A 51,079-nucleotide genomic window follows, 5' to 3' on the forward strand; every position below is an offset into this window, starting at 1 on the left:
CAATGATGATCGCGCCATCGCCGACTACGACAAGGCGATTGGCCTCGATCCCAAAGATGCCAAATTCTATATCGGTCGAGGCGAGATTTGGCATAGGAAGGGCAATTACGACCGCGCCTTGGATGACTATAACCACGTCATCGATCTGGATCCGGCGTCCGAAGATTACGGCAACCGAGCCATGGTATTGTGGGCAAAGGGGGACTATGCCCGCGCCATCGCTGACTATGACAAGGCGACCAGTATCGATCCGAAATATGCCTATGCCTTTCTGGGTCGGGGCATCGTCTATTTGTATTCGGACACGCCTGCCAAGGCGCAGGTGGACTTCGAGCAAGGGGCGGGGCTGGCGCCCGACAACGCCTATTTTGCGATCTGGCTGGACATCGTGGAGCGGCGCAACGGAGCGGCGGGCCATTTGCAGGATGCAATTGGCAAGCTCGACATGACGAAGTGGCCGGCGCCGGTGGTTCGCATGCTGCTCGGCGAGAAGACGCCGGCCGAAACGCTCGCCGCCGCCGATGATCCGGACGCGGCTACGAAAACCGGACAGGTGTGCGAGGCCAATTTCTACACTGCCGAACTCAGCCAACTCCATGCATATAACGATGAAGCTTTGCGGCTTTACCGGCTCGCCGCCAGCGATTGCCCGAAGGATTTCTATGAAAGCATCGCCGCCAACGCCGCGCTTCGCGCTCTGGCGCCATGAGGCGAATGTAGCGGCGCAGAATAGGCCCTACCCTTCATCCAAGAGCTATCCTGATCGCCTTATCGACCACCGGATGGAGGCCACTGGCCTGGAAGGACAGCCGGTTGCCGGAGCCGACATTGCTGGTCATGGCGATGGTCAGGCCGGACAGCGGGTCGTGCAGCATCACGGCGACGTAGCCGGGGATGCTGCCCTGATGGCCGTAGAAGGCGCGGTTGGCGTAGGCGCTCTGGAACATGCCGGCACCGGTTTCGCGCATGCGGGTGCCCGGAAAACTCGCCGGGACGCGATGTTCGAACATTTCGTCGAAGAAGGGCGGCGACAGCAGCTTTCCGGAAAAGAGACCGCGCGTGAAGGCCACCATATCCGACGGCGTCGACACCATGTCGCCGCAGCCATAAGCGGCGCCGAACGGGAAGGAATCGGAGGAATCCTGCAAGTCGTCGGAGTAGGGCAGCACGCCGTCCATGCGCCACATCTCGCCGCCCGAGGCGATATCGGCGGGCGCATTCGCCGCCGGCGGCGGCCGGTGGTAATAGCCGCGCACCATCGATTTCTCCGGAAAGGCCTCGGTTGCCGGCGACCAAGTATTCTCCAGGCCGAGCGGGTGCAGCACCGCGCTTCTGACATAGCCGCCCAGCGACTGGCCGGTGACAGCCTCGATCACCATGCCGGCCAGCACATAGCCGGTGTTGTTGTAGACGGCGGGCCCGCCTGGCGCCTTCTGCTTGTCGGAAACGAAGGCTATGTCGACCAGCTGTTGCGGCGTCCATTGCCGGCTCGGATCCATCGGAATGTAATATTCAAACTCCGGCAGGCCGCTGCGGTGGTTGATCAGCTGGCGCACCGAAATGTCTTTTGCTCCTGGGAGGTCGGGAAACCAGTAGGCGATCGGTGCGCCGAGCTCGAGCTTGCCGTCCTGAGCGAGCTTGACCAATGCGGCGGCGACGAAGGTCTTGGTGCAACTGCCGATCTTGAACAGGCGGTCGGGCGAGACGGCAACGCCATGCTCCCGGTCGGCGAGGCCGGCAGTGATGGCGGTTGGTGCGGCGCCAGTGGAGTATGCGAGTGATGCGCCCACCGCGCCATCGGTGAGATAGGCTTTGAGGAGAGCGTTGAGGTCTTCACGCATGGATTCTGCTTTCGCCGCCAAATTACTGGTTTTATTCATGTCGGTGCGTCCCCCGGCCGGGCCCGAGGGCAGGGTCGCCAAGCTTCACTCCGCCATATCGACAGCGGCAAAGTTCTGCCGGCCGAAGGGGTCGAGCACGTAGTTGAGCACGCTCTTGCGGATCGGGATCGCCACCACCGAATGGGCGATCGGCGCCACCGGCACCTCGACCTTCAGGATCGCTTGCGCCCTGGCGTAGATGTCGGCGCGCTGTTTCGGATCGGCGGCGACGCGACCGTCCTGCAGCAGCTTCTCGAAGGCCGGATCGCACCAGCGCGAGCGGTTGGAGCCGCCCTTCACGCCGTCGCAGGACAGCAGGTAGCTCAGCATGTTGTCGGGGTCGCCATTGTCGCTGCTGCCGCCGAGCAGATAGGCGTCCTGTTCGCCCGCCGCGGTGCGCTTGAGATATTCGCCCCATTCAAAGCTGACGATCTCGGCATTGACGCCGACTTTCGCCCAGTCGGCCTGGATCATCTCGGCCATGCGCTTGGCATTGGGATTGTAGGGCCGCGATACCGGCATCGCCCACAGGCTGATCTTCAGGTCGCTCTCGTGGCCGGCTTCCTTCAGCAGCGCCTTCGCGCCATCCGGGTCATAGTCGATGCCGGCGTCGGTGACGGCCCCGATCTGCGCCGGCGGCACGACGCTGCCGGCGACCGTGCCGGCGCCGGCATAGACGGCGTCGACGATCGCCTTGCGGTCGACGGCCTTGGCCAGCGCCATGCGCACGCGCACATCGCCGAGCGGCTGGTGTTCGACATTGAAGCCGAGAATGCCGATGTTCTGGCCCTTGAGGTCGAGCACGGTGATGTCGGGGTCGGTGCGCAAATCGGCGACGGCGCTTGGCGGCGGCGGGGCGGCGACCTGGCACTCATTGGCCTTGAGACGCTCGACGCGCGTGGTCGGTTCGGGCGTGACGGCGAACACCAGCGTGTCGATCTTCGGCGCGCCGCGCCAGTAATCCTTGTTGGCGGCGTAGCGGATCTGGCTGTCGGGCACATAGGCCTGCAGCACGAACGGGCCGGTGCCGACGGGCTCGCTATCGATCAGTTCCGGCGTGCCGGCGGCGACCATCTTTTCGGTCTGCTCCAACGACAGGATAGAGAGATAGTCGAGCGCAATGCCGGGCAGGAAGGTGACGTTGGCCGCCGTCAGGGAGAAGCGCACGGTGTGGTCGTCGACCTTGTCGATCTTGTCGATCAGCGAGCCCATGCCCAGTGCGTTGAAGTACTCGTAAGCGCCGCCGCCGAGCTTGTGGTAGGGATTGCTGGCGTCGCGCTGGCGGTTGAAGGTGTACAGCACGTCGTCGGCATTGAACTCGCGCGACGGTGTAAAGTGGTCGTTCGACTGGAATTTCACGCCGTGGCGTAGGTGGAACGTGTAGATCTTGCCGTCGGCTGAGACCTCCCAGCTTTCGGCCAGCGCCGGCCCGACCTCGGTGGTGCCAGGCTTGAACTCGACCAGCCGGTTGAAGATCGTCTTGGCGGCGGCATCCATGGTGGAGTCCGCCGTGCCGATCGCCGGGTTGAAGGTTTCGGGATTGGCTTCCGAGCAATAGACCAGGGTTTTGGCGTAGGCCTGTCCGCCAAGAAGGACGGACGAGGCCAGCAAGGACGAGGTAAGGACTGCGCGCAGAACGGATTTCATCGCAAACGCTCCTGATGACACTTTACGGGTTGAGGGAAGGGCAGGCCGGTGAAGTTCATGGCGTCGCCGCCGGGGTGATGAAACGGTCGGGCGCAAGCGCGGCGGAGGTGATACCGCGTGCCGTGAGATCGTCCGGCAGCGGCTGGCCGCGCAGCAGCGCCGCACCCAGCCGCGCCAGCGTCAGCGACACCTGGAAGCCGTAGCCGCCTTGGCCGCCAAGCCAGAAGAAGCCGGGCAGGCGCGGGTCGAAACCGATGACCGGCGTGCGGTCGGGCGAAAAGGTGCGCAGGCCAGCCCACGGCGTCGACGGACGGCCGATGCGCAGCGACGTCGCCTGTTCGATGCGGTCGACGGCGATGGCGACGTCGATGTCTTCCGGAAAGGCGTCGCAGGGTTCGGAATCGGTCTCGTCGGCCAGCGAGCCGATCAACCTGCCGGCATCGGGCTTGAAGTAGAATTGTTCATGCAAATCGACCACCAGCGGCCAGGCGCTGATGTCCGTGCCGGCGGGTGGATCGAACAGGAAGGCGGTGCGGCGCTTCGGCCGGAAGCCGAGACCGGAGAGACCGGCCAGCCCGGCGACGACATCGACCCAGGCGCCAGCGGCGTCGACGACGATGTCGGCCTGGTAGGCGCCGGCACTGGTGGTGACGCTGAAGCCGTTTGCGACGCGAGAAATCTCCAGCACTTCCTGGCCGGTGCGGATCACGCCGCCGCCGGCCTTGAGCGCGGAGGCTGAAGCCGCAAGCATCTTTCCCGTGTCGACATCGAGCGCGCCGGGTTCATGGACGCCGCCGCAGGTGGTTGCCGTGGCGATGACCGGCACCAGCGCGGTGACTTCCGTGGCCGACAGGCGCCGTACGCTCGGCACCAGCGCCTGCATCTCGGCCGCCATGCGGTCGACGGCTGCACTGTCTTCGACACCGCCGACGTGCAGCGCGCCGCGCCGGTGGGCGGCGAAGCCGCCATCGATGATCGCCTGCCGGCTGGCCAGCGATAGCGCCCGCACCAGCGCATTGCCATAGGTTTCGGAAAACAGCGCCGCGGAGCGGCCGCTGGCGTGGTAGCCGAGATGCAGCTCGCGCTCGAGCACGGTGATCTCGGCCCAGGATTGCACGGCCGCCGCCAGCGAAAGGCCGGCAATGCCGCCGCCGATGACGACGATTTTTTGGAGAGACTTGGACTGCATGCTCTAGGGGTAGAAATAATTTCGTATCAGTCAATATTTAGCGTATAAGAAAATTATTAGCGTTGTTGATGGCGGCAGGGAGTTGGACTACCAAGGGTGAAGAAGCGGCTCAGTGGCCGCGCCAGGAGCTGACGATGTCGGAGCAACCGAACCTCGGTGATTGTCTGCGCGGCTTGAGAAAGACGCATGGCTGGACCTTGCAGGAGGTCAGCACGCTGACCGGCGTCGCGGTGTCGACGCTGTCCAAAGTCGAGAACGACCAGATGTCGCTGAGCTACGACAAGCTGCTGCAGGTCTGCGAGGGGCTGAGCATCCATGTCACCGAGTTGCTGAGCGGGGACCGCAAGCAGCCGGCCGCGCGCACCCGTCGTTCGGTGACCTCGCAGTCCAACACGCTGCGCCAGCTGACCCGCAACTACGATTACCGCTATCTGGCCACCGATCTGGTGCGCAAGCGCATGGTGCCGATCCACGCCTATGCGCGCGCCCGCACGCCGCAGGAATTCGGGCCGCTGACCAGGCATGCCGGCGAGGAATTTTTGATCGTGCTCAAGGGCGAGATCGAGCTGCACACCGACCAGTACGCGCCGGTGCGGCTGAAACAGGGCGACAGCGTCTATATCGATTCCACCATGGGTCACGCCTACCTGTCGGTGGGCGAGGGCGACGCCGAGATGCTGTGCGTCTGCTCCGGCGACGAGCCTGACATGGAGGGCGCGCTGCTGAGCGTGCTGGAGACGGTGGAGGGGTAGGGGCTGGTCCCAACCCTCCACGTTGGTGCCGCCCCTCATCTGGCTGCCGCCATCTTCTCCCCGTAAACGGGGAGAAGGACGATCCTATCGACGGGCGGCGCTGGCTCCACAATTGAGCGGCTCCGCTACAGCGCAACTACACGTCCCATTCCCCGCCGAACCGCCTCGCGGTAGGCGAGGTCGGCGGCCACCATGTCTTCCATGGCGACGCCCATGGCCTTGTAGACGGTGACCTGATCGGCGCTGACCCGTCCCGGCCGCCGCCCGAGCAGCATGTCGCCGAGCTCGATTCCGGCTTTCGGATCAATGCCCGCCAGTTCGCAAGAGCCGACCGGCGTCGGAGCAAAGGCGTCCCTGGTCTCGACGAACAGGCTGGCCCGGCTGATAAGTTGGACCGGCAATTCGCCGCCGGGCGGGGCGACGCCGACCGATGAGATGTGAGTGCCGGGCCGCACCCAGTCGGCCGAGATCACCGGCGCATAGGAATGCGTTGCCAGGCAGACGACGTCGGACGAGCGCACCGCGGCCTCTATATCGGCGACGGCAACAACGCCGGGATGTTGCGCGGCAAGCGCCTGCGCATCGGCGAATTCCTTCGAGACGACGCGGATCTCGGTGAAGTCGCGCACCAGCGGCAGAAGATGCAGATGCTGGCCGGCCTGCACACCGGCGCCGACCACCGTCGCGACCTTGGCGTCGCGGCGGGCGAGTTCACGCACCGAAAGCACGGCCGAGCCGGAGGTGCGCACGGCGGTGATGTAGGTGCCGTCCATGACGCAGACCGGCATGCCCGTCTGCGGGTCGAACAGATGGATGGTGGCGAGGTGGCTGGGGATGCCTTTGGCGACGTTGCCCTCGAAGACGTTGACGATCTTCACCGTCAGATGCATGCCCGCTATCCATGCCGACATCGCCAGCGAATAGCCGGCCTGCGGAACATCGAGCTGCGGCCGTGCCGGTTTGACCACCTTGCCGCCGGACAAGGCCTTGAAGCCGCCATCGAGCACGTCGAGAAGCTGGCGCAGGTCGATGCAGGTTTTCACCTCGGCCTCGCTCAGGATGAGTACGGGCATGTCACCCTTGGCCTGGGCGCTGCGGGAGGTCGATATCGCTGATGTCATGGGATCCGCTTTCGTTGTCGGTTGCACGACAACGGTATTGCGGTCCGGGAGCGTGATGAAATATACTGTTTTTGCTATTTTGGCGTGATTATCACGTTTGGTCTGCTCAAAAAGTGTGATCCTGAAATGGACGATCTCGACCGTATCGACCGCTCGCTGCTGCGTTTGTTGCAGGAGGACGGCCGCCGCACGACGCTCGATCTGGCGCGCCGGGTCGGCCTGTCGCCGACCGGGGCGACGCAGCGCGTCAAGCGGCTGTTCGCCGAAGGCTTCATCCGCGCCGTGCGCGCGGTGCTCGATCCGGCCCGGATCGGGCAGGCGCAGCTCGTCTTCATCGAGGTGCGGCTCGACCACACGGCGCCGCATGTGTTCGACCGCTTCGCCGAGGCGGTTCTGCGGGCGCCTGAGATCATCGAATGCCACATGGTGGTCGGCGGCTTCGACTATCTGGTCAAGGCGCGCATCGCCGACATGGCGATGTTCCAGGATTTCCTGCAGCGCGTCATCCTGCCGCTGCCCGGGGTGCGGGAGACACACACCTACGCTTCGATCGCCAATGTGAAGCCCGACGCCTTGCTGCCGATCTAGACTGGCAGCCCGTCTCCGGCATCGAGCAACCATTGCCGCACGGCTTGCGTAGGCTCGGGGTGGCGCTGTTTTCTCGGCATCACGACATAAAAATCCTGCGTGCCGCGCATTTCGCCGCTGACGGGCTGAACCAGGCGGCCCGTGGCGAGATCAGCGGCTACGAGGAAGCGGCTGGCCAGCGCAATGCCCTGGCCGGCGACGGCCGCGTCGATGGCGAGGCCCGTCTGGTTGAAGCGCATCCGTTTCAATTCGGTCGTCATCTTCAGGCCGACCGCTTTCTCCATGAATTCCGGCCACAGATTGTGGGCATCGTGCAGCAGCACATGGTGCTGGATTTCGGAGGCTGCGATTTCAGCAACACCTTCCGGCAGCAAGGCCGGGCTGCAGACGGCGACGATCTGCTGGGGAAACAGCAGGTCGACGATCAGCCCAGCGCCGAAGGGCGGGCGGCCTTGCCTGACCGCGATGTCGACGCCATCGGCCTGAAAGCTCGACAGGCTCTCGCTGGCCAGAACGCGCAGATCGACCAGCGGATTGTGCGCGACGAAGTCGTGCAGCCTCGGGATCAGCCATTTAGTGGCGAAGCTCGGCGTCACGCTGATCGTCAGCCGTGCCGGTTCGGGGCGCAACAGCAGCGTCGCCTCCGAGATCAGGTCGAAGGCGCGGCGGATGTTGGGCACATAGGCGCGGCCCTCATCGGTAAGCGCCAGGCCGCGCGGCAGCCGCTCGAACAGCTTTGTGCCGAGATCGGCTTCCAGCCCGCGAATGTGCTGGGCGACCGCCCCTTGGGTTACGTTCAGCTCTTCGGCCGCGATGCGGAAGTTGAGATGACGCGCCGAGGCTTCGAAGGCGCGCAGCGCATTCAATGGCGGCAGGCTGAGGAAGGCTTCGGGCATACAGGAGTTTTTCTACAGGTTGATTTCAGGCATTCTGGTTCGAACCAGCGGGGAAAACCAGCTATATCAACGCTCAGCTCCCGAAAACACCGCTTGCGGTGCCCGCAAACCCTGAGAGGAAAATCCGATGAGTGTAGAAAAAGTAGCTGTGGTGGTGGCCGGCGGCAGCGGCATGGGTGCGGCGGCGGCCAAGCGGCTGGCGGCGGACGGCTTCAAGGTCGCCATTCTTTCGTCGTCCGGAAAAGGCGAGGCGCTGGCTGGGGAATTGGGCGGGCTGGGCGTCACCGGCTCCAACCAATCCAATGAAGATCTGCAGCGTCTCGTCGACCTGACGCTCGAACGTTTTGGCCGCATCGACGTGCTGGTCAACAGCGGCGGCCACGGGCCGCGCGCGCCGATCCTCGAAATCACCGACGAGCAATGGCACACCGGCATGGATGTCTATCTGCTGAACGTCATCCGTCCGGTGCGCATCGTGGCGCCGCAGATGGTCAAGCAGAAGGGCGGCGCCATCATCAACATCTCGACCGCCTGGGTGGTAGAGCCGAGCCCGATGTTTCCGACGTCCGCTGTGTTCCGCGCCGGGCTTGCCGCCTACACCAAGATCTTCACCAATACCTATGCCGCTGACAATGTGCGCATGAACAACGTGCTGCCCGGCTGGATCGACAGCCTGCCGGCCACAGAAGAACGCCGCGACAGTGTGCCGATGCAGCGCTATGGCACCTCGGAAGAGATCGCCGCGACCATCGCCTTCCTGGCGTCCGAAGGCGCCGGCTACATCACCGGCCAGAACATCCGGGTCGACGGCGGCATCATACGCGCTATTTGAGGGCGTCGGCCGGGAGGGGATCCCGGCATCTCACCCCAAGGAGCAAAGAATGCGGCTTTTGATACTCGGCACCGGCTGGATGGCGCAGGAACATGCGCGGCGCTTCACCGCCATCGACGGCGTCGACATTGTCGGCGCGGTCGATGTCGATCCGGCACGGGTCGTCGAGTTCGCCGACAGTTTTGACATTCCCAACCGCTTTACCGCGCTGGAGGAGGCGCTGACATGGGGTGAGTTCGACGCGGTGGCCAATGTCACGCCGGACCGCATCCACCACCCGACCACCATGGCGCTGATAGCCGCCGGCAAGCCGGTGCTGTGCGAGAAGCCACTAGCCGAAAACTATGGCAAGGCGACCGAGATGGCCGACGCCGCCGAGGCCGCCGGCATCGTCAACATGGTGAACCTCACCTATCGCAATGTGGCGGCGCTGCAGAAGGCCCGCCAGATGGTGCAGGCGGGCGAGATCGGCACCGTCAGGCATGTCGAGGCGTCCTACCTGCAAAGCTGGCTGGTGTCGAAATTCTGGGGCGACTGGCGCACCGATCCGAAATGGCTGTGGCGCCTGTCACGCGGCCACGGCTCCAATGGCGTGCTTGGCGATGTCGGCATCCACATCCTCGATTTCGCCAGCTATGGCGCAGCCGTCGACATCGACCATGTCTTCTGCCGGCTGCGCGCCTTCGACAAGGCGCCCGGCAACCGCATCGGCGACTACGGGCTAGACGCCAATGACAGCTTCGCCATGACGCTGGACTTTTCCAACGGCGCCTTCGGCGTGGTGCATGCCAGCCGCTGGGCAACGGGCCATCTCAACGAACTGCGCCTGCGCATCTATGGCGAGAAGGGCGGCATCGAGGTGGTGCATAATCTCGACGGCTCGGCGCTCAAGGCCTGCATCGGCGAAAACGTCGAGAACGCCATATGGGAAGAGCTCGACGCCGGCACGGTGCCGACCAACTACCAGCGTTTCACTGACGCGGTGCGATCCGGCGTGCAGACCGAACCGTCCTTCCGCCATGCCGCCGAATTGCAGAAGGTGCTGGATCTGGCCGTCGTCTCGGACGAGAAGCGGGCGGAGCTGAGGGCGAGCGCTGAAACGCGGTGAGCTGGGCGAAGCGGCCGGCGCCAGCGGTCGAAGATAGCACTGCCGTCAACTTCGGACTGCGGTCCGCTCCAGTCAGGGGCCGGTCACGAGCGAAAAAACCAGTTTCTGTAAATTGCCGCCATCGCCGAATTCGACGCGGTCGAAATCGCGGCTTGCCAGCACCCGCGCCTTCGAGATCGCGTCGAGCCGCTTCACCACCTCGGCCCTTGTCTTGCTGCATTTGGGATCGTCGGCGACGGTCAGGCCGTTCGTCGCGGCTTGGATGTCGTGGACCATCTGGACCATGCTGGCGCCATGCACCTTCTCATGGGCGGCGACGCCGGCGATGAAAGTTTCCCAGTTCTTCTGGACGGCGGGCGGCAGGGAGCCGGAGGGTTTTGGCAAGGTGTAGGTGACGATCAGCTTCGGCCGCCCGGCCGTCAGCACGCAGTCCTTGCCACTGGGCTTGTAGTCCCTTAACCCCCAGGTCAGCTTGAAATTGGTGTAGGCGATGGCGCGGGCAATGCCGAGCTTTGGCCCTTTCTCGCCGATCGAGCGGTAGAGTTCGGCGCCGGACCGGCCCGAGATCGCGTAGGGCTCGATTTTCTCGACCGGCTTCCACTCGGCACGAGCGGTGAGCGGCGAGGCAAGCAGGGCGGCAAAGGACAGACACAGGCGAACGCAGGCTCTCAATCCAACTCTCCACGAAACAGGACCGGCTGCCGCAACGGGCAATGCCATCGGATCGCTTTTCCTATATGCTGCCGACGGGCGCTGCAAATGCCCTGGAGGCAGTCAATTGGGGGAGTCATGCATGAGAATTGCACATCTCATCGTCGCTGGTGCCTTGGCCGTCGTGCAGGCCGCGCAGCCGGCGTTTGCCGCGTCGTGCGGTGGCTGGAGCGCCAAGATGGAGGAAGACGAGGGCGGCAGCGTGCTGACGGCTTCGGTCTGCGGCGGGCCGAAAGGCGATGCGCATATGATGCTCACCTGTTTCGACACGCCAGTGCTGAGCTACGATCTCGGTGCCGCCGGCCAGCAGCTGGAACCTGGCATCAGCGGTTCGTTCGCGTTCAAGGCCGACGGCAAGACGGTAACGAAGACACTGCAGCTGGAGGCCATGTACAACTACTTCGTGGTCAATCTGGCGAAAGCCGATCCGCTGCTCGACCTGCTGCGCGGCAAAGGCGATGTGTCGGTCAGTTCAGCCAAATATGGCGAGATCAGCTTTCCGCTGAAGGGCTCCAGCGCGGCCATCGGCAAGGTGCTGGCGCAGTGCGGCAAGGCCGGGCCAGCGGATGGGGATTGACGGGGCTCTACAGTTCGATGCCGGCGCACCAATGAGGCGGTTCTCGTTGGCTCACCGGGCTTGCTGCCGAACCACCCCACCCAGTCGCACCGTCGCGGCCATCAACTCTTCGTCCGAAAACCCCGAAAAACCCAGCACCAGACCTTGCCGAGGCGCCCCGCCGATGAACATTGAGGACAAGGCCCTGGCGCCGACACCCGCCGCCTTCGCCGCCTCGACGATCGCGGTGTCCGGCCCGGCGTCCTTCAGCGTCGCCATCAAATGCAACCCCTGTTCGGGCACGGTTACTTCGAGGGCATCGCCGCAATGCGCCTCGAGGCCGGCGACCAGGACGTCGCGCGCGGCCTGGACGCGGCGGCGCACGCGCCGGAGATGCGCGGCGAAATGGCCTTCGTTCAACAGGTCGGTCAGCGCGCCTTCGGCCAGCGTCGAGGGGAAGCGGTCGGAGCGCGCCCTGACCGCCATCACGGCATCGAGCAGCGCTTCGGGCACCACGACATAGCCGATGCGCAGGCCGGGGAAGAGGATTTTCGAGAAGGTGCCGAGATAGGCGACACGGTCTGAACCGTCCATGCCCTGCAGCGAGGTCAGCGGCGGGCCGGCATAGCGGAACTCGCTGTCGTAGTCGTCCTCGATGATCCAGGCATCGATGCGCCGAGCCCAGTCGAGCAAAGCGAGACGGCGGCGCATCGTCATCGTCACGCCGAGCGGATATTGATGCGAGGGCGTGACATAGGCCGCGCGCGCCTTGGAGCACAGGCTTTCGCCGATCTCGGGATCGAGCCCTTCCGCGTCGACCGGTACCCCAAAAACCCTGGCGCCGCTGCCGGCCAGCACGGCCTGCGCCATGGGATAGCAGGGGTTTTCGATCCAGACGGCATCGCCGGGGCTGAGCGCGGCGCGCACCAGAAGATCCAGCCCCTGCTGCGTGCCCGAAGTCAGCACGATCTGGCCGGCATCGCAGCGCACGCCGCGTGCGGTCCTGAGATAGGTGGCAATTGCCGTGCGCAGCGGCAGGCCGCCGCGCGGATCGCCATAGCGGAAATGCTCCGGCCCGGGGCGAGCGAGGTGGCGCGACAGAAGGATGCGAAACAAATTAAGCGTGCGCGGATCGGACACCGCCACGCCAAGGCCGCAAGGCAGCGAGGTGGCGGCATCGATCTCGGGTGGCCGTGGCTTGACCAGTGTTGTCGGCAGATGCGGCACGTCAGGCGCGACGAAGGTTCCGGCACCGATCCTGGCGACGGCGAAGCCTTCCGAGACCAGCATTTCAAAACAGGCAACCGCCGCCGAACGCGATAGGCCGAAGCGCTGTGCGAGATCCCGGGTGGTCGGCAATTTGGCCCCGGCGGCCAGCGCGCCGGTCTCGATCAGCCGCCTGAGCGCCGCATAAAGCTCGCGGCTGCGCGGGCCGTCGCCCGGGAGGACCGGGATCAGCGCCGACCAATCCGGCAAATTGGTCTGTTTTTTCTTCATCGGATTGGTTCTTTTATCAACCAATGTCATGGCGCATGGTTGGCAGACAACAACCAAGGATGCAAGCCGTGAACGACACGCCAGCCAGCTTTCCGACCACCAGCCGCAACCGCGTCAAGCGCCTGCACGAGCGCGGCAGCTACGACCATGCGGCAGTCTTCGCGGTGCTGGATGCCGGGCTGCTGTGCCATGTCGCCTATACGTTCGACGGCCAGCCCTATTGCACGCCGACCATCCACTGGCGCGAGGACGACATGCTCTACTGGCACGGCTCGTCGGCCAGCCGCATGCTGCGCAATCTGCGCGACGGCACGCCGGCGTGTCTGACGGTGTCGCATCTCGACGGGCTGGTGCTGGCGCGCTCGGGCTTCAACCATTCCGCCAATTACCGCTCGGCGATGTGTTTCGGCACGGCGCGGATCATCGATGAGCCTGATGAGAAACTGAAGGCGCTGGCCGGCGTCGTCGACCGCTTCTACCCCGGCCGGAGCGAGACTCTGCGGCCGATCTCGGTGCAGGAGGCCAAGGCGACGACGGTGATCGGCATGCGCATCGAAGAGGCATCAGCCAAAGTGCGCGCCAAGGGGGTCGCCGACGACGAGGAGGATTACGGGCATCCGGTGTGGGCCGGCGTCATCCCGGTGCGGATGGTGGTCGGCGCCGCCGAGCCGTGTCCGAGGCTGCTGCCCGGTGTGGAGCGGCCGCAGAATCTGGCTAGATATGCCGAGGGTGCGAGACTTGATGACGCGATGACGCAGGCGCAGCTGGCGTATGAGGGCGGGGTGTGATTCGCGCCCTTTCCCTTCTCCCCTCGTGGGTCCGAAGGACGGGGCGAGACCAGTGGTTCGCCCCAGGGCGGTGGCCTCGCGAAGCGGGGTCGGATGAGGGGTGTTTCAGGGAACGCCAACGCCTCACTCCGCTGGAACACCCCTCATCCGTCTCGGCGCTGACGCGCCGATCCACCTTCCCCCACAAGGGGGGAAGGGAGAGGGCACCTTGCCGCTGCCGCCGCCTCGCGATATCTCGACACCATGATCACCTTCCGCCGTGCGCAGGCCTCCGACCTGCCTGATATCGTCGCGATGCTGGCCGACGATCCGCTTGGCGCCGGCCGCGAGGACGCTGCCTTGCCGCTGGCGCAAGGCTATGTCGATGCTTTCAACGCCATCGACGCCGATCCCAATCAACTGCTGGCGGTGGCTGTCGAGGGCGGCGAGGTGATCGGCACCCTGCAGATTTCTTTCCTTGCCGGGCTCTCGCACAAGGGCGCGTGGCGCGGGCAGATCGAGGCGGTTCGGGTTGCCGGCCACCGGCGCTCGGGGGGCGTCGGCAGGCTGATGATCGAATGGGCGATCGATGCGTGCCGGGTGCGCGGCTGCGGCCTCGTCCAGTTGACCACCGACAGGTCGCGCGCGGACGCGCACCGCTTCTATGAGAGCCTCGGCTTCACCGGCAGCCATCTCGGCTATAAGAGAACCTTGTAGTTTCCCGCCCCCGTCCCGCCCGGCCAGCGGCTGGCGCATAGCGGACGGCTTTCAGGCCCTATTCAAAGCGCCGGCAAAGACTGATATAGGTCAGCCAAGTTGACCTATATTGCAGCGTCTGGGGAGGCGTGTCGTGACCCTTATGAATTTGTTGGCTTCGCGCTCGTCGCGCATGAAAGCGTCCGAAATCCGCGAGCTCCTGAAGCTGCTCGACCAGCCGGACATCATTTCGTTCGCCGGTGGTATTCCCGATCCGGCGCTGTTCCCGGCCGAGGCGATCCGTGACGCCTATGCTTCGGTGCTGGGCGGCGCGGAGGCGGGTGCGGTGCTGCAGTACCAGGTCTCGGAAGGCTACCTGCCGTTGCGGCGCTGGCTCGCCGGGCAGATGGGCAAGCTCGGCGTCGCCTGTGACGAGGCCAATATCTTCATCACCTCCGGCTCGCAGCAGGCGCTGGACTATCTCGGCAAACTGTTCCTGTCGCCGGGCGATACCGCGCTGGTGACGTGGCCGACTTATCTCGGCGCGCTGCAGGCTTTCAACGCCTATGAGCCTCGCTACGACCGGCTGACCCCGGCCGGCGGCAACATGACGCCCGATGCCTATCGCGCGGCAGCGGCAGCAAATGGCGGCAAGGCCAAATTCGCCTATCTGGTGCCGGATTTCGCCAACCCGACCGGCAACACGCTGAACCGTGAGCAGCGCGAAGCGGTGCTCGACCTTGCCGGCGAACTCGACATCGCCGTCATCGAGGATGCCGCCTATCGCGCGCTGCGCTATGACGGCGACGGCGTGCCGCCGATCCTGGCGCTCGACTGCATCAGGTCCGGCGGCATCGACAAGGCGCGCACGCTCTATTGCGGCTCGTTCTCGAAGATACTGTCGCCGGGCATGCGCGTCGGCTGGGTTTGCGCCCCGCGCCACATCGTCGAGAAACTGGTGCTGATGAAGCAGGCCTCGGACCTGCACAGCCCGTCGATCAACCAGGTGGTGATGCATCGTGTCGCCGAAGCCGTCTTCGACGGCCAGGTGGAAAAACTTATCGGCGCCTATCGCGAGCGCCGCGACGGGCTGCTCTCGGCACTGGAATCCAATATGCCGGAAGGCGTGACCTGGAGCCGCCCGGAAGGCGGCATGTTCGTCTGGGTAACGTTGCCGGAAGGGGCCGACGCCACCGAGCTTCTGGCGCGGTCGGTGAAAGAAGGGCGGGTGGCCTTCGTGCCGGGCAGCGCCTTTTATGCCGACGGCACCGGGCGCAACACGCTGCGGCTGTCCTTCACGCTCGCCGACCGGCGCGCGGTGAGCGAAGGCATTCCAAGGCTAGCCGCCATCCTAAAGGGATAGGCCGGCTCCGGAGGCCGGCTTTTCCTCCGCCATCACAGTCACCAGCCGCTCAAGCTTTGAAAGCCTGGTGCGAGCAAGCTTGCGGACCGGCTTTTCGAAACCTGCTTCGCCGTTTTCGACGACGAAGACCAACGTCATGAAATCGAGCATGAACTCATCGATGGCTGCCGCGACCTCGCGCGACCTGCCCTTGAACCGGCGCAGCAGAGCGGTTGCTTCCTCGATATCGTCGACACCGGCGCTATCGACCAGCGCTTCGAGCCTCTGAAAACAGTCCAATCGCAATTCCTCCCACCGGGGCACCCAACCCGGTTGTGAGCGGAAAGTTCCAAACTGTGAGTGCTCTCGCGAAGAAATCGCCTCCACCGCTTCCGCGGTTTCGACGGGCCATCGGCAATTTTTTGTTCGGGTGGAACCTCCGCGGCCACCGAAGGTTCTTACCAGGTCTGATCCCCCCTCAGACCCCTGAAGGCTAGACATGCTTTCCAAAGGCCCGCCGGCTCCCCTCCCGGCGGGCTTTTTGTTTGCTGGATAGAACAAGTATCCGCATTGACGACGCCCTGTCCGAACCTAAATTCGAACCTCACGAGGAGGCATCTTTATGGAAACCCAGGAATTGCATCGCGGCCGGCTCATCGACCACATCCAACTGGTGGTCAGGGATCTCCCGGCCAGCCGGCGTTTCTACGAGGCGGTCTTGCAGGCGATCGATGTTCCGATCGGTGGGATCGGCGACGATTTTTTCTGGGCCGACGAGCTGTTTGTCTCCACTGCCGACAGCCGGGCCGCACAGGGAAAACTCACCGGTCGCCATCACCTGGCTTTCCAGGCAAGGGACCACGCCATGGTCGACGCCTTCTACAAGGCCGGACTGGCGGCTGGCGGCACGGACAATGGCGCGCCGGGCGAACGGCCCTATCATCCCGGCTATTACGCCGCCTTCCTGCTCGATCCCGACGGCAACAACATCGAGGCCGTCCATCACGGTCCGCATAGTCGCAGCGCCGCTTCGGTGAAGATCACCTTCTAAGCTGCCGATATTCAGCCGGCCGGATCGCGGGCGCATGCGATGCCTGAGAGAAGTTGCCTTGCGTTGCCAGATTGGTGGCCCCGATGCTAACCGTGCAAATGGCGGGCGGGAATCGGTATGGAAGCAACGCGCGCTGCAAATCCTCAATAAAACTCCCCTTACCCCCTTGGAGATACATTTTTTATGCAAAACCCAACAAGGGCGATCTGTGCCGCCACGCTTTTATTTGCGATCGGGGCCGTGGGCCTCACAAGTATATCACCTTTTGCTTATGTTTCATCGGCGCAGGCGCAGGAGGAATATCTTCCGACCCAGAAGGATTTTGTCGGCAAATGGAAACTCAACGGCGGAGCCATCCGGCCGCCGCGCGATATGAAGGATGCGCCGACGCCGGAACAAGAAGCGGCCGCCAACGAGTTCCAGCAGACAGTGACCGCGTTTTACGGCGCGTTCGACTATCTGGAGATCACGGCGGACGGCCGCTACAATTTTCATCAGCCGGGTGATCCGACGTCGGGGCCTTGCGTCTGGTGCGGAACCTGGTCCTTCAGCAACAGTTCGGCGTGGCTCAAGCTGGAGACGGCGCCAAGGCTGGATATCTACGCCAAGGACGGCGACATGCAGATGACCTACACTGTCGAACCCGACGAAAAATCGAAATATGCTTGGCTGGTTTTCGGCTGGACGAAGGCCGAGTAGGCGGCGGCGCACGGCTCGCCACACCTAAACGGGCCTAAGCGGCTTTTCATCCATCTCGTATCCTCGTATACGAGATGGAGCCAGCCGCCCGAGGAAGTCCGCATGAGCCCATTGCCTGAAACCGTGCCGTTTTTCAGCCAGTGGGAGACGCCCGACCTGACGCTGGACGTGCTCGCCGACGGCGCGGATGTTGCGCTCAGGCGCGATCCGCTGTGGCGGCGATCCGGGGCGGAGACCCTCGATGAGTATGCGGCCTGGGCGGCCAACATCTGCGGCATGGCGTGCCTGAAGATGATCCTCGCCAGCCGCGGCGAGATCGTGCCGACGATCGAGCTTGCCAGGCGCTGCACCTTATATGGCGGCTATGTCGTCAACGGGGGATCGATCAAGGGGCTGATCTACGCGCCCTTCGTCAGCTTCGTGAAAGAGGTTTTTGGACTCCGGGCCGAGGTGGTGACCAATGTCGCGACGGCCGAGATTCCGGCGATCATGCAGCGGACGCGCTTCTTCATCGCGTCGGTCAGCAGTTCGATCCGCTGGCCCGAGCGCGAGCCGCCCTCGAAGGGCGGTCACCTGGTGCTGGTCACCGCGGCGTCCGACGAGGGTTTCCGCTTCCACAACCCGTCAGGCCATGACCCCGCCACACAGGCAGACGCAGTGTTGGCGCCGGCCGATTTCGACCGCTTCTTCGCCAATCGCGGCATTGCCGTCGCCATTTGATTTTTTTTGACAGTCGAGGGATTTCGATGACCGGTAAGACAAGAGTGGCCATCCTCTATGGCGGGCGTTCGGCCGAGCATGACGTGTCGCGCCTTTCGGCCGCCAATGTGCTGAAGGCGATCGACCGGACGCGCTACGACATCGTGCCGATCGCCATTACCAAAAGCGGCAGATGGCTGCTGCAACAACTTGATGACGCGGCAGGGGCGCCGGCATCCGAAGATGGTGCCGAGGTCGCGCTGCTGCCCGGCGGCAAGGGCCGGCTGGTCGCCGTCTCGCGGGATGGTACGCAGCCTGACCTGCCCCCCATCGACGTCGTGTTCCCGGTGCTGCACGGGCCGTTCGGCGAGGACGGCTCGGTGCAGGGCTATGCCGAGGTCGCCGATGTAGCCTATGTCGGCTGCGGCATCCTCGCGTCGGCCGCGGCCATGGACAAGGATGTCGCCAAGCGGCTGATGCGCGAGGCGGGATTGGCGGTTGCCCGCTCCGTCACCGTGCATCGAAACGGCAAGCATTCCTTCCAGGAGATTGCCGGGGCGCTCGGCCTGCCGTTCTTCGCCAAGCCGGCGCGCCAGGGCTCGTCCTTCGGGGTCAGCAAGGTGAATGACAGGGATGGCTTCGAGCAGGCCATCGACACGGCTTTCCGCTACGACGGCAAAGTGTTGATCGAGGAGTTCGTCGAGGGCCGCGAGATCGAGTTCTCGGTGCTGGAGCGCGCCGACGGGTCGCTGACGGTGTCGCTGCCCGGCGAGATCATTCCGGCCGGCAAGCACGGCTTCTACACCTATGAGGCAAAATATCTCGATGCCGACGGCGCGCTGGTCAAGGTGCCCGCCGATGTCCCGACCGATGTGGCCGAGAAGGCCAGGGATATGGCGCGGCAGGCGTTCCAGGCGCTTGGCTGCGAAGCCATGGCGCGCGTCGATTTCTTCCTGCGCGCCGATGGCAGCCTGCTCGTCAACGAGGTCAACACCATTCCCGGCTTCACCGACATCTCGATGTATGCCAAGGCGCTGGCGGCGTCAGGCATCGGCTACAGCCAGACCATCGACGTGCTGATCGAGCATGCGCTGGCCAGGCATGCGGCGCGCTGATCCGATCGGTCGAGAGTGGCCGACGCGGGCCGGATCATTGCCCGTTGAGCGAGGCGTATTTCATCGTTGGCTAAAGTTGCACGTCCGCTCTATATGCCCGATCATGGCATTTGGCAGGGGAGGCATCACGTGGCCAATCGTCGAAACGGCACGGCGTCTCCGGCTGATGGGCTAGGGGACGCCCTTTCAGCGGCCGCGCCCCATCCGCGAACCTCTTTGCCCAATATGGCGGCCATCGTCACGACGGTGGCCGCACTGTATTTCGGGCGCGAGGTTTTCCTGCCGATCGCGATCGCGCTGCTGCTGACCTTCGCACTGGCGCCGCTTGTCTCAGCTCTTAAAAAGATAGGCATTCCCCGGATTGCCGCCGTCATTGCCAGCGTGCTCGGCGCTTTCGCGGCCCTTGGCCTGTTCTCCTTCATCGTCGCTACGCAGGTCAGCGAACTGGCGCAGAACATCCCAGTCTACCAGACCAACATCCTGACCAAGATCCGCTCGCTCAAGGAAACCGGGGTCGGGGGCGGGATCCTTGCCAGACTGAGCAAGGTGGTCGAGCGGGTCGGCCAGGAGATCGACCGGCAGGACCCCTCGCTGCCGGCTGCCACCCCGGAAAAGCCGCCGCGCGAGCCGGTGCCGGTCGAGATCGTCGCGCGCGAAAGGCCGCTCCAGGTCCTGCAGAACATCGTCGGTCCGCTGATCAGCCCGCTTGGGTCGGCCGGACTGATCATCGTCGTCGTCATCTTCATGCTGCTCGAGCGGGAGGATCTGCGCGACCGCTTCATCCGGCTTGTCGGCTACGGCGACCTCCACCGCACCACCGAGGCGCTTCAGGATGCCGCCAAGCGGGTGGGCCGCTATCTCTTGATGCAATTGGTCGTCAACATCGTCTACGCCGTACCGATCGCGATCGGGCTCTGGGCCCTCGGTATTCCCAATGCGCTGCTGTGGGGGCTGCTGGCGCTGGCGCTGCGTTTCGTTCCCTATATCGGCCCGATCATAGGCATGCTTTTGCCGCTGTTCCTGGCGCTGGCCGTTGCGCCGGGCTGGTCGCTCGTGCTGTGGACCGCCGGCCTGTTCGTGGTGATGGAGCTGATCACCGGCAATATCATCGAACCCTGGCTCTACGGTTCGCGGACAGGACTGTCGCCGCTGGCGATCATCGTCGCGGCGATTTTCTGGACGTGGCTCTGGGGGCCGCTCGGGCTGATCCTGTCGACACCGCTCACCGTCTGCCTGGTGGTGCTGGGCAGACACGTGCCGCAGTTTGAATTCCTCGACGTGCTGTTCGGCAACGAGCCCGTGCTCGAACCCCATGCGCGCCTGTACCAGCGGCTGCTGGCCGGCGATCCGGAAGAAGCCACCGACCATGCCGAGGAGATGCTGGAGGAGAAATATCTGGTCGAATTCTACGACAAGGTTGCCATTCCGGCGCTTTTGCTGGGCGAACAAGACCGTGTGCGCGGCGTCATGGGCGATTTGCAAAGGCGGCAGGTGGCGGCCAGTGCCCTGATGCTGGTCGCCAATCTCGACGACAGCGCGCAGGAGGAGGCAGGCGAGGAGGAGTCGCACGTGGCCGCAGAGGCGAGCGACGATGGCGATCCAAGCGGGGAGGACGAGACCGAACTGCCCGATGGCACGGATATCTCCGTGCTTTGCGCCGGCGGGCGTGGCGAGCTCGACGACGCCGCCGCCGCTATGCTGGCGCAGGTGCTGGAGGTGCAGGGCGCGACGGTATCGAAAGCCGGCTTTGCCGATATGGAGCCCGCCAGCATTCGCCGCCTTGAGCTCGAAACCGTCGACACCGTCGTGGTCGGATTCCTGAACCGGGATTCCGTCAAGCACGCCCGCTTCCTGGTTCGCCGGCTGAAGCGCGCCAAGGCCGCACTTCGGGTGGGAATCGTGTTCTGGTCGGAGGCCGCTGCTGAGGACAAGGAGACGGCCGACAAACTGGCCCGTGACTTGAACGCGGATTTCGTGGCGCATGGCATGGTCGACGCCGTGCTGGGCGCGCTCTCAAACGAGCCGCCGGTCGCTCTCAAGCTCGTCGCCAAACGGCGCATGCGGCGACAGCGGGCCGCGTCCAAGAAGGTCACGGCGGCAGCGGCGGATTAGGCCCTGCCTTTGCCTTCTTCGGCAATGTCGGGGTCGACAAGCCAGGCACGAACTGCGGAAAATAGTTCACACCGATGTCGATTTCCGGGAGGCCCATTCGTCTTCACGATAGGGAGCCGAAGAATTCGCCCAATCAGGAACGATGCGATGACAATCACCATCACGGCATTTGAGCGATCGCCCGATCGCGGCAAGGGACTGGCGCGCGATACGCGCGTTCGCTGGGCGCTCGAAGAGGTAGGGCTGCCTTATGAGGTTCGGTTTGTTTCCTTCGCGCAGATGAAGGCGCCGGACCATCTGGCCCTCCATCCCTTCGGCCAGATCCCCACCTACGAGGAGGGTTCTCTCTCACTGTTCGAGACCGGCTCGATCATCCTTCACCTTGCCGAGCAGCACGCGGGCCTGCTGCCCGGCGATCGCGATGCCCGCGCGCGTGCGATCACGTGGATGTTTGCCGCACTTAACACAGTCGAGCCGCCGATCCTCGAATTGACGACGGCAAAGATATTCCAAGCTGACAAGCCCTGGAGCGAGGAGCGTTTGCCATTGGTGAAGGATCGTGTTCGCGCCTGTCTCGACAGGCTCTCGGCTCGTCTGGACGCCGCCGAGTGGCTCGACGATGCATTCAGCGCGGGCGATCTGTTGATGGTATCGGTGCTGCTGCGACTAAGAATGTCGGGCATTTTGGACGAATATCAAAACCTTGCTGCATATGTAGCGCGCGGTGAAGCTCGGCCTGCTTACATCAGGGCTTTCGCTGCGCAATTTGCGATCAACGCTCCACCGGCCAGCTGAAACATTGGCTGATAAAGCCGAGCCGACAGCCGATTTGACATCAGCTGCCGCCGAAGAGTTGAGCGAGAGCATTGCCCTCAGAGCGAGACGGGCGGCGCCCCCTACCGGTCGACCATCGCCATGCCCCGCTCGGTGTAGCGCGGGCCGGAGATTTTCCCCGGCGCGAGCGCTTCGTCGAGCGCGGCCATCTCGGCGGCATCGAGTTTGATCGCGGCGGCGGCGACGTTCTCTCCCAGGTATTTTGTGCGCTTGGTGCCGGGGATCGGCACGATGTCGATGCCAAAGCCGTCGCCCTTCGCCAGCAGCCAGGCCAGCGCGATCTGGCCGGGCTTGATGCCTTTGGCTGCTGCGATGTCGCTCACCTTGGCGGCCGCCTCGACATTGGCGTCGTAGTTTTCGCCTTGGTAGCGCGGGTCGTTGCGGCGATAATCGCCGTCGGGATAGTCTTCCGCGCGCTTGACCTGGCCGGTGAGAAAACCTCGGCCGAGCGGCGAGAACGGCACCAGGCCGATGCCGAGTTCGCCAAGCAGCGGGATGATCTCCGGCTCCAGATTGCGCTCCCACAGCGAATACTCGCTCTGCACCGCTGACACCGGGTGCGCAGCATGCGCCCGGCGGATGTTGGCCGCGCCGGCCTCCGACAGGCCGAAGAAGCGCACCTTGCCTTGCGCGACGAGTTCGCCGACGGCGCCCGCGACATCCTCCATCGGCACCGCCGGGTCGACGCGGTGCTGGTAGAGCAGGTCGATATGGTCGGTTCCGAGGCGGCCGAGCGAGGCTTCCACGACCTCACGAATATGCTCGGGCCGGCTGTCGGTTCCGGCCTGCTTGCCGTTTTCGATACGGAAGCCGAATTTCGTGGCGATCGTCACCTGGTCGCGCTTGCCCTTTAACGCCCGACCGAGCAAGGCTTCGTTGGCGTAGGGACCATAGACCTCCGCGGTGTCGAGGAAGGTGCAGCCGAGTTCGATGGCACGGTGCAGCGTGGCGATGGATTCGGCCTCGTCGGCCGGGCCGTAGGACTGGCTCATGCCCATGCAGCCGAGGCCGATGGCCGAGACCTGCAGCCCCTGGCTGCCGAGCTTGCGTGTTTTCAGGGTCATGGCAGGCGTTCTCCGGGAAGGGTCCAGGAATTATAGCAGCCGATCGCTCAATTCCCACAGGGTGTTCGGCCGCATGCCGATGGCTTGAAGACGACGCGGCCGCCCCATGGCTGCTCCATGCGGCGGCGCTATTCTTCCACGGCCAGGATCACTCCGGCAATCGCGGCGCCGACAAAAGCGCCCACGGATGCGCCGACAAGGGGATCGGCCATGATATGGTTGCCGACCACTTCGCCGACACCGCCTCCAGCCAATGTGCCGGCAATTATACCGATGAAAAGGCGGAGAAGTGGATCTGTAGTCAGGCGATTCAGCATCATCATGGCCTTTGCAGCTCGCTCACATGTTGGAGGCGACATCGCGGGTGGACGGAGGCTTGGGCCTATGAGCGGCACGCTGATTTGACGCCTGCGGCGCAACGCTGGGCGTGGCTTTGGCATTCCTAGCGGTGTTGGACGCTTGCGCCTTGCGGCGCCTGAGCCAGTTGGATGACAGTTCGGCAAGGAGACTACGCAGAGCCTTCACCACGTCCTCCTGAGTGCGGCGAGGCCAAAACCTCCATGCACCCAGTTTGTTCCACACCGAAAACAATCGTTCGCGAAACGGGCCTGCCGGCGCGATCGGCCTGTTTTCCGGGTTCTGTCGAGGAGTGGATCGGAGGTCGCGGCATGTTCTGCCAAGCAGGCTGGCAGGTGACGTGACGCTGCCCAGGCCCCAGCGCGCTGAAAGCGGGTTCGGCATCACCTGCCGATATAGGCGGCCAGTTCGTCCGGCGTCCCGTTCGGGAAGGCCTGTTTCAGAAAGTCCAGGAAAGCCGACACGCGCGGGCTGAGCAGCCGCCGAGACGGGTAGAGCGTCCACAGAGCGATTACCGGCCCGTCAATGTCTCCCCAGTTCACCAGTGTGCCGTCAGCCAAATCGTGGGCCACCAACGAAATGGGAAGACGTGCTGCCCCGACCCCCGCTCGCACCGCATCGCGCACCATAATGAGCGTTCCCAAAGCGAGGACCGGCTCGATTTCTATCGCCGACCGGCCAGCCTCTGTCTTCACGTGCCATGTTTGCCGTTCGCCTGTCCCGCGCGCAACGCCAGGGGCCGGATCACCGGTGCGAGGAAGTTGAGGGCTCGCCACGACGACCAGCCGGTCGCGGAGAAACGCCCGTCCGACCAGGCTTTCATCGGGATCCGGGTTGACCCGGATCACCAGGTCGTAGCCTTCCTCGATCATGTCCACAGCCCGGTCCTCCGTCGTGACCTCCAGCCTCACCTCCGGAAATTTGAGGGCAAATCCCGCGGCGATCCTCCCCATCGCGGTCTGAGAAAAAAGCAGGGGCGCGCTGATACGCAATCTGCCCTTGGGTTTCCGACCGCCCGAGGCGATCTCCGCAGCCGTCTCGTCCAGTTCGGCAAGCAATACTCCCGTCCGCTCGAAGAGCGCCCGTCCTTCTTCGGTCAGCTTCAGGTTGCGCGCGCCCCGTTCAAACAGGCGCAGGTCAAGGCTGCTCTCCAAGTCTCCAACCCGCCGCGACAAGGTTGCCTTGGGCCGGCCGGTGGCCCTTGCCGCTTTGCCGAAACCGCCATGGCGGGCAACGAGGTTGAAATCGGTGAGGGCCAGAAGATCCATGAGTGTTCCACCAGTGAGACGGTGCGTCTAAAATTTCGGCCTGTTTGACTGTTTGTGAGCCACACATATTGGGCCTGTCAAGCAACCCAACAGGAGAAATTCCATGACCATCCTCGTTACCGGCGCCACAGGCAATGTTGGCCGCCAAGTCGTCGAGCACCTCGTCAAGCGTGGCGCCGACGTCCGTGCTCTCGTCCGCGATCCGTCGAAAGCCAGCTTTCCGGCAGGCGTATCGGTCGCGCAAGGCGATTTTCTCGATGTCGATTCACTGCGCAAAGTCATGTCCGGCGTTTCCACCCTGTTCCTCTTGAACGCCGTGGTGCCGGACGAATTCACCCAGGCTTTGGTCGCGCTGAACGTCGCCCGATCGGCGGGCATCGAGCGGATCGTCTATCTCTCGGTGATCCATGCGGACGTCTATGTGAACGTGCCGCATTTCGCCGGCAAATTCGGCGTCGAGCGAATGATCGAGCAGATGGGCTTCCAGGCCACGATCCTGCGCCCGGCCTATTTCATCCAGAACGACCTGATGATCGAAGACGTCATCACCGGCTACGGCACCTACACAATGCCGGTCGGCGCCAAGGGGCTCGCCATGGTCGACGTGCGTGATATCGCCGAGATCGCCGCTCTCGAGCTGCTGCGCCGCGAACGGTCCGCGGAGCCGCTTGCGCTCGAGCGGATCAACCTCGTCGGTCCGCAGACACTGACCGGGACGGATATCGCCGCCATCTGGTCCGACGTGCTTGCCCGCCCGATCAGTTACGGCGGCGACAACACCGAAGGTTTCGAGCAGAATCTCAAGCAGTTCCTGCCTGCCTGGATGGCGTACGATATGCGCTTGATGGGCGAACGGTTCCTGACCGACGGAATGCTGCCCGAGGCCGGCGACGTCGAGCGCCTGACCACGCTTCTGGGCCGCCCGCTGCGCCCCTATCGCGACTTCGCCTCACAAATCGCCGGCTCCGCCTGACGGGAACGGCTTCGGTCATCACCAAGTTTGAGGAGGCCGCCTTGACTCGCACGGGACAAATGCGCGTTCAGCCGGAATTGCCTTACTGCAGGGTGGCCTCACCAGGTCTGTCGAGTTGGGCGTTGACGCGCTCACCATCGTCGCCACCGAGGCCATCCACGAACAGACCAGCTACGCCGTCGAAATTGGTGAGCCCGTCGAATTCAATTGCCGCGCCAATCAGCTGGGCTGCTTGGAAGACAAGGTATTCGACGTCCTCGAGGGCGACGTTTTCGGCCAGATTCCTGACCCTTACATGCTCCGCCACCGCCGTGATGCTGACGATGCCGGTCTTCCTGAAGGCGACCTGGACTGCTGAACGGACGTCATCGCGTAGTCGCGCCGAGTAATCATACCGCATCGAAACCTCCCAAGGGGACCGGTTTTCGTTGAGGTTGCACAATGCGGCAGAGGCTTCGTCTTGGCAAGTCACGAATTAAAAAATATCTAAACAAATCAGGTAGTTACAATAGTTATGCAAGTGTGCGCCTTACGCCGAATACCCATGAGACTCATCTTGAGCATGAGAAGCAGTTCACCCATCGCGAGGTCTTGACGCGCTAGGAGCGGCTTCCTAATTATGCGGTAAGTGAGTTGAATACTCATTCTACGTATTTGTGGTGCTGAGCGAGGGAAGCGCGATGACTGAACTGGAACGCCCGGAACGGTTGCAGATCATGCTGACGTCAGACGAACTGGCGGCGCTGGAAAACTGGCGCTTCGACAAGCGCATGCCGAGCCGTTCGGCCGCCGTGAGGGAATTGCTGCGGCGCGGTCTTGCCTCGGATGGCTTCCTGACGGCGGAGCAAGGGACGAAGTCGCAAGACTTCGGCATCCTGCCAACCGCCGGCGGCAACGGCATTTCCGACGGCGGCAAGGAGTAGGGCGGTTCACCACGCGTGAGCCGCCCTGGCCCCGCAGGCCGGTCGGCAGTTGCCGCGACGCGGCGCCGGCTGGCGTAGCGGGACGAGACTCTCGGTTCAGAGGATGTTGGTCGTCACTTCGACGACGATCGCGGCACCTTCCAGGCTGCCATTGGTGACGTGCACGACGCGCGATACCCGCAGATCCTGCGTGGTTCCGTCGATCGACAGCGCAACACTTTCGCCGATCCGGGGAACCGCCTGGAAAACGGCGTCCGTGGCCTCCGGCCGGTTGTCGATCGATATGCGGCAGTTGACGGTCATGAGATGTCTCCTGTGTCGGCCCGGTGGTCAACGCAGGGTCCGCGAAATGGTTTCAGGAGCCGGATGCAACTTAACGGCGCCCGGATTCGTAAAGCAGTAATTGCTCCATCGTTCATCGTAACGGAGCAACAGCTCGCTGGGGAGGGCGTTGGGGCTGCCCCGGCGAGCTTGATCCGATTTGCCCAGGGGCGCTGCGTCACCGAGGTATGGAGACGAGTTCCGGAGCCCGCAGTTCCCCGGCCATCCTTGCCGCCTGGAAGATTGTCATCAAAACCAGGATGGGCTCACCCTCGGTCGGGTTGATGGTCAGGACGACGCGGCCGAGCTCGTCGCTCATGCCGCAAGACCAGTCCTTCACGGCTATCACTTTTCTCGCGGCCATATGCCTTCTCCTGAACCGGAGGTCCCCTGCGGGCTACGCCGTCTGGAGTTGGTCGACAGAACCTTCGCCTGACATTGCAACCAGCCGAAATGCGGCAAATGCGGCCAATATTATGAAAACCGCCGTGACGTTCAGGGACATCGTCGATGCAAGGACGCCCCCGTCAAAGCAACTCAGTTCCATGGCGCTGCACCCCTTGAAGCCACTGACGGTCCGGATGATGATCCTGCTTGGGGCGAAATACAAGCGTTCGCTAATACGCTGATGCCGGCTGGCCAGCCCTGCGCGCAGCTTTTGAACAGCCGAACGCTTGGTTGCTGGTTCCCGCTCAAGGGCTCGAACCTCGATTCACGCCTTCAAAGGGCGCTGTCCTACCATTAGACGAAGCGGGAAAATGCACGTTGCGCCCCACCCCTAGCCGGTTCGCGCGCCGGGATCAACGCACTGCGGCGGCAAAGCCGATTGGAAGCGCGGTGTCAGTCCGGAAAGTTGGTGACAGGTTCCTCGCAGCGGTAGACCGGGCAGCTGCCGTCACGGGTCGGGACATAGGCCGACATCGGCACCTCCGGCCAGTCGCATTCGTTGCCGAACTGCCTGACATAGCGGTCATAGGTGTTGGGGCCGGTGGTCAGCACCACGGCATGGCGGCTTTGGAGCAGTTGCCGGAGTTGGTCGCAACTCATCGTGCGGGTGTCAGGCCTGGCTTCGGCGAGGCCGGTCGCGGCCAGCAGGATCGCTGCCGTTATCAAGGCAATTCGGCGCATCGGCATGGCTGTTCCCTCGAATGGATATATCGGCCGAAACTCGCATCCCGGCGGGTGGTTCCGCAACCGCCGGCTGGCCGTCTGTGGCGGCGCAACCAAATGGTCCGTCGTGCATTGCTGAGGATGGATGGCAGGAAGCCCTACGAAACCCCGCAATGGCGGCCCGGAAACGGGGATCGCGAGGCCATGTGCTGTTCTTTCTGCGGCGGGCGCGACCACAGCTATGAGGACTGTCCGCAAAGGGATACTGACGCCGATCCAGTGCCGAAGCCCCTGACCCTCCCAAGCCAGACTGATCCGCGCCGGAATGCCGCCGGCAATATGTCAAATGCGACCCGCCGGCATTCGTACATCTGACTGATGTCGTGATTTTCAACGCCGTCCGGCTACATCCTGACCTTACCGGTGTCACCGATTTCCGGGCGGCTGTCGCTGACCGTTGCGGCCAGCATCTTCACATAGCTGACCACGGTGCCGGGGCTGTCCCAATACTGGGCGTCTTTCGGCGTCACCTTAAGCACGCGGATCGAAGGATCATCGGCACTGTCCCACCAGGCCTTGGCCGGGGTCGACCACAACTCCCTGATCTTGGCGCGGTCGTTCGAAACCGCCGCCAGACCGCTGACGGAAACATATTTCTGGCCGCCTGAATCGGCGAAGGCGAGACCGACATTGGGCTCGGCTTCGATCTCGTCATCCTTGTGACTGTCGACATCGGTGAGGAAGTAGACGGCGTTTTCGTCGCGCACCACATGCGCCGCCATCGGTCGCGAGCGGATGTCATCGCCTTCGCGAGTGGCGAGCATACAGAAGCCGATCCTGTCCATCAGTTTCCAGACCCGGTCGAGATCGCTGTTGCCGTCGCTCATTGTGTGCCTCCTTATTGAGCCGTCCACGGGGGGTGTCGGGTGCAACTCGCGCAGGCGCGCAAGGTTCCGGACATGAACTGCCCGGACTGTTCCTGGGAGGAATGTTGGAGGCGATTGCAACCAAAATGCACCGCGGCGCATTGGTGGCCATGCGCGCAATCCGCGCAGAGGGAGAAGGGGTCGACCGTGATAGATTTGGCGGGCCGTGATGCCTTGATCGCCATCACCGCCGATGCGCGGTTGGCAGCGATTGTCGATTCGTCCTTCGACGCCATCGTCAGCAAGGATCTGAACAGCATCATCACCAGTTGGAACGCGGCGGCGCAACGCATGTTCGGCTACACCGCCGAAGAGGCCGTCGGCCGCTCCGTGCTCATGCTCATCCCCGATCATCTCAAGGATGAAGAGACCGACATCATCAGCCGGGTTCGCAGGGGCGAGCTGCTGGCCAGCTACGAGACGATCCGCCGGCGCAAGGATGGCGGCCTCATCGCCGTGTCGCTGACCATTTCGCCGATCAGGAACGTGTCCGGCGAGATCATCGGCGCCTCGAAGATCGCCCGCGACATCACCGCCAGCAAGGAGAGCGAGCGCCGGATCAGGCTTTTGCTCCGCGAGGTGAACCATCGCGTCAAGAACCAGTTCGCGGTGATCCTCTCGATGATCAGGGAGACCAGCAAACGCTCGACCGATCCGCGTGAATTCGAGGAGTTGATCCGCTCCCGCATCATGGCGCTGTCGCGGTCGCACGATCTGCTGGTGAACTCGGAATGGGCCGGCGCCAGCCTCTTCGACCTCGCCCAGGAGCAGCTCAAGCCGTTCGGCCACGAGGCGCGGGTATCGCTCTCCGGGCCGCTTTTGACCCTGCAGCCGAACGCCGTGCAGAATCTCGGCATGGCATTTCATGAACTCGGCACCAACTCATCAAAATATGGCGCGCTGGCGAGCGAGGCCGGGCGGCTCGAGATCACCTGGCGGATCGTCGAAGGCGTTTCGGACAAGCGGGAAATTCATCTGGTCTGGGACGAGACGATGCCGGTGCGCGAGGGAGAGCGGCGGGACGAAAGCACGCGCAAGGGTTTCGGCACCGTCGTCCTGCAACGGGTCGCGCCGCAATCGCTGAACGGCTTGGCGGTGCTGGATCGCAGCCCGGGCCATCTCAAATGGTCCCTGACGGCGCCCCTGGACTCGATCATCGTTCCGCAGTTCGGCGCCGACCTGCCCGAAACCGAGCCTTCCTGAGCCCTTGAGGGTTGGTTCCATCAACCTCCCTTTGGCAGATGCGTATTCAAAAGCGGCCGCATCCTTGCCGCACCTGGCCGTGGATTCAGGAACCGCGACCCGGTGGCCGCGTTGTGGCGTCAAGCTTTTGGAGGGGACATCATGGAACAGCTCGTCGAGGAATTCGGCCATTCCACCTACACCTCGTTTCCGGTCATCGCGGCGCGGCTGTTGCTGGCCACCCTCTATGGCGCGGTCATCGGTTTCGAACGCGAATGGCGCAACCGCCCGGCCGGACTTCGCACGCATATTCTCGTCTGCGTCGCCGCCGCCACCTTCGGCATCCTGACGGTCGAGATCGTGCACGCGCCGATGTTCGCCGGGGAATCGGTCAAGGTCGATCCGATCCGGGTGGTCGAGGCGGTGACCGCCGGCGTCGCTTTCCTCGCCGCCGGCTCGATCATGTTTTCGCGCGGCGAGGTGCATGGGCTGACGACCGGCGCCGGCATGTGGCTGGCGGGCGCGATCGGCGTCGCCTGCGGACTGGGTCTTTGGCAAGTGGCCGGGTTCGGCACGCTGATCGTGCTGGTCGTTGCCGGCTTTCTGCGCCGGTTCGAAAGCGGACCCGGCCTTGCCGCCGGTGATGAAGGCAGTCAGGCAAAGGCGGAAAAGGAGGGGGCCTCGGCCCGATCAAAGGGAGGGCGAAGGTAATCCCGTTCGCCGAGAGATGCCGTGACTGGTTTCACCGAAGAAGCCGGCCAGCAGATCGGCCGTCCGCGCCGGATTCTCCTCGGGAAAGAAGTGTCCACCTGGCATCGCCTGGCCACGCACATCGTCGGCCCAGCCCTGCCACAGCGCCAGCGGCCCGCCTTCGCCGGCATACCATTGCGCCAACGCGCCCTGACCGCTCCATAGCGCCAGCAGCGGGCAGCGGATGCGCCGGCCGGCTGCCTTGTCGGCATGATCGTGCTCGCGGTCGAGCGTGGCTGCCGCCCGATATTCCTCGCAGATGGCATGGGCGTGGGCAGGCGCGCGCAAGGCCTCGACATAGGCCCGACGCACTTCGGCTGGAAACGCCGATGGCGGCGAGCCCCAGCCGTTGAGCGCATTGTCGACGACCGCCTCGGCGGCGCCGGACAGGATCTTTTCCGGCAACGGCTCGGGCTGCGCCAGCAGCGACCATGGCCAATAACCCAGCGCCAGCCTGGCGTCGGCCCGGTCCCAGGCATCGGCGGTCGGCACGATGTCGAGAACGGCGAGCTTGTCGATGCTGCCCCGATGATCGAGCGCCATGCGGTAGGCGACACGCCCGCCGCGATCATGGCCGGCGACCATGAATCTGCTGAAACCCAGCTTCTCCATCAGCCTCATCATATCGGCGGCCATGGTGCGCTTGGCATAGGGGGCGTGGTCGGGAGTGGATGCCGGACAGGAACTGCGGCCATAGCCGCGTAGGTCGGCGCAGACGACGCTGAACCGGCTGGCCAGAGCGGGGGCGATGTCGCGCCACATCAGATACGTCTGCGGAAAGCCGTGCAGCAACAGCAGCGGTGGCCCGCCGCCGGCGCGCAGGCAGAATATGCCGGCATCGCCGGTGTCGATTTCCGCGCCTTGAAAACCTTCGAACATGATCGCCTCCGGCACGCGCAACGGCCGGCAAACGGGTTTGGTTGCAATGCCGCGCGGCGAGGCGGCCAACCTTTTTCAGCGACAGGCGTTGTCCCTTTGAAAGGAAGGTCGCCGCGGGCGACCGTGAAAGAAAGAAGGAGGCAGTGATGAGAATTCTTGCCATCATGCCACTAGGCCTCATGCTGGCGCTGGCAGTGCCGGCCGCGGCCCAGCAGCAGAACGACAGCCAGGCGCCGCAGGCCGACAAATGCAGGGCTCAGACCGAGCAAGGGGCAAAACAGCAGCCTGGACAGCAGGCCGATGACGGCAATTTGACCGCGAAGCTCAACGACTGCGGCGGCGTGCTGAAACCGCCCCCGACGGGCGACCAGGGCATGGCGGCGCCGGCGCCGAACGAAGGCAAGACGCCGGTGATCAAGCCGGGTGAAGTGCCGCCCCAGCCGCCGAAGCAATAACCTCCGCTCGCTGGTATTATCGCGCAAGCTAATGGAACCTCGTTATCTTGGGGGCGTTTCTCTCACGACTTGGAATTCGGAGAGATTATCGTGAGAGATATTGCGACCACAGCCACGTTGCTTGCCTCGATTGCCATCGTGATTGCCTTGATTCTGCTGGCGCCGAAGAGTTTTGGCTTCGAAACCTCACACCCGATCGTACAGGGCGAGCTTCCGGCGGAATAATCGGATCGAGTATTGCGGGTGATCAGGACGATTTGCGTGAAGCAGGCGAGGCACGATGTCCCGCCTGCTTCTTTTCATTGAAACCGCTATCGCACCAAGACGCCGGAGTGGCTGCAGAGCGCTGCGAACGCTTCCTGTGCCTCGGCAGCACCTGCATTGTTATCCAGGGCTGCTTCGACCTTCTCGCGCGCCGCCTGGTAGAACGGGCCGCGTTTGGCCTGCGGCCAGTCGATCAGGATTTCGCTGGCATCCTTGAGCGTGGCGACGTCGCGGATCGTGTCCGACCCATGCGGCTTGATCCGCATCGGTGTGGGCAAAATGAGCTCGGACATGTCCTGTTTTCCAACTACTGGAGGAGTTTTGCTTCGCGCGCGGCGTCGATCATCGCCCGCATCGCTTTTTCCGCCGGCGTCCAGCCATCCAGCGCATCGCGGCAACTGCGCAACGCCGCCCGGTAGCGCCGTCCCTGGCCAGACGGCCAGTCGCCGAGGCATTCCAGGCCTTCCCAGGCGCTGCGGATGATGCGCTCGCGCTCAGGCGCGAATTTCAGTCTGATGGGGCGGGGAAACATCTTGTCGTTCAACGGTCGTCTCCATGATTGCCGCAAGCCGCTGGCGACATGCGTGAGAGGCGACCGGTAACGTCGGCGACAGGGCAGGGTTCCCTTCCCAAGACATCAAATCTCGGCGTCGATGTCCGACAGCGATCTCGGCGTCGGCGCTTCGGCGCTGTGCTGCGCTGGGCGGTCATGCTCGAACTGTTCGGTGCCGGGCAGAGCGTGCAGCCAGGTCTCGCGCCTGGAGGTCCACAATTCATATTCGGGCACGAGATCGGTCGGCGCGATGTCGAGGCTGCCGATCGCCACCTCGGCCTCGTTGTCGTCGACCCAGGCGACGCGGCCGCCGCATGTCGGGCAAAAGCTGCGCGTGCCATAGGAGCTGACGAGGCCGGTGGTCTCGAAGGCTTCGCGCGGCCAGATGGCAAAGGCCGAGTAGACCGAACCGCCGGCCTTGCGGCAATCCTTGCAATGGCACAGGCCGACGCGCAGCGGCGCGCCGTGAACCTCGAACTGCACGCCGCCGCACAGGCAACTGCCGGTCCTGCGTATGGTGTCGGACATGACGCCCTCCCTCAATACGTGGCACTGCGGGCCGGGTGGGACAGATGCTCGTCTGCCGTTTCGTTGGCCAGGATGAGAAACCGGGAAAAAGACATCCTGTTCACCGTACCACCAGGCCCGTTGACACGGCCCGCAGCATCTTCAACGCCGCCCAGGCGAAATGGTTTCGGCTAGCCGCGGGCCGCCATATGGGCGTCGAGCTTCTTGCGCGAGGGGCCGTAGCGCTTGATGATGGTCTGTGCCTCGCTTGGCGGGATGCCGTATTTGCGGGCAAAGGCGGCAACCTCGTAGGGCTCTTCACTCGAGACCTGCTTGCGGTCCTGTTTCGTCTTCGACTTGTCGTCAGCCATCTCAGGCCTCGCTTTCTGTTGTCGGGGACGCGCAGCCTTCGGCGCCCGCGATCAACACGACATAACACAGATTGGCGCCGCCGGTTCCACCAGACGACACGGCCTGGGCTGCGATAGGCGTGTATCAGGCCGAGGGTCGCATGGGGTCGGCGGCGGCAGCGTGGTCGCCGTCACATTCGGAGCATGCCGCGCTGAGGCCGGGGCAGCCGCGCCGGTGCGTGCCGGCGGGGCAGCAATGGCCGTTGGAACTCGTCCAGCGGGGGCATTCGAAGACCTGACCAGCGCCGCCGCAGCCGCTGCACTCCAGCGGTGCCGACCGCTCGCCATGAGATGTCGCCCCAAACCTGACGCTCGTGCGCAAATTTCAGCCCACCCAAAATCCCTGCACCGACACACCGGTGCATTAGCCCCGACTAACGATAGCACTTCCGTGATTACCAACAAGTTTCAATCGCGGCGGCGCCGGAAAGCCGTTCGGGCCGTCGTCAGGCCGGCTTCAGCCGCATCGCGGCGAGATACATGAGCGCCGAGGCGGCCTGCCCGCGGTCCCAGCCGGCGGCCTCGACCTTGCGGAGCAGGGCGTCGAGATGCGGAGCCAGCATATCCCTGCATTCCTGTTCGTAGGCGGTGCTCGTCGCCGGATGCCGCGGTGCGCCGATGGTCAATGCCTTGGCCATGTCCGATTCCCCCTTGGAGCGAGCAATAATATGCCGTCAGCCGGCGAACCGAAAATCGCTCTTGCCGTACGGTGTGACGCTTCGAAAGCCCTCTGCGATCCTGTCGAGAAAAATTGGCCTGATGTGTCGGACCTGGCGCCGGTCGCGCGTCCTAGGAGCGATCAACCTGCAAAGCTGGAGAACGAGCATGTCGTCGCAAATCACTCAATCACCGTGGCAGACCGCGGCCCTTGTCGTCGCCCGGCTGATCTTCGCCGGCGTCTTCCTGATGGCCGTGACCTTCAAGTTCATGGGCATGGACGCCACCGCCGGCTATATCGCCGCCGCCGGCTTTCCATTTCCGCTGTTCCTGACCTGGTGCGCGGCGATCCTGGAAGTCGCGCTGGTGCTGTGCTTCCTGACCGGCGCGTTCTTCTCGCAGGCAGCCGTGGTCGCCGCCGCCTATGTGCTGTTCCTCGGCTTCGCCTTTCACGGACCCAGCCACTGGGCCGACAACCAGGCCGAGTTCGGCTTCTTCGTCGACCATTTTTCGTTCCTGGCCGGACTGCTGTTTGCGGCCGTACATGGACCGGGCAAGGTGCTTTCGCTCAATTCGGGATGGCCGGGCAGGGCTTGAGGCGTGGGCAGCGGGCCGCCGCGGACGCCCGCCGGCCCCGCTCACAGCTGGTCGTTGTAGGGTTCCTTTATCTTGCCGACCATGCGGGCCAGCTTCGAAAAAGACGGCATCTCCGCCTCCGGCTGGCACTGGTTGGCGAGTTCCAGCAGCCGGATCGGAAAGTTGACGGCGTCGCGGCTTGACGCGGACATGCCTTCGGACCGCTCCTGGTTGGTCTCGCCGGCCTCGGTCTTGCGCAAGGCCAGGTCGATCTCCTCCGCCGTCAGCACCCCCTTTTGAACCAGGAGGCGGTTGATCGAGGCGACGGCCATCAGCAGGCCTTCGAGTTGCAGGTTGGCGACATTCATGGCGATTGCTCCCGTGGCTGGGGTTGAAACGCGCGAGCGGCATTTCCGCTCCAGAAAGGCTGCGGGCGAATGCCTATTCCTGCGTCAGCCGTTCGCCATATTCGCGCCACAGCGCCTTGACCTCCAGGTTGCCGAGGCTGCCGATCGAAACATCCCCACAGCTGATGGCGACGGCGCTGATGTCGTATTGGGGGTAAGCGTTGGCGACGAAACGGATGGCTTCGCCCAGCGAACGCACGCGGATGACTGGATCGGCCTGACCCTGGCCGGTGCTGCGCACGCCGGAAACCGTGGCTTGTGCATGCCGCATCCTGAACACGGATGCCATGGCTGGTCTGTCCATCGTCCTCTCCCACAAGGCCGTGCGACGGGAATCATTCCATGAGCTTCGACGAATGATTTCACACCTGCCGGCTTATGACCAGCCGCCGGCAAAAGCAGGGTTTTATGCGCTTTGCCAGCGTCGGTCAGGCCGGAGTTTCGGCCGAAGTAGGAATTTTTTCTCAGAAAACGGTTGACGGGGTGAGTGCAGCTATGCTACATTTTTGCTCATGGTGCTGAGTTGCGCCACCGACCCGCCGCCGAGGCGGGTTTTTTGTTTCTGGGCTAGACAGGTCGGCGGGACAGCGCCCCCCTCTGTCCTGCCGGACATCTCCCCCACGCGGGGGGAGATTGGCAGTTTCAGCGCCCCGCCGGCCTTTGCAACGTTGGTGTTTGGCGAACCCGGCGTGATACCCGATCTTCCCACCCGTGGGGGAGATGTCCGGCAGGACAGAGGGGGGCGCCAAGGAATGCCATCCTTCGCCCGATGACTCATTTCGCAATCCAAGAGACACCCATGCCCCGCTACGCCACGATCATCACCGACGATGACGGCCAGGAAATCGTCAGCGTCATTGGCCAGTTCGAGGGCGCGGCACCGCAGCCACGCCTGGGGCGTGTCGAGCAGGTCGCGCCCGTCGTAAAGATCGGCATGGTGTGGGATGCGGTCGCCGGGTTCGACCGATTTAGGAATTTTTTCTCAGAAAGCGGTTGACGGGGTGAGTGCAGCTATGCTACATTTTTGCCCATGGTGCTGAGTTGCGCCAACGACCCGCCCCTGAGGCGGGTTTTTTGTTTCTGCCCTTCGTTACGATCACGGCTCCGGTCAGGCAAGCTTCGAGATGATGACGGCCAGTGACGCCAATCTGCCTTCGCTCAGGCTGCGGATGTAGTTCTTGCGTCGCTGCACGAATTCGGCGCCGAGCACGATTTCATTGGCCTGCTGTTGCGCAGGCGAAGGAATGATGCCGGAACTGGCCCTCTGCATCGCCAGTTCGACATGTTCGCCGGTCTCGTCGATGATTTCGTCAATATGGAAGCCCGCGTTGGCGAACAGGGTCTTCAGGGTATCCCGGTCAACAAGGCGGCTGGCTTCCGGTGCAACCGCCCAGGGCAAGGGGTAATTCGGCTCACCGGCAGCCAGCACGGCTTCGGTCCAGATCAGTTTGCCGCCCGGCTTCAGAACGCGAAAAGCCTGCCCGATGACGGCGGCCTTGTCGGCGATGTTCATGCCGACATAGAAGCAGATTGCGGCGTCGAATGTGTTGTCGGCGAAGGGCAGCTTCGCCGCGTCGGCTTCGTGGAAGCGAACCTTGTCGCCAAGGCCGCTGAGCGTGGACAGTCGGCCGGATGCCTCGACAAAGGCTGGTGTGAGGTCGATGCCGTCGACCTGGCAGCCATAGGTGGCGGCCAGGAAGCGCGCCGGGCCGCCAATGCCGCTGCCGATATCAAGGATCCGGTCGGTGGGGGAGGGGGCAAGACGCGCTCCATGGTCTCGCGTGGCGATGAGCTCGCGGCCGTGAAGCTGGTCGAACGGATAAAGCTGCGCGGCGCTGATTTTATCGGATTTCGCATCGGGAATCGCGGCCAATATGCGCTCGACGATGCCGTCGCTGCCGTAATGCGTGGTGACGTTGCTCATGGCTGTCCTCCCTCGAACAGCCAGCTTCCCATCAATGGGTTGTCTCCGCAACGCGCGCTGATTCAGGAGTGTGATTCATGACCCGCTACGCCACCATCATCACCGATGCTGACGGCCAGGAAATCGTCAGCGCCATCGGCGAATTCGAAGGCACCGCACCGCAGCCCCGCCTGGGGCGTATCGAGCAGGTCGCACCCGGCGTAAAGATCGGCATGGTGCGGGATGCGGCCGGCGGCTTTTGTTTTCCACAGGCCGGCATCGCCGGGCACCTTGTCGGTCCGGTCATGGCGCGTCTCAAGGCGCGGGCCGGCGCGGCAAGGCCCGCCCCGGCGGCGAAGCCTGCCGACGCGGCAAAGCCAAAGCGCGTCCAGGGCGCCAAGAAGCGGACCAGGAAGAAGTCCGCTCGTTCAAAGAAACCGGCCAGCCGGGCCGGATCGATGCCGAAGGCCGGCATTCCCGCTGCCAACGCCGTGGGCGGTGACGTCCATGACTGAAAAGACAGCCGCCAGGCCAACGCGCCGCAAGCCGGCGAGACGCAGGTCCGCTGCCAAACCGGCCGCGACGCAGAAGCCGCGCCGCAAGCGCGCCAAGAAAACACTGGGCGACGATTTCCTGGCCGCCGTGCGGGCCGATTTCCGCACACATGGCGCCGGCGTCATTGCCGAGGTGCGGGCCGACAAGCCGGACCAGTATCTGAAGATCGTGCTGTCGGTGCTGCCCAAGGATTTCGATGCCACGATCAACCAAATGGACGGCCTGAGCGATGACGAAATCCGCATCCGCATCCGCGCCCTCGAGGCCGTCGTCAAGCCGTTCCTCGAAGAGCCCGGCGATGTCCGTGAAGACGGAATATCTGGCGCTGATGGCCGAACTGGACAGACGGCGCCGGACCAATCAACTGGCGGCCTATAGACCGTATCAACGCCAGGCCGAGTTTCACGCAGCGGGCTCCCAGAACCGCGAGCGCCTGTTCATGGCCGGCAACCAGCTCGGCAAGACCAGGGCAGGGGGCGCCGAATGGGCCATGCATCTCACCGGCCGCTATCCCCAGTGGTGGCAAGGCAAGGTGTTTGACTCGGCCGTCAGGCTGTGGGCGGCCGGCGTCACCGGCGAAGGCACGCGCGACAATCCGCAGCGCGTGCTGGTCGGCCCGCCGCAGCAGCAGGCGGCCTGGGGCACCGGCATGATCCCGGCCGACGCCATCGTGCAGACCTTCATGGGCCGCGGCGCACCGGGCGCGCTCGACAGCGTCGTGGTGCGCTGGGGTGGCGGGGGCGACGTGCAGGCCGATGAATCGGTGCTGTCGTTCAAGAGTTTCGAGAAGGGCCGCGAGAAATGGCAGGGCGAGACTTTACACGGCGTTTGGTTCGACGAGGAACCGCCGCTCGATATCTATTCCGAGGGCTTGACCCGCACCAATGCGACGGGCGGCATCACCATCGTGACGTTCACGCCGCTGCTTGGGATGTCGGACGTGGTGCTGCTGTTTTTGTCGGCGGCGCAGGTGGAGGGCATGGCGAAGGGGTGACTTCCTCCCTGTGGCGACTGTTCGGACGGTCAGCTTCCCAAACTGAACGCACGGGTTCGATTCGCGCTACCCGCTCCAGCACATGGCATAAGGCTTTGCGTCTGATTTACTGACTGCCGAAATCAGTGGTTTTACACCATTGGTCCGCAGGTTCCAAACGTTCATAGCGGAGCGCATTTTCCGAGTAGTTGTCGTCGATTCAGCCCACCCTCGGGTTGCATCTTCGTCGGAGATTATAAATAGTTCCACATGACAAGTGCCTTGCGTTGCGCTATCGCAGCGCGACCGAGTGGGGGACGACTTTTGAGCTTTGAGCCTATCAGCGGCAACCATGCCATTGTTGAGGCCGTGTTTGGCGTCACGCTGCGTCGCGCCTTCAATTCTTCCGAAATTGAGGCCTTGGTGAACTCCCATGACCGGTGGCGTGGGCAAGTTCCCAAGCTGAGCCGACAGACGATGATGCAAGTTGCGGTTGGTGAAGGCATTCCGCCGGCGTTCATGCAGGCGCCGGCCGGCGGAGTGATTTTCGACCGAGTGAAACCGGACGGCACTCTGGCGTGGAGGCTTAGCGCGCTCGACCAGTCTCTTCTTGTAAACTGCGGCGACTACACAAGATGGGCAGAAGTGTTCCCGACCACCTTGACGCTTATGACTGACGCTGCTGAAGTGGCTGCAATCTCATCAAATCCCATCACTAACCTGCTGTTACAATATGTCGACATATTCGAATGGAAGGATCGTAACAAGTCCCCTCGGTTCGATCAGATATTGGACCTGAAAAGCGATTGGCTGCCCAAGAACATTGGTCAGAGCGGCCACCTGTGGCATGTCCATCAAGGCTGGTTTCGCACTGAAGGTCTGCCGATCCCTGGGCGGTTGCTCGAAAGAATTAACTTTGACGGCGTCATGAACCAAAACAATGAGCCGGCGCTGCGCATAGATAGCTATCTTAGGCTTGATCTACAGAACCCAATTAAATCCAGTGATCTTTTTAGAAAATCACAAGGGCGTGAATTTTTTGAATTTTTGCATAATTCTTCTAAAGAGCTTATCTCTAAGTTTCTGACAAAGGCCGCGCAGGACAGGATTGCGTTGAATGCGAGCAATTGACTACACCGATACGGCGACCGCACCCACATTTCTCGGCGTGGCATACAGAGCCGCGTCGGAGGATGATGCACCGCAACCAGCGCGCGCTACGCAGACCGGTATAGCTGGCTATTGGCTAACGGGAATCACTGCGGCTGCAGCGGTTCTTGCCGTGGGCGCGATGGACTTGGCGACAGTTCCAAAAGACTTCTCGGTCACCAGTCGTGTCCTTACTCCCAAGACGCTGTCGCCGTCAGTGACGCAGCAACGCGAAGCGGTGCTTAACGAAATGCTCGGATACCGCGACCTTGAAGCGGGATGGGACGGAACTGGCAGCCAACCACCGATGCCTGGAGCCATCGAATGTGCCGCGGTGTTCCTGCTTGCCATTCCGTTGGGTGTGACGCCACCAGAGTCCACTGTATCGGCTGACGGATCGGTCGGATGGTTTTGGACTAGCAGCGAGACGTCGATTTCGATCCATTTCTCTGGCGGCAACAATTTCGCCTATTATGCAAAGTCGAAGCCGAAAGACATGGTTGCTCGCGGCGAATCCATTTTTGATGGAAAGTCGATCCCAGATGATTTGTTGCAGATTATGTATCTAGTCTGAGGATTGCATGACAGGTTCGGAGGGGCTTTGCTCGTGTGAGCAAGCAAAGCATGGGGAGATGGGGCCAGTAGTCGCGACCGAGCGGATAGCGCGTGTCGTTGTGAGCCCCCAACATTTTTTGAAAGACGGCAGCATTAAGCCTGGTGTGTTCCCGATCGGGCACATCGAAGAAAAGGGGCTGTCGCTTCTGCGTGTTGATAAAATGTCAGGCGGTGACATTCACAAGCAAGCGACAGCGATAGCGGGCGATCCGGCCAAGCAGAAGCCGGCCGGAGCGTTGGTCTGCACGGCAGATACTTTAAGGGGTCTTCAGTCGAAACCGCTGACGGTACTATCCAAGCGCTATGCCTGTTGGATGATCCAGTGATTGGGGACAAGCAATTGCCCGATAATCCGGCTCATGCTTTTGCAGTGCGGTCTCTTGGAAGGGATCGGCCTGAAACACTGAGGCTCCAATTGGAATTAGTCAATATTTTCGGCTCTATGATGGCCGTAGCTGACATCTAGCTTCTTCTCCTCACCTCATTCAGCCGCTTGATCTTGTCCTTGACGCGCCGGCGCGGCCGACGTAGCGGCGGATGATGCGAACGTCCCGGCCCTTCCAACACAATTCTGTTCGTGGGATCGTCAATCGGCGCCTGCTAGATACCCGTCGCGCCTGATCCAAAAATCGCGTCCGAACAATACGATACAGCCGGCATCTCCCATGCTGATTCAGGAATTTCCCCATGTCCCGACACGTCACCTTCATGACCATCGACGATGCCGCGCATTACACGCCGCAGGAGCGCGCGGCGATTGTCGCCGCCTATCCGGCGCATGAGCGCGAGGCCCGCGCCCGCGGCATTCCGGTGCTGGGTTCGGGCCGCATTTTTCCGGTGGCCGAGGCGCTGATCGCCTGCGAGCCGTTCCGGCTGCCGCGCTACTGGCCAAGGCTCGGCGCGCTCGATTTCGGCTGGGACCATCCTTCGGCCGCGGTCGAGCTGGCCTGGGATACGGAGGCCGATGTCGTCTATGTCACCAACCTTATGTAGGCTGCGCCGCTCGGCATGGGTATGCACCCTCAGAGGGTCGTACCTGTTCCAGACAAACCAGACAAACCAGACAGCCTGAGAGCAATGGGAGGTTCCCCGTCCCGTAAGCCGGCAGGGACGGCGGGCGCTCGGGTTGTCAGCCAGTTCCGCGTTGCTGTCGCCGGGTCGAATGACTTCCCACCCGCCGTCGTAGACAAGCAAGAGCCCGCCGTCGTGGGTTCTGATTTCGCCAGCCTTCGCCGCTGCGTTCGCACGAAACTTAGCGCTGTGCTTAGCCCACGGCGCGGCGAGTATCACTAGGTCCTTGCGTCGCTCATCATCCATCAGCCCGCTCCCCGGCGCCGACCATAGCCAAATCATCCGAAGAAGGAAAACCACCATGGACCGCAACTTCGCGCGGGCGCTTGCGCTTGTTCTCAAATCGGAAGGCGGCTGGTCGGACAATCCGGCTGACCCCGGTGGCGCCACCATGAAGGGCGTGACGCTTGCCAGCTTCCGTCGCTATGTGAAGGCCGACGCGACGAAGGCGGATCTGCGTGCGATCAGCGACGCGCAGGTCGCCACCGTCTATCGCCGCTTCTACTGGGACGCTGTGCTCGGCGCCGAATTGCCCGATGGCGTCGACCACGCTGTGTTCGATTTCGCCGTCAACAGCGGGCCTGGCCGGGCGGCCAAATATTTGCAGGCGGCCGTCGGCGTTGCGCAGGACGGGCGGATCGGACCGGTCACCGTCGCGGCGGCCAAGGCAAAGCCGGCCGGTGTGACCATCGATGCGCTTTGCGATGCGCGGCTGGCGTTCCTCAAGCGGTTGCCGACATGGGCAACATTCGGGCGCGGCTGGTCGGATCGGGTCAAGTCAGTGCGGGTTCAGGCCCTGCTGATGTCGGCGCAGCGCCCCGCGGCACCGGTGACCGCGCCGGCGCCGCCCAGGGTCGAAACATCGCCCAATGGGGCGTCGTCGATCCAGCCCGTGCCGCCGGCGCCCGGCGGCAAGGCGGCTGCCGCGGCCGGCATCCTCGTTCTCCTGGCCGGAGCGCTCGCTGCCTTCCGGCATCAGGTCGCCGCTCTTTTCGGGAGCCTGTTTCGATGAGATGGTTCAACACCAATGCGCTGCACAATCTCCTCAACACGCTGATCGCCATCATCTGCGGCGGCGCACTCGCCGGCTTCGACTGGACGCTGCTCGGGGTGAGCGACCGCACCGCGCTTCAGATCAGCGGCGTCATTGCCCTGGCCAAGATCATCATCAACGCAGTCCGTGACGGCCCGCGCGGCATGGTCGCGCCGCCGGCCAAGGAGACATGAGATGGGAACACTCGCCCTCGCGCTGCTCGGCCAGGCCTGGCCGTATCTTCTGGCAATTGGCGCCGCGCTTGCCGGTGTCTGGACGGCCTATGCCAAGGGCAAGGCCAGCCAGAAGGCCAGGCAGGATGCCGCCGACGCCGCGGCGCGCACCGAAGCCCAGAAGATCGACGATGCCGTCGCCGGCCGGACGCCGGAAGACAACAGAGGGAGGCTGGCCAGATGGTCAAAATCATAGCGCTCTCGCTGCTGCTGGCCGGCTGCACCACATCAGGCGGGTCGTTCTGCGCGGCCGGGCATCCCCTCCGGCCGACAAGGGCGGAGGCGGCGACCCTTTCCGACGCGTCGGTGGCGGCGATCCTGGCTCACAACGAAAAGGGCCAGAAGCTTTGCGGCTGGAGGCCATGATGAACGATCTTTTCGACCTGCTCGGCATCAAGGGACCGGTCGTGGCGGCGGGCCTCGCCGGCGGCGTTCTGCGCGCGCTGTCGCGGCATCGCTACAAGCTGCGCGAAATGGTGGCCTCGCCGATCTGCGGCGCGCTTGCGGCGGCCTATCTGACGCTGCCGGCGGTTTCCTACGCCAGGATCGCCGGCCTACCGATGCCCGCTCCCGCCGACGACACCACCACGCTGGCGGCCGCCTTCCTGATCGGCGTCTGCGCCATGTGGATTTCGGACGTCCTGTTCGAGTTCGTGGTGCGGAGAGTCAGCCGCGCGCGGGACGAATAGCTGGTGCGGCGGCGATTGCTTGGCGGAATTGCCGAGGCACGTTTCCCGCGGCATCGAACCATCGAAGACAACCCAAAATAGCCCGTTCCGGTTCGCCGGGCGGGCCATTTTTGCGTTTTGGCCTAATCAAGCCAGAATGTTGACCGCGCGTGCCGCGACCAGCGCGATGGTCAGCAGCGAGATCATGGCCTCGGCCATCATCAGCAGCTTGGCGCGCTGGGAGAGTGGCAAGGTATCGGTCGGCGAAAATGCGGTCGCATTGGTGAAGGCGAGGAAGAAATAATCGACGAAGCCGGGCAGCCAATCTCGAAGCTCACGGTCGTTCAACGTCATCTGCGCGAACAGGAAATCGGCCTGTGCGAGCTTGACGAGGCCGCAGGTCGGCGGACCGCCGCGGTCGGTGCTCCAGAACCACAAGGCAAAAACGGTGACGTTGGTGACCCAGATGTTGAGCGCGTCGATCAGCAGCGTCGTACCGCTACTGCCGGCATGGCCCTCCAGCAAGGCACGCACCAGCAGGACCAGCGAACCGCAATTGATGATGCTGATGATGGCGGTCATGGTCAGGGCTGTTCTGCGGATCATGACCCGAAACTGGCCGATCGCATGCCACTCGTGGTCCTCGACCGCCTTTCGGGTGGCGGCCTGCGTCCAGGCGGTGGCCACCGACAAGGGCAGCAGCAGGGCCGCCTCCAGCGCGGGCGCCACCCAGCGCGGCCCGAATGAGAGATTGTTGATGACCAGAAGCTGCAGGCAGATGATGACGAGAACGGCCGCACGGGCCATCCAGAAATCGAGCGCACGGTAGTGAATGACGGCGTGGTGGTGGCGCATTTTTCAAATCCTGGATGCTTTTTGGGGACGGTAACCGGTCAGGCGTAGGCGACGCCTGCCGCGATCACGCCCAAGGCGCCATGCCCGGCATGTTCAGGGTGCTGCGGGATGGCGTGTTCCATTGTTGTCTTGCTGGCGTGTGATGACGGGAGAGGCGGCATGGTGGCGCGAAACTCTGCCTCAATCTTGGTTTTGCCATGGTCGGCCAAGTATACATTTTCGTAAGCTTCAAGTTCTGGGCTGTTCGTAAAACCGTCCGGTGTGATTTATCCACCGCATGACGCGAATCGACGAAACCATGAACGGTTGGCTGCCGGTCGGCAGTTCTGTTCCAGGCGACTGGTGGCAGTCGTCGATCTGGCCGGGGCTGACGCGCTATCCAGAAGCCGGCCTGGCGCTTTTATGCCTGACGCAGATCCTGTGCTGGACCGTGATGCCGGCGCTTGTCGATGCCGCCCCGCCCGGCGACGTCGTCGAGAGTTTCATGTGGGGCCGCGAATGGGTGCTTTTGACCTACAAGCATCCGCAGCTCCCCGGCTGGCTGCTCGAGATCAGCCATCTTCTGACCGGATCGTTCCGCTGGCCGCAATATCTGCTCGCCCAGCTTGTCGTCTCGGCGACCTTCGTCTTCGTCTACCTGCTGGCCCGCGACATGCTCGGGAGAACCCGCGCGCTGGCCGCCGTGCTTTTGATGCCGTCATTGTATTTCTTCGGCTGGCCGACACCGCAGTTCAATCATGATTACGCGCAGATGCCCTTCTGGGCCGCAATCTGCTGGCTGCTGTGGCGTGCGGGCCGTAGCGGTGGGCCGGGCTGGTGGCTGGCGCTCGGACTGGTGTCGGGCGTCGGGCTCTATGCCAAGTTTTCCACCGGGCTGCTGTTGCTCTTCGGGGCGATCTGGCTGTTGTCGGACACGCGGGCACGCAATCGGCTCGCCACGCCCTGGCCCTGGCTTGGGCTCGCGGTTTTCCTCGCCGTCGCCGCGCCACTGGCCATCCAGCTCTACCGCATCGATTTCCTGCCGCTGACCTATGTCGCCGGCCGCGATGAATGGGTGTTGGTCCACCGCGCCCGCCTTTACTATATCGGTGTCCAAATGGCGGGGCTCTGCGGCTTATTGCTGGTGCTGTCGATATCGGGGCTGTTGCGGCGTTCGCCCGCGCCGGAACAGCCCATTGAGCGCGGCGCGCTGGCCTATCTCGTGTGGATGGGGCTTGGTCCGGCGGTGCTTGTCATGGTGGCCTCGCTGTTTACCGGCGCCGGCGAGGCGTGGGGCGCGCCGATGTACAATCTGGTCGGCGTTGTGGCGATCGCCTTGCTGGGTCATCGGCTTGGCGCCGTCGAACTGCGACGGCTGGCGATCTGCGCGTTCGCCTGCATCCTCGGCATGTCCGGTGCCTATGCGGGCATCCGCTGGACGAGTTGCAATTTGCGCGGGCGCATGGATGCCGTCTGCTGGCCAGCGCGGCAGATTTCGGACGAAGCCGAGGCGGTCTGGCACGCGGCGGTGCCCGGTCGGCTCGACATCGTCGGCGGCGATACCCGCATCGCGTTGCTGGCGGGCCTCAACGCCTATGACAAGCCGTCGATCTTCACAGACCTCGACATGCGGCTCGCCCCCTGGATCACCAGCCAGCGGCTGCGCGATCACGGCATGCTTCTGGTCTGGCCCGGGAGCGGCGTGCCACCTCGGCTGCTGGCGTGGCTGGGAAACATCCCGGTCAAGACCGTTCTTTTCGACTGGTCGCTCAGGGCACCACCGGTGGCGATCAGCTTTGCCGCCATTCCGCCTGGCATGAAGCTACTGGGTTTGATCGACAGCCTCGCCCAACCGAGCAATTGAGGTAGATCCACCGCGTCCGCTGGACGAAGCAGGTGACAATGCCCATTTATGGCGAGACCACTTGCTTTCACGCAATTCCAGACGGAAAACCGCCACACACTTTTCCTGGAATTGCTTTTGAGGAGACGTGACATGGCGACTTCGACCGAACGTGCAGTCCTTGCCGGCGGCTGTTTCTGGGGCATGCAGGATTTGATACGGCGCTATCCCGGCGTCATCTCCACCCGTGTCGGCTACAGCGGCGGCGACGTGCCCAACGCCACCTACCGCAACCACGGCACCCACGCCGAAGCCATCGAGATCAATTTCGATCCGGCCATCATAAGCTATCGCACGCTGCTGGAACGCTTTTTCCAGATCCACGATCCGACGACCCGCAACCGCCAGGGCAACGATGTCGGGACGAGTTATCGCTCGGCGATCTATTACACCAGCGACGAACAGAAGCGCGTCGCCGAGGACACCATCGCCGATGTCGATGCCTCGGGCCTGTGGCCGGGCAAGGTCATCACCGAAGTCGCACCCGTTGGTCCGTTCTGGGAAGCCGAGCCCGAGCATCAGGACTATCTGGAGAAATATCCCAACGGATACACCTGCCACTTCGTCAGGCCAGGCTGGAAGCTGCCGGTTCGCGAGACGGCGGTTTCGTAGAGTTCAAGGTTGTACCAAACCCCGATCCCCGCGTCGTGGTAGAACAAAGCCGCGGAGGTTGTGCTCCGCGGCTTTGGTTCGATCGCGTGCAGATTACTTGCCGCAATTGTTGTCGTTGACTGTCGGCGAGGTGGTGCCCGGGGAGGTGCCGTTGGCATCTGCCTGCGCCCCCTGCGGACTTGCCGGGCAATTCTGATCCGCGTTTGAATTCATATCTCCTACCGTGCCAGTCGTGCTGTTGGTCGTGCCCGGGTCGACAGTGTCCGGCTCGACCGTATTCGGTGAAGCCGGCGTGTTCGGCTCAACCGTCACCGATTTGCCGCTGCCGCTTCCATTTGCGTTGTTGCTGCCGGCGCTTTGCGCCATGGCTGACGTGGCCAGACCAATGGTGAGAACCGAAGCTGCGAGGATTTTCATGAACATGGTTTGTCTCCATTTCTGTGAAGTCGTCGCTTGTTTTCTACGAAAGTGATCGCGTTGCGACTGTGGGGACAACCGGTCGCAGCGGCGAAGGTTCCCGACAAAATTCCGCACAGGCGCACCGTGACTGGCGCAATGCTTTTGGCGCAGTGCTCTGAAAAAACGGCTTTCCCTTGAACTCGAATGATGCTTTAAGGCGCACATCCACAGGGGTGCTCCGTACGGTCGGGGCTGAGACGGGGGCGGCAAGCCCACAGACCCTAGAAGCTGATCTGGGTAATACCAGCGGAGCGAGGCGGGCGATGTTTTCAGGCGCACAGATTTCCCTATACCCCATGACCGACGATTTCGTCGGTGTCATTCTTGGCGCGCTCGGTGCGCTCGATCCCTGGCGCGACAAGCTCAGGATCGAGACCGACGACATCTCGACCTTGCTGGTCGGGCCGCCCGAAGTGCTGTTTCCCGCCATGCGCGACCTCTTCGTGGCGGCGGCACGCAGCGGCAAACATTGCGTGTTGTCGGCCACCATCTCGCGCGGGTGCCCTGGCGAGCCGGATGATCCGATCTGCCGCTCCGATGCACTTGGCGGGCCTGTTGGGCCACTCGGCCCGCGCAAGGATGCGGCCATCGCGGCGGTGCGCAATGCTGCTGCCACCGGCCAGCCGGCGGCGGCGCAGTTCTCGCTCTATGTGATGGGCACCGACGACCACATGGACGAGATCTACGGCTGCATCGATTTTCTCAAGCAGTCCGGCGTCTATGAGCGTTCCAAGCATTTCTGCACGAAACTGCGCGGTGATGCCGGTGCGATCTTTTCGGCGCTGGACGAGGCCTTCTGCCGCTTCGGACCAGGCGCCGGCCACGTAACCCTCGACGTCACGGTCTCGGCCAACAGCCCGTCGGCTGTCTGAGCCAGCCGCGCTTTCGCGCTGCCGTCAAAGGTTATCTCCCGTGGCCACATCATCAGTCGCTTCGCGCCCGATCGCGAGCCTTCTTGTCAAGGCAATGCCGGCCATGATCTCGGTCGGTTTGCTCCTGCTGGCGTGGGAGCTTTATGCCACCTATTCCGGCATCAGGCCGACGACACTGCCGGCGCCGTCGCGCGTTTTCGAGCAAGCGCTGCTCAATCGCCAGGCGCTGGCCGACAACGCCATTCCGACCATCGGCGCCACGCTGCTCGGCTTTGCCTGTTCGCTCAGCGCTGCCTTCGTGCTGTCAATGCTGGTCGACTTCTTCCAGCCGCTGCGGCGTGCGATGTTTCCTGTCTTAATCGTCAGCCAGACCTTGCCGCTGGTGGCGATCGCGCCGCTGGTGGTGCTCTGGTTCGGCTTCGGGCTGGCGCCCAAGATCATGCTGGTGGCGCTGGTTACCTTCTTTCCGATGCTGGTTGCGTTGGTCGAGGGTTATGAGTCGACCGAGGCCGAGATCGGGCAAATGCTGCGCGCCATGGGGGCAGGGCGCTGGCGCATCTTCGTGCTGGCACGGCTGCCTTCGGCGCTGCCCTATTTCTTCGCTGGTTTGAGGATCTCCATCACCTACGCCGTGGTCGGCGCGATCTTCGCCGAATATGCGGGGGCCGCGAAGGGGCTGGGCATCTACATGCTCAACGCCAAGAACAATTTCCGTCCTGACCTGGTTCTTGCCGCCGTCGGAGTGAGTGCCGCGCTGACACTTGTCCTGTTCGGGTCGACTGTACTGCTGCAGCGCCTCGCGATGCCCTGGGAGCGGGCCGGCAAGGAAACCGCCGGGAAGGGGGCCTGGCGATGAACCGGCTCGAGCTGCGGCATGTGCGCAAGGCGTTCGGTGGGCTCGACGTGCTGGCCGATATTTCGCTTAGCGTCGGCGCTGGTGAATTCGTCTCGATCCTTGGACCCTCGGGCGCCGGCAAATCGACACTCTTCCAGCTCCTGACCGGCGCCGAGCATGGCGAGGGCGAGATGTTGTTCGACGGCGCGCCGCTCGACGACCACGGCAGGCATTTCGCCTTCATGCCGCAGCGTGACGCGCTGATGCCGTGGCGGCGCATCCTCGAAAACGCGACGCTCGGGCTCGAAGTGCAAGGCATGAGGAGACAGGCGGCGCGGGCGCGCGTTGCGCCGTTGTTTGCCGAATTCGGGCTTGCCGGCTTCGAGCGGCATTTTCCAGCGCAACTGTCCGGCGGTATGCGCCAGCGCGCGGCCTTGCTGCGCACGGTGGTGCAGCAACGCGACATGCTTTTGCTCGACGAGCCGTTCGGCGCTCTCGACGCGCTGACCCGCACGGCCATGCAGCGCTGGCTGGAACAGATGTGGCGGCATCATCGCTGGACGGCGCTCCTGATCACCCATGACGTGCGCGAAGCCGTGTTCCTGTCCGACCGCATCTATGTGCTGTCGGCGCGCCCGGCCCGCATCGTGCGTGAAATCAAGGTGCCGCTGCCGCGCCCGCGCAGCCTTGGCGGCGATGCCGCGCGCCAGGCAAGTACGCTCGAGGCCGAGATTCTCGACATCATCCTCAACGCCACCCCATCCAAAGGACACGATCATGACTGACTTGACGCGCCGGCAGGCGTTGTTGCTGACCCTTGCCACAGGCCTTCCGCTCGTTGCCGGATCGGGGCGAGCCCAAGCACAATCGGCACAAAAGGTCACCGTTGCCCTCGACTGGACTGTCAACACCAACCACATCGGACTGTTCGTCGCCCGCGACAAGGGCTTCTATCGCGAGGCCGGGCTCGAGGTCGACATCCTGCCTTACAGCGATACCGGTGCGGGCACGCTGGTTGCAAATCGCGTCGCCGATTTCGGCATCAACGGCACCATCAGCCTGTTCACCCAGAGAACCGCCGGAGCGGACCTGAAGGGCGTCTATGCGGTGGTGCAATCGGAAACCGGCCGCGTGGTCTTCAATGCGGCCCGCAGCGAGATCGTAAGCCCGAGAAACCTCGACGGCCTGACCTATGGCGGCTTCGGCAGCGCCTGGGAAAACGCCCTGATATCGACCATCATCCGCCATGATGGCGGCAAGGGCAATTTCGAGACGGTGACGCTCGGCACCTCAGCCTATGAGGCGCTGGCCAACGGTTCGGTCGATTTCACGCTCGAAGTCTCGACCTGGGAGGGTGTCGACGCCGAGCTCAGGGGCGTCAAACAACGCAGCTTCGTCTATGCCGATTACGGCGTGCCTGACGAGCACACGACACTGATCTCTTCGAGCGAAGCCTATCTCCAGGCAAACCCCAAGCCTGCGGCCGCCTTTGTCCAGGCGACGCGGCGCGGCTACCAGTTCGCGGTCGATCACCCCGAAGATGCGGCAGCCCTGCTGATCGCGGCCAACAAGGATGCGTTGACCAATCCGGCGCTGATCCACGCCTCACTGAAGGCGCTGATCGACGGCCATTATCTGCGCAGCCAAAGCGGCGCCATCGGGACGATGGATCCGGCCAAGATGGGAGCGA

68 protein-coding genes, 1 tRNA gene, 1 pseudogene and 1 riboswitch (2 of these 71 running past the window's edge) are annotated in these 51,079 nt (G+C 63.6%); of the genes and pseudogenes, 41 read left to right on the plus strand and 29 right to left on the minus strand.

What is annotated here, in order from left to right:
• On the plus strand, positions 1-709 hold the end of the coding sequence (locus AC0L24_RS23825; protein WP_473564192.1) for a tetratricopeptide repeat protein. 1,232 nt of this gene lie to the left of the window's left edge; only the last 709 of its 1,941 coding nucleotides appear in the window; its start codon lies beyond the left edge, outside the window; the stop codon is at positions 707-709.
• Between the two features lie 34 nt (positions 710-743).
• Here the strand turns inward: AC0L24_RS23825 and AC0L24_RS23830 are convergent, their stop codons facing one another.
• From AC0L24_RS23830 to AC0L24_RS23840, 3 genes are all read right to left on the minus strand, one after another.
• The gene (locus AC0L24_RS23830; RefSeq protein ID WP_127809839.1) at positions 744-1,841 is read right to left on the minus strand and encodes a serine hydrolase domain-containing protein; all 1,098 of its coding nucleotides are present in this window, start codon (positions 1,839-1,841) and stop codon (positions 744-746) included.
• 84 nt (positions 1,842-1,925) lie between these two features.
• Positions 1,926-3,527, minus strand: coding sequence for an ABC transporter substrate-binding protein (locus tag AC0L24_RS23835; RefSeq protein ID WP_473564193.1), 1,602 nt, complete (start codon positions 3,525-3,527; stop codon positions 1,926-1,928).
• 55 nt (positions 3,528-3,582) lie between these two features.
• On the minus strand, positions 3,583-4,716 hold the full coding sequence (locus tag AC0L24_RS23840) for an NAD(P)/FAD-dependent oxidoreductase (protein WP_127809841.1): 1,134 nt from the start codon (positions 4,714-4,716) through the stop codon (positions 3,583-3,585).
• A 134-nt stretch (positions 4,717-4,850) separates the two neighbouring features.
• On the opposite strand from AC0L24_RS23840, the gene AC0L24_RS23845 reads away from it, so the two are divergent.
• Positions 4,851-5,468, plus strand: a complete 618-nt coding sequence (locus AC0L24_RS23845; protein WP_127809842.1) for a helix-turn-helix domain-containing protein — start codon at positions 4,851-4,853, stop codon at positions 5,466-5,468.
• A gap of 125 nt (positions 5,469-5,593) precedes the next feature.
• Here the strand turns inward: AC0L24_RS23845 and AC0L24_RS23850 are convergent, their stop codons facing one another.
• Positions 5,594-6,589 carry an ornithine cyclodeaminase family protein gene (locus tag AC0L24_RS23850; RefSeq protein ID WP_127809843.1) on the minus strand — a complete coding sequence of 332 codons (996 nt, stop codon included), beginning with the start codon at positions 6,587-6,589 and terminating at the stop codon, positions 5,594-5,596.
• 126 nt (positions 6,590-6,715) lie between these two features.
• On the opposite strand from AC0L24_RS23850, the gene AC0L24_RS23855 reads away from it, so the two are divergent.
• Positions 6,716-7,177 carry an Lrp/AsnC ligand binding domain-containing protein gene (locus AC0L24_RS23855; RefSeq protein ID WP_023813853.1) on the plus strand — a complete coding sequence of 154 codons (462 nt, stop codon included), beginning with the start codon at positions 6,716-6,718 and terminating at the stop codon, positions 7,175-7,177.
• Here AC0L24_RS23855 and AC0L24_RS23860 read toward each other — a convergent pair.
• Positions 7,174-8,073 carry a LysR substrate-binding domain-containing protein gene (locus tag AC0L24_RS23860; RefSeq protein ID WP_127809844.1) on the minus strand — a complete coding sequence of 300 codons (900 nt, stop codon included), beginning with the start codon at positions 8,071-8,073 and terminating at the stop codon, positions 7,174-7,176. The genes AC0L24_RS23855 and AC0L24_RS23860 overlap by 4 nt on opposite strands.
• A 127-nt stretch (positions 8,074-8,200) precedes the next feature.
• Between AC0L24_RS23860 and AC0L24_RS23865 the strand changes: the two genes are divergently transcribed.
• Complete coding sequence (locus AC0L24_RS23865) at positions 8,201-8,905, plus strand: SDR family oxidoreductase (protein ID WP_127809845.1); 705 nt, start codon at positions 8,201-8,203, stop codon at positions 8,903-8,905.
• Between the two features lie 49 nt (positions 8,906-8,954).
• Positions 8,955-10,013 carry a Gfo/Idh/MocA family protein gene (locus tag AC0L24_RS23870; protein ID WP_127809846.1) on the plus strand — a complete coding sequence of 353 codons (1,059 nt, stop codon included), beginning with the start codon at positions 8,955-8,957 and terminating at the stop codon, positions 10,011-10,013.
• A gap of 72 nt (positions 10,014-10,085) precedes the next feature.
• On the opposite strand, the gene AC0L24_RS23875 is transcribed toward AC0L24_RS23870, so the two are convergent.
• The gene (locus tag AC0L24_RS23875) at positions 10,086-10,685 is read right to left on the minus strand and encodes a DUF922 domain-containing Zn-dependent protease (RefSeq protein ID WP_127809847.1); all 600 of its coding nucleotides are present in this window, start codon (positions 10,683-10,685) and stop codon (positions 10,086-10,088) included.
• Positions 10,686-10,806: 121 nt separating this feature from the next.
• On the opposite strand from AC0L24_RS23875, the gene AC0L24_RS23880 reads away from it, so the two are divergent.
• Complete coding sequence (locus AC0L24_RS23880) at positions 10,807-11,301, plus strand: hypothetical protein (protein WP_245481703.1); 495 nt, start codon at positions 10,807-10,809, stop codon at positions 11,299-11,301.
• A 51-nt stretch (positions 11,302-11,352) separates the two neighbouring features.
• Here the strand turns inward: AC0L24_RS23880 and pdxR are convergent, their stop codons facing one another.
• Positions 11,353-12,777 carry a MocR-like pyridoxine biosynthesis transcription factor PdxR gene (pdxR, locus tag AC0L24_RS23885; RefSeq protein WP_127809848.1) on the minus strand — a complete coding sequence of 475 codons (1,425 nt, stop codon included), beginning with the start codon at positions 12,775-12,777 and terminating at the stop codon, positions 11,353-11,355.
• A 35-nt stretch (positions 12,778-12,812) separates the two neighbouring features.
• Between pdxR and AC0L24_RS23890 the strand changes: the two genes are divergently transcribed.
• The 3 genes from AC0L24_RS23890 (at position 12,813) to AC0L24_RS23900 (ending at position 15,603) form a co-directional block, all read left to right on the plus strand.
• A complete protein-coding gene (locus tag AC0L24_RS23890) occupies positions 12,813-13,565 on the plus strand; it encodes a pyridoxamine 5'-phosphate oxidase family protein (RefSeq protein ID WP_164873819.1) in 753 nt (250 codons plus the stop codon).
• Positions 13,566-13,808: 243 nt separating this feature from the next.
• Positions 13,809-14,261, plus strand: coding sequence for a GNAT family N-acetyltransferase (locus AC0L24_RS23895; protein ID WP_127809850.1), 453 nt, complete (start codon positions 13,809-13,811; stop codon positions 14,259-14,261).
• Positions 14,262-14,403: 142 nt separating this feature from the next.
• Positions 14,404-15,603 carry an aminotransferase-like domain-containing protein gene (locus AC0L24_RS23900; RefSeq protein ID WP_174800357.1) on the plus strand — a complete coding sequence of 400 codons (1,200 nt, stop codon included), beginning with the start codon at positions 14,404-14,406 and terminating at the stop codon, positions 15,601-15,603.
• On the opposite strand, the gene AC0L24_RS23905 is transcribed toward AC0L24_RS23900, so the two are convergent.
• A complete protein-coding gene (locus AC0L24_RS23905; protein WP_245481704.1) occupies positions 15,592-15,882 on the minus strand; it encodes a hypothetical protein in 291 nt (96 codons plus the stop codon). The genes AC0L24_RS23900 and AC0L24_RS23905 overlap by 12 nt on opposite strands.
• Before the next feature lie 322 nt (positions 15,883-16,204).
• Here AC0L24_RS23905 and AC0L24_RS23910 point away from each other — a divergent pair, with 322 nt between their 5' ends.
• The 6 genes from AC0L24_RS23910 to AC0L24_RS23935 all read left to right on the plus strand — a co-directional run bounded on the left by AC0L24_RS23910 (position 16,205) and on the right by AC0L24_RS23935 (position 22,053).
• Positions 16,205-16,633, plus strand: coding sequence for a VOC family protein (locus AC0L24_RS23910; RefSeq protein ID WP_127809852.1), 429 nt, complete (start codon positions 16,205-16,207; stop codon positions 16,631-16,633).
• 183 nt (positions 16,634-16,816) lie between these two features.
• Positions 16,817-17,332, plus strand: a complete 516-nt coding sequence (locus AC0L24_RS23915; protein ID WP_127319408.1) for a hypothetical protein — start codon at positions 16,817-16,819, stop codon at positions 17,330-17,332.
• A 102-nt stretch (positions 17,333-17,434) separates the two neighbouring features.
• A complete protein-coding gene (locus AC0L24_RS23920; protein ID WP_127809853.1) occupies positions 17,435-18,052 on the plus strand; it encodes a C39 family peptidase in 618 nt (205 codons plus the stop codon).
• Between the two features lie 26 nt (positions 18,053-18,078).
• A complete protein-coding gene (locus AC0L24_RS23925; protein ID WP_127809854.1) occupies positions 18,079-19,146 on the plus strand; it encodes a D-alanine--D-alanine ligase family protein in 1,068 nt (355 codons plus the stop codon).
• 93 nt (positions 19,147-19,239) lie between these two features.
• Positions 19,240-21,258, plus strand: coding sequence for an AI-2E family transporter (locus AC0L24_RS23930; protein ID WP_292634619.1), 2,019 nt, complete (start codon positions 19,240-19,242; stop codon positions 21,256-21,258).
• 147 nt (positions 21,259-21,405) lie between these two features.
• The gene (locus AC0L24_RS23935) at positions 21,406-22,053 is read left to right on the plus strand and encodes a glutathione S-transferase family protein (protein WP_292138634.1); all 648 of its coding nucleotides are present in this window, start codon (positions 21,406-21,408) and stop codon (positions 22,051-22,053) included.
• Between the two features lie 101 nt (positions 22,054-22,154).
• Here the strand turns inward: AC0L24_RS23935 and AC0L24_RS23940 are convergent, their stop codons facing one another.
• The 3 genes from AC0L24_RS23940 to AC0L24_RS23950 all read right to left on the minus strand — a co-directional run bounded on the left by AC0L24_RS23940 (position 22,155) and on the right by AC0L24_RS23950 (position 24,781).
• Positions 22,155-23,156 carry an aldo/keto reductase gene (locus AC0L24_RS23940; protein ID WP_128289413.1) on the minus strand — a complete coding sequence of 334 codons (1,002 nt, stop codon included), beginning with the start codon at positions 23,154-23,156 and terminating at the stop codon, positions 22,155-22,157.
• Between the two features lie 128 nt (positions 23,157-23,284).
• On the minus strand, positions 23,285-23,479 hold the full coding sequence (locus tag AC0L24_RS23945) for a hypothetical protein (protein ID WP_127382563.1): 195 nt from the start codon (positions 23,477-23,479) through the stop codon (positions 23,285-23,287).
• A 417-nt stretch (positions 23,480-23,896) separates the two neighbouring features.
• Entirely contained in the window at positions 23,897-24,781 is an 885-nt protein-coding gene (locus tag AC0L24_RS23950; protein WP_473564194.1) for a LysR family transcriptional regulator, read from the minus strand.
• Between the two features lie 103 nt (positions 24,782-24,884).
• On the opposite strand from AC0L24_RS23950, the gene AC0L24_RS23955 reads away from it, so the two are divergent.
• Positions 24,885-25,754: an SDR family oxidoreductase gene (locus AC0L24_RS23955; RefSeq protein ID WP_473564195.1), complete on the plus strand. Its 870-nt coding sequence runs from the start codon at positions 24,885-24,887 to the stop codon at positions 25,752-25,754.
• Positions 25,755-25,836: 82 nt separating this feature from the next.
• Here AC0L24_RS23955 and AC0L24_RS23960 read toward each other — a convergent pair whose 3' ends face one another.
• Complete coding sequence (locus tag AC0L24_RS23960) at positions 25,837-26,154, minus strand: hypothetical protein (protein WP_127269194.1); 318 nt, start codon at positions 26,152-26,154, stop codon at positions 25,837-25,839.
• A 280-nt stretch (positions 26,155-26,434) separates the two neighbouring features.
• Here AC0L24_RS23960 and AC0L24_RS23965 point away from each other — a divergent pair, with 280 nt between their 5' ends.
• Positions 26,435-26,677: a hypothetical protein gene (locus AC0L24_RS23965; protein WP_127269195.1), complete on the plus strand. Its 243-nt coding sequence runs from the start codon at positions 26,435-26,437 to the stop codon at positions 26,675-26,677.
• 96 nt (positions 26,678-26,773) lie between these two features.
• Here AC0L24_RS23965 and AC0L24_RS23970 read toward each other — a convergent pair whose 3' ends face one another.
• The 5 genes from AC0L24_RS23970 to AC0L24_RS23990 form a co-directional block, all read right to left on the minus strand.
• Positions 26,774-26,980: a hypothetical protein gene (locus tag AC0L24_RS23970; RefSeq protein WP_013530768.1), complete on the minus strand. Its 207-nt coding sequence runs from the start codon at positions 26,978-26,980 to the stop codon at positions 26,774-26,776.
• Positions 26,981-27,176: 196 nt separating this feature from the next.
• On the minus strand, positions 27,177-27,362 hold the full coding sequence (locus AC0L24_RS23975; RefSeq protein ID WP_292681422.1) for a hypothetical protein: 186 nt from the start codon (positions 27,360-27,362) through the stop codon (positions 27,177-27,179).
• Between the two features lie 318 nt (positions 27,363-27,680).
• A tRNA-Gln gene (locus tag AC0L24_RS23980) sits at positions 27,681-27,754 on the minus strand.
• 84 nt (positions 27,755-27,838) lie between these two features.
• Positions 27,839-28,132 carry a hypothetical protein gene (locus AC0L24_RS23985; protein ID WP_128289412.1) on the minus strand — a complete coding sequence of 98 codons (294 nt, stop codon included), beginning with the start codon at positions 28,130-28,132 and terminating at the stop codon, positions 27,839-27,841.
• A gap of 380 nt (positions 28,133-28,512) precedes the next feature.
• Entirely contained in the window at positions 28,513-28,995 is a 483-nt protein-coding gene (locus AC0L24_RS23990; RefSeq protein ID WP_127269199.1) for a pyridoxamine 5'-phosphate oxidase family protein, read from the minus strand.
• Positions 28,996-29,181: 186 nt separating this feature from the next.
• Between AC0L24_RS23990 and AC0L24_RS23995 the strand changes: the two genes are divergently transcribed.
• On the plus strand, positions 29,182-30,237 hold the full coding sequence (locus AC0L24_RS23995) for a PAS domain S-box protein (RefSeq protein ID WP_473564196.1): 1,056 nt from the start codon (positions 29,182-29,184) through the stop codon (positions 30,235-30,237).
• A 141-nt stretch (positions 30,238-30,378) separates the two neighbouring features.
• The gene (locus AC0L24_RS24000) at positions 30,379-30,927 is read left to right on the plus strand and encodes an MgtC/SapB family protein (protein ID WP_127809862.1); all 549 of its coding nucleotides are present in this window, start codon (positions 30,379-30,381) and stop codon (positions 30,925-30,927) included.
• Here the strand turns inward: AC0L24_RS24000 and AC0L24_RS24005 are convergent.
• Positions 30,907-31,845, minus strand: a complete 939-nt coding sequence (locus AC0L24_RS24005; protein ID WP_174800316.1) for an alpha/beta fold hydrolase — start codon at positions 31,843-31,845, stop codon at positions 30,907-30,909. The two genes, AC0L24_RS24000 and AC0L24_RS24005, sit on opposite strands and share 21 nt — an antisense overlap.
• 146 nt (positions 31,846-31,991) lie before the next feature.
• On the opposite strand from AC0L24_RS24005, the gene AC0L24_RS24010 reads away from it, so the two are divergent.
• Entirely contained in the window at positions 31,992-32,300 is a 309-nt protein-coding gene (locus AC0L24_RS24010) for a hypothetical protein (protein ID WP_127331689.1), read from the plus strand.
• A 90-nt stretch (positions 32,301-32,390) separates the two neighbouring features.
• A complete protein-coding gene (locus AC0L24_RS24015) occupies positions 32,391-32,525 on the plus strand; it encodes a hypothetical protein (RefSeq protein ID WP_281035303.1) in 135 nt (44 codons plus the stop codon).
• A gap of 86 nt (positions 32,526-32,611) precedes the next feature.
• Here the strand turns inward: AC0L24_RS24015 and AC0L24_RS24020 are convergent, their stop codons facing one another.
• The 5 genes from AC0L24_RS24020 to AC0L24_RS24040 form a co-directional block, all read right to left on the minus strand.
• Positions 32,612-32,857: a DUF982 domain-containing protein gene (locus AC0L24_RS24020; protein ID WP_127331690.1), complete on the minus strand. Its 246-nt coding sequence runs from the start codon at positions 32,855-32,857 to the stop codon at positions 32,612-32,614.
• Between the two features lie 14 nt (positions 32,858-32,871).
• Entirely contained in the window at positions 32,872-33,108 is a 237-nt protein-coding gene (locus tag AC0L24_RS24025) for a DUF982 domain-containing protein (protein ID WP_127270771.1), read from the minus strand.
• Between the two features lie 93 nt (positions 33,109-33,201).
• Positions 33,202-33,645, minus strand: coding sequence for a GFA family protein (locus tag AC0L24_RS24030; protein ID WP_473564197.1), 444 nt, complete (start codon positions 33,643-33,645; stop codon positions 33,202-33,204).
• Positions 33,646-33,815: 170 nt separating this feature from the next.
• The gene (locus tag AC0L24_RS24035; protein WP_023813816.1) at positions 33,816-33,995 is read right to left on the minus strand and encodes a DUF3606 domain-containing protein; all 180 of its coding nucleotides are present in this window, start codon (positions 33,993-33,995) and stop codon (positions 33,816-33,818) included.
• A gap of 485 nt (positions 33,996-34,480) precedes the next feature.
• Positions 34,481-34,672, minus strand: coding sequence for a hypothetical protein (locus AC0L24_RS24040; protein WP_292696672.1), 192 nt, complete (start codon positions 34,670-34,672; stop codon positions 34,481-34,483).
• Between the two features lie 187 nt (positions 34,673-34,859).
• Here AC0L24_RS24040 and AC0L24_RS24045 point away from each other — a divergent pair, with 187 nt between their 5' ends.
• Positions 34,860-35,288, plus strand: coding sequence for a DoxX family protein (locus AC0L24_RS24045; protein ID WP_292634590.1), 429 nt, complete (start codon positions 34,860-34,862; stop codon positions 35,286-35,288).
• A 41-nt stretch (positions 35,289-35,329) separates the two neighbouring features.
• Here the strand turns inward: AC0L24_RS24045 and AC0L24_RS24050 are convergent, their stop codons facing one another.
• Both AC0L24_RS24050 and AC0L24_RS24055 read right to left on the minus strand, forming a co-directional pair.
• A complete protein-coding gene (locus AC0L24_RS24050; RefSeq protein ID WP_023813813.1) occupies positions 35,330-35,635 on the minus strand; it encodes a hypothetical protein in 306 nt (101 codons plus the stop codon).
• Between the two features lie 73 nt (positions 35,636-35,708).
• On the minus strand, positions 35,709-35,978 hold the full coding sequence (locus AC0L24_RS24055; protein WP_127270778.1) for a hypothetical protein: 270 nt from the start codon (positions 35,976-35,978) through the stop codon (positions 35,709-35,711).
• 495 nt (positions 35,979-36,473) lie between these two features.
• On the opposite strand from AC0L24_RS24055, the gene AC0L24_RS24060 reads away from it, so the two are divergent.
• Positions 36,474-36,671 (plus strand): hypothetical protein, encoded by a 198-nt coding sequence (locus tag AC0L24_RS24060; protein WP_127398146.1) that lies wholly within the window; start codon positions 36,474-36,476, stop codon positions 36,669-36,671.
• Between the two features lie 111 nt (positions 36,672-36,782).
• On the opposite strand, the gene AC0L24_RS24065 is transcribed toward AC0L24_RS24060, so the two are convergent.
• Positions 36,783-37,598 (minus strand): class I SAM-dependent methyltransferase, encoded by an 816-nt coding sequence (locus tag AC0L24_RS24065; protein WP_128290291.1) that lies wholly within the window; start codon positions 37,596-37,598, stop codon positions 36,783-36,785.
• A 77-nt stretch (positions 37,599-37,675) separates the two neighbouring features.
• Between AC0L24_RS24065 and AC0L24_RS24070 the strand changes: the two genes are divergently transcribed.
• The 12 genes and pseudogenes from AC0L24_RS24070 to AC0L24_RS24125 all read left to right on the plus strand — a co-directional run bounded on the left by AC0L24_RS24070 (position 37,676) and on the right by AC0L24_RS24125 (position 43,895).
• Positions 37,676-38,092 carry a hypothetical protein gene (locus tag AC0L24_RS24070; protein WP_473564198.1) on the plus strand — a complete coding sequence of 139 codons (417 nt, stop codon included), beginning with the start codon at positions 37,676-37,678 and terminating at the stop codon, positions 38,090-38,092.
• A complete protein-coding gene (locus AC0L24_RS24075; RefSeq protein ID WP_245481706.1) occupies positions 38,085-38,510 on the plus strand; it encodes a hypothetical protein in 426 nt (141 codons plus the stop codon). Before AC0L24_RS24070 ends, AC0L24_RS24075 begins: the two co-directional genes overlap by 8 nt.
• Positions 38,431-39,126, plus strand: a complete 696-nt coding sequence (locus tag AC0L24_RS24080; RefSeq protein WP_473564199.1) for a terminase large subunit domain-containing protein — start codon at positions 38,431-38,433, stop codon at positions 39,124-39,126. The genes AC0L24_RS24075 and AC0L24_RS24080 overlap by 80 nt, the downstream gene beginning before the upstream one ends.
• Positions 39,127-39,429: 303 nt before the next feature.
• Positions 39,430-40,236 (plus strand): TIGR04255 family protein, encoded by an 807-nt coding sequence (locus tag AC0L24_RS24085; protein WP_473564200.1) that lies wholly within the window; start codon positions 39,430-39,432, stop codon positions 40,234-40,236.
• Positions 40,223-40,828 carry a hypothetical protein gene (locus tag AC0L24_RS24090; RefSeq protein ID WP_473564201.1) on the plus strand — a complete coding sequence of 202 codons (606 nt, stop codon included), beginning with the start codon at positions 40,223-40,225 and terminating at the stop codon, positions 40,826-40,828. Before AC0L24_RS24085 ends, AC0L24_RS24090 begins: the two co-directional genes overlap by 14 nt.
• A gap of 7 nt (positions 40,829-40,835) precedes the next feature.
• Complete coding sequence (locus tag AC0L24_RS24095) at positions 40,836-41,195, plus strand: hypothetical protein (RefSeq protein WP_473564202.1); 360 nt, start codon at positions 40,836-40,838, stop codon at positions 41,193-41,195.
• Positions 41,196-41,562: 367 nt separating this feature from the next.
• Positions 41,563-41,856: pseudogene (locus AC0L24_RS24100) on the plus strand (terminase large subunit domain-containing protein); the annotation flags it as partial.
• A gap of 385 nt (positions 41,857-42,241) precedes the next feature.
• Positions 42,242-42,952: a glycoside hydrolase family 108 protein gene (locus AC0L24_RS24105; protein WP_127809893.1), complete on the plus strand. Its 711-nt coding sequence runs from the start codon at positions 42,242-42,244 to the stop codon at positions 42,950-42,952.
• Complete coding sequence (locus AC0L24_RS24110; RefSeq protein WP_127809894.1) at positions 42,949-43,167, plus strand: hypothetical protein; 219 nt, start codon at positions 42,949-42,951, stop codon at positions 43,165-43,167. The genes AC0L24_RS24105 and AC0L24_RS24110 overlap by 4 nt, the downstream gene beginning before the upstream one ends.
• A 1-nt stretch (position 43,168) precedes the next feature.
• Positions 43,169-43,402: a hypothetical protein gene (locus AC0L24_RS24115; RefSeq protein ID WP_127809895.1), complete on the plus strand. Its 234-nt coding sequence runs from the start codon at positions 43,169-43,171 to the stop codon at positions 43,400-43,402.
• Positions 43,387-43,572 carry a hypothetical protein gene (locus tag AC0L24_RS24120; RefSeq protein WP_127271123.1) on the plus strand — a complete coding sequence of 62 codons (186 nt, stop codon included), beginning with the start codon at positions 43,387-43,389 and terminating at the stop codon, positions 43,570-43,572. The genes AC0L24_RS24115 and AC0L24_RS24120 overlap by 16 nt, the downstream gene beginning before the upstream one ends.
• Entirely contained in the window at positions 43,572-43,895 is a 324-nt protein-coding gene (locus tag AC0L24_RS24125) for a hypothetical protein (protein ID WP_127399487.1), read from the plus strand. Before AC0L24_RS24120 ends, AC0L24_RS24125 begins: the two co-directional genes overlap by 1 nt.
• Before the next feature lie 126 nt (positions 43,896-44,021).
• Here AC0L24_RS24125 and AC0L24_RS24130 read toward each other — a convergent pair whose 3' ends face one another.
• On the minus strand, positions 44,022-44,729 hold the full coding sequence (locus tag AC0L24_RS24130) for a hypothetical protein (protein ID WP_127809896.1): 708 nt from the start codon (positions 44,727-44,729) through the stop codon (positions 44,022-44,024).
• A gap of 38 nt (positions 44,730-44,767) precedes the next feature.
• The gene (locus tag AC0L24_RS24135) at positions 44,768-44,938 is read right to left on the minus strand and encodes a hypothetical protein (RefSeq protein WP_164762750.1); all 171 of its coding nucleotides are present in this window, start codon (positions 44,936-44,938) and stop codon (positions 44,768-44,770) included.
• Between the two features lie 68 nt (positions 44,939-45,006).
• Here AC0L24_RS24135 and AC0L24_RS24140 point away from each other — a divergent pair, with 68 nt between their 5' ends.
• Positions 45,007-46,572: an ArnT family glycosyltransferase gene (locus tag AC0L24_RS24140; RefSeq protein ID WP_245481711.1), complete on the plus strand. Its 1,566-nt coding sequence runs from the start codon at positions 45,007-45,009 to the stop codon at positions 46,570-46,572.
• Positions 46,573-46,704: 132 nt separating this feature from the next.
• Positions 46,705-47,223 carry a peptide-methionine (S)-S-oxide reductase MsrA gene (msrA, locus tag AC0L24_RS24145; RefSeq protein ID WP_127272383.1) on the plus strand — a complete coding sequence of 173 codons (519 nt, stop codon included), beginning with the start codon at positions 46,705-46,707 and terminating at the stop codon, positions 47,221-47,223.
• 93 nt (positions 47,224-47,316) lie between these two features.
• Here msrA and AC0L24_RS24150 read toward each other — a convergent pair whose 3' ends face one another.
• Positions 47,317-47,646 (minus strand): RodZ family helix-turn-helix domain-containing protein, encoded by a 330-nt coding sequence (locus tag AC0L24_RS24150; RefSeq protein ID WP_127398906.1) that lies wholly within the window; start codon positions 47,644-47,646, stop codon positions 47,317-47,319.
• A gap of 195 nt (positions 47,647-47,841) precedes the next feature.
• Positions 47,842-47,955, plus strand: a riboswitch (TPP riboswitch).
• On the opposite strand from AC0L24_RS24150, the gene AC0L24_RS24155 reads away from it, so the two are divergent.
• The 4 genes from AC0L24_RS24155 to AC0L24_RS24170 all read left to right on the plus strand — a co-directional run.
• Positions 47,946-48,554: a YkoF family thiamine/hydroxymethylpyrimidine-binding protein gene (locus AC0L24_RS24155; RefSeq protein WP_127382253.1), complete on the plus strand. Its 609-nt coding sequence runs from the start codon at positions 47,946-47,948 to the stop codon at positions 48,552-48,554. (Overlaps the previous riboswitch by 10 nt.)
• Positions 48,555-48,648: 94 nt before the next feature.
• On the plus strand, positions 48,649-49,410 hold the full coding sequence (locus AC0L24_RS24160; protein ID WP_174800358.1) for an ABC transporter permease: 762 nt from the start codon (positions 48,649-48,651) through the stop codon (positions 49,408-49,410).
• A complete protein-coding gene (locus tag AC0L24_RS24165) occupies positions 49,407-50,174 on the plus strand; it encodes an ABC transporter ATP-binding protein (protein ID WP_127398783.1) in 768 nt (255 codons plus the stop codon). Before AC0L24_RS24160 ends, AC0L24_RS24165 begins: the two co-directional genes overlap by 4 nt.
• Positions 50,167-51,079, plus strand: the 5' portion of a protein-coding gene (locus tag AC0L24_RS24170; protein ID WP_127809897.1) for an ABC transporter substrate-binding protein. The gene runs 107 nt beyond the window's last position; 913 of the gene's 1,020 nt are visible here — the first part of the coding sequence; its start codon is at positions 50,167-50,169; the stop codon falls past the right edge of the window. The genes AC0L24_RS24165 and AC0L24_RS24170 overlap by 8 nt, the downstream gene beginning before the upstream one ends.

The organism is Mesorhizobium sp. WSM4809 (assembly GCF_055811655.1).

What these genes read in the sequence shown, in the direction of transcription:
- AC0L24_RS23830 (WP_127809839.1), bottom strand. Translation starts at nt 1,841, where the DNA reads ATGCGTGAAGACCTCAACGCTCTCCTCAAAGCCTATCTCACCGATGGC.
- AC0L24_RS23835 (WP_473564193.1), bottom strand. Translation starts at nt 3,527, where the DNA reads ATGAAATCCGTTCTGCGCGCAGTCCTTACCTCGTCCTTGCTGGCCTCG.
- AC0L24_RS23840 (WP_127809841.1), bottom strand. Translation starts at nt 4,716, where the DNA reads ATGCAGTCCAAGTCTCTCCAAAAAATCGTCGTCATCGGCGGCGGCATT.
- AC0L24_RS23845 (WP_127809842.1), top strand. Translation starts at nt 4,851, where the DNA reads ATGTCGGAGCAACCGAACCTCGGTGATTGTCTGCGCGGCTTGAGAAAG.
- AC0L24_RS23850 (WP_127809843.1), bottom strand. Translation starts at nt 6,589, where the DNA reads ATGACATCAGCGATATCGACCTCCCGCAGCGCCCAGGCCAAGGGTGAC.
- AC0L24_RS23855 (WP_023813853.1), top strand. Translation starts at nt 6,716, where the DNA reads ATGGACGATCTCGACCGTATCGACCGCTCGCTGCTGCGTTTGTTGCAG.
- AC0L24_RS23860 (WP_127809844.1), bottom strand. Translation starts at nt 8,073, where the DNA reads ATGCCCGAAGCCTTCCTCAGCCTGCCGCCATTGAATGCGCTGCGCGCC.
- AC0L24_RS23865 (WP_127809845.1), top strand. Translation starts at nt 8,201, where the DNA reads ATGAGTGTAGAAAAAGTAGCTGTGGTGGTGGCCGGCGGCAGCGGCATG.
- AC0L24_RS23870 (WP_127809846.1), top strand. Translation starts at nt 8,955, where the DNA reads ATGCGGCTTTTGATACTCGGCACCGGCTGGATGGCGCAGGAACATGCG.
- AC0L24_RS23880 (WP_245481703.1), top strand. Translation starts at nt 10,807, where the DNA reads ATGAGAATTGCACATCTCATCGTCGCTGGTGCCTTGGCCGTCGTGCAG.
- pdxR (WP_127809848.1), bottom strand. Translation starts at nt 12,777, where the DNA reads ATGAAGAAAAAACAGACCAATTTGCCGGATTGGTCGGCGCTGATCCCG.
- AC0L24_RS23890 (WP_164873819.1), top strand. Translation starts at nt 12,813, where the DNA reads ATGGTTGGCAGACAACAACCAAGGATGCAAGCCGTGAACGACACGCCA.
- AC0L24_RS23895 (WP_127809850.1), top strand. Translation starts at nt 13,809, where the DNA reads ATGATCACCTTCCGCCGTGCGCAGGCCTCCGACCTGCCTGATATCGTC.
- AC0L24_RS23900 (WP_174800357.1), top strand. Translation starts at nt 14,404, where the DNA reads ATGAATTTGTTGGCTTCGCGCTCGTCGCGCATGAAAGCGTCCGAAATC.
- AC0L24_RS23910 (WP_127809852.1), top strand. Translation starts at nt 16,205, where the DNA reads ATGGAAACCCAGGAATTGCATCGCGGCCGGCTCATCGACCACATCCAA.
- AC0L24_RS23915 (WP_127319408.1), top strand. Translation starts at nt 16,817, where the DNA reads ATGCAAAACCCAACAAGGGCGATCTGTGCCGCCACGCTTTTATTTGCG.
- AC0L24_RS23920 (WP_127809853.1), top strand. Translation starts at nt 17,435, where the DNA reads ATGAGCCCATTGCCTGAAACCGTGCCGTTTTTCAGCCAGTGGGAGACG.
- AC0L24_RS23925 (WP_127809854.1), top strand. Translation starts at nt 18,079, where the DNA reads ATGACCGGTAAGACAAGAGTGGCCATCCTCTATGGCGGGCGTTCGGCC.
- AC0L24_RS23930 (WP_292634619.1), top strand. Translation starts at nt 19,240, where the DNA reads ATGCCCGATCATGGCATTTGGCAGGGGAGGCATCACGTGGCCAATCGT.
- AC0L24_RS23935 (WP_292138634.1), top strand. Translation starts at nt 21,406, where the DNA reads ATGACAATCACCATCACGGCATTTGAGCGATCGCCCGATCGCGGCAAG.
- AC0L24_RS23940 (WP_128289413.1), bottom strand. Translation starts at nt 23,156, where the DNA reads ATGACCCTGAAAACACGCAAGCTCGGCAGCCAGGGGCTGCAGGTCTCG.
- AC0L24_RS23945 (WP_127382563.1), bottom strand. Translation starts at nt 23,479, where the DNA reads ATGATGATGCTGAATCGCCTGACTACAGATCCACTTCTCCGCCTTTTC.
- AC0L24_RS23950 (WP_473564194.1), bottom strand. Translation starts at nt 24,781, where the DNA reads ATGGATCTTCTGGCCCTCACCGATTTCAACCTCGTTGCCCGCCATGGC.
- AC0L24_RS23955 (WP_473564195.1), top strand. Translation starts at nt 24,885, where the DNA reads ATGACCATCCTCGTTACCGGCGCCACAGGCAATGTTGGCCGCCAAGTC.
- AC0L24_RS23960 (WP_127269194.1), bottom strand. Translation starts at nt 26,154, where the DNA reads ATGCGGTATGATTACTCGGCGCGACTACGCGATGACGTCCGTTCAGCA.
- AC0L24_RS23965 (WP_127269195.1), top strand. Translation starts at nt 26,435, where the DNA reads ATGACTGAACTGGAACGCCCGGAACGGTTGCAGATCATGCTGACGTCA.
- AC0L24_RS23970 (WP_013530768.1), bottom strand. Translation starts at nt 26,980, where the DNA reads ATGACCGTCAACTGCCGCATATCGATCGACAACCGGCCGGAGGCCACG.
- AC0L24_RS23975 (WP_292681422.1), bottom strand. Translation starts at nt 27,362, where the DNA reads ATGGCCGCGAGAAAAGTGATAGCCGTGAAGGACTGGTCTTGCGGCATG.
- AC0L24_RS23985 (WP_128289412.1), bottom strand. Translation starts at nt 28,132, where the DNA reads ATGCCGATGCGCCGAATTGCCTTGATAACGGCAGCGATCCTGCTGGCC.
- AC0L24_RS23990 (WP_127269199.1), bottom strand. Translation starts at nt 28,995, where the DNA reads ATGAGCGACGGCAACAGCGATCTCGACCGGGTCTGGAAACTGATGGAC.
- AC0L24_RS24000 (WP_127809862.1), top strand. Translation starts at nt 30,379, where the DNA reads ATGGAACAGCTCGTCGAGGAATTCGGCCATTCCACCTACACCTCGTTT.
- AC0L24_RS24005 (WP_174800316.1), bottom strand. Translation starts at nt 31,845, where the DNA reads ATGTTCGAAGGTTTTCAAGGCGCGGAAATCGACACCGGCGATGCCGGC.
- AC0L24_RS24010 (WP_127331689.1), top strand. Translation starts at nt 31,992, where the DNA reads ATGAGAATTCTTGCCATCATGCCACTAGGCCTCATGCTGGCGCTGGCA.
- AC0L24_RS24020 (WP_127331690.1), bottom strand. Translation starts at nt 32,857, where the DNA reads ATGTCCGAGCTCATTTTGCCCACACCGATGCGGATCAAGCCGCATGGG.
- AC0L24_RS24030 (WP_473564197.1), bottom strand. Translation starts at nt 33,645, where the DNA reads ATGTCCGACACCATACGCAGGACCGGCAGTTGCCTGTGCGGCGGCGTG.
- AC0L24_RS24035 (WP_023813816.1), bottom strand. Translation starts at nt 33,995, where the DNA reads ATGGCTGACGACAAGTCGAAGACGAAACAGGACCGCAAGCAGGTCTCG.
- AC0L24_RS24040 (WP_292696672.1), bottom strand. Translation starts at nt 34,672, where the DNA reads ATGGCCAAGGCATTGACCATCGGCGCACCGCGGCATCCGGCGACGAGC.
- AC0L24_RS24045 (WP_292634590.1), top strand. Translation starts at nt 34,860, where the DNA reads ATGTCGTCGCAAATCACTCAATCACCGTGGCAGACCGCGGCCCTTGTC.
- AC0L24_RS24050 (WP_023813813.1), bottom strand. Translation starts at nt 35,635, where the DNA reads ATGAATGTCGCCAACCTGCAACTCGAAGGCCTGCTGATGGCCGTCGCC.
- AC0L24_RS24055 (WP_127270778.1), bottom strand. Translation starts at nt 35,978, where the DNA reads ATGGACAGACCAGCCATGGCATCCGTGTTCAGGATGCGGCATGCACAA.
- AC0L24_RS24060 (WP_127398146.1), top strand. Translation starts at nt 36,474, where the DNA reads ATGCCCCGCTACGCCACGATCATCACCGACGATGACGGCCAGGAAATC.
- AC0L24_RS24065 (WP_128290291.1), bottom strand. Translation starts at nt 37,598, where the DNA reads ATGAGCAACGTCACCACGCATTACGGCAGCGACGGCATCGTCGAGCGC.
- AC0L24_RS24070 (WP_473564198.1), top strand. Translation starts at nt 37,676, where the DNA reads ATGACCCGCTACGCCACCATCATCACCGATGCTGACGGCCAGGAAATC.
- AC0L24_RS24075 (WP_245481706.1), top strand. Translation starts at nt 38,085, where the DNA reads ATGACTGAAAAGACAGCCGCCAGGCCAACGCGCCGCAAGCCGGCGAGA.
- AC0L24_RS24080 (WP_473564199.1), top strand. Translation starts at nt 38,431, where the DNA reads ATGTCCGTGAAGACGGAATATCTGGCGCTGATGGCCGAACTGGACAGA.
- AC0L24_RS24090 (WP_473564201.1), top strand. Translation starts at nt 40,223, where the DNA reads ATGCGAGCAATTGACTACACCGATACGGCGACCGCACCCACATTTCTC.
- AC0L24_RS24095 (WP_473564202.1), top strand. Translation starts at nt 40,836, where the DNA reads ATGACAGGTTCGGAGGGGCTTTGCTCGTGTGAGCAAGCAAAGCATGGG.
- AC0L24_RS24105 (WP_127809893.1), top strand. Translation starts at nt 42,242, where the DNA reads ATGGACCGCAACTTCGCGCGGGCGCTTGCGCTTGTTCTCAAATCGGAA.
- AC0L24_RS24110 (WP_127809894.1), top strand. Translation starts at nt 42,949, where the DNA reads ATGAGATGGTTCAACACCAATGCGCTGCACAATCTCCTCAACACGCTG.
- AC0L24_RS24115 (WP_127809895.1), top strand. Translation starts at nt 43,169, where the DNA reads ATGGGAACACTCGCCCTCGCGCTGCTCGGCCAGGCCTGGCCGTATCTT.
- AC0L24_RS24120 (WP_127271123.1), top strand. Translation starts at nt 43,387, where the DNA reads ATGGTCAAAATCATAGCGCTCTCGCTGCTGCTGGCCGGCTGCACCACA.
- AC0L24_RS24125 (WP_127399487.1), top strand. Translation starts at nt 43,572, where the DNA reads ATGAACGATCTTTTCGACCTGCTCGGCATCAAGGGACCGGTCGTGGCG.
- AC0L24_RS24130 (WP_127809896.1), bottom strand. Translation starts at nt 44,729, where the DNA reads ATGCGCCACCACCACGCCGTCATTCACTACCGTGCGCTCGATTTCTGG.
- AC0L24_RS24140 (WP_245481711.1), top strand. Translation starts at nt 45,007, where the DNA reads ATGACGCGAATCGACGAAACCATGAACGGTTGGCTGCCGGTCGGCAGT.
- msrA (WP_127272383.1), top strand. Translation starts at nt 46,705, where the DNA reads ATGGCGACTTCGACCGAACGTGCAGTCCTTGCCGGCGGCTGTTTCTGG.
- AC0L24_RS24150 (WP_127398906.1), bottom strand. Translation starts at nt 47,646, where the DNA reads ATGTTCATGAAAATCCTCGCAGCTTCGGTTCTCACCATTGGTCTGGCC.
- AC0L24_RS24155 (WP_127382253.1), top strand. Translation starts at nt 47,946, where the DNA reads ATGTTTTCAGGCGCACAGATTTCCCTATACCCCATGACCGACGATTTC.
- AC0L24_RS24160 (WP_174800358.1), top strand. Translation starts at nt 48,649, where the DNA reads ATGCCGGCCATGATCTCGGTCGGTTTGCTCCTGCTGGCGTGGGAGCTT.
- AC0L24_RS24165 (WP_127398783.1), top strand. Translation starts at nt 49,407, where the DNA reads ATGAACCGGCTCGAGCTGCGGCATGTGCGCAAGGCGTTCGGTGGGCTC.